This window comes from Pelagimonas phthalicica, assembly GCF_004364805.1.
In the GTDB taxonomy this organism is placed as follows: domain Bacteria; phylum Pseudomonadota; class Alphaproteobacteria; order Rhodobacterales; family Rhodobacteraceae; genus Pelagimonas; species Pelagimonas phthalicica.
This window is the reverse complement of record NZ_SOAP01000002.1, coordinates 1362401-1420071: the sequence shown is the minus strand read 5'-3', so window position 1 is coordinate 1420071 and position 57671 is coordinate 1362401. Positions and strand designations below refer to the sequence as shown.

The window sequence follows — 57671 nt, the reverse complement described above, 5'->3', positions numbered from 1 at the left end:
AATAGACCCGGCGGCCACGCCATCAGGATAGCCGCGTTTGCGCATTTCGGGGATGCCCATCTTGCCAATCGCAGCGCAGGTGGCGGGCGAGGACCCTGACATGGCGGCAAACAACGCGCAGGCCCCGAGGTTGGAGACAACCAAACCACCGGGAACGCGGGTCAGCCAGCGCTCCAGCGCCTCGTACAGGTCGGCCCCTGCGCGGGTTGAGGCGATCGAGGCCCCCATGATGATAAACATCGGGATTGAAAGCAGCGCGAAATTGTCGAGCTTGCCAAACAGAAGCTCCGGCATGAGCTCAAGCGAGCGCGGGCCGTCAAAGATCAGCAGAAATGCGGCGGAGACGATCAATAGGCCAATGGCCACCGACACGCCGGAAAACAGCACGAGGATGGTGGCAATTGCCACAATCGCGCCAAGCAGAAGCGGGTCCATCAGATGTCCTCCAGACCAAAAGGTTTGTCGATGCCAAGAAGGACGGCGACGAGATCAGCGATGAGTTGCAAAAGCAGCAGGCCGAAACCAACGGGGATGGCCAGATAAGGAATCCACAGGCGCACCCCCCAGACCGTGTCCGACTTCCAGCCGCGATCCCAGGCGAAGTGCCAGTATTCAAAGCCATAAAACAGCATGATTGCGACGATGGTGATTGACAAAAGTGATGTCATGATCGCCATGTAAAAGCGCGGGCGGGGCGGCAGAGAGATGGGGATGAGGTCCACATTGACGTGGCCGCGCAGGCGCTGGACATAGGGCAGCCCCACCAAAGTGGCGGCAATCACCAGATAGATCACGGCCTCGGTCTGCCAGACGGTTGATCCGTTCAGGACAAAGCGCACAAAGATCATCTGGCAGGTGATGGCCACCGCTGCCACGATCATGCCCGCCGAGCACCATCCGGCCAGAGTTGAGAGTGCCGCGACGACACGGAGAAAGAGGTTGTTCCCGGTATGGGACGCAACGGCAGAGCTGTGACCAGCCATCTGCACCTCCTGACTTGGAATTTTGGGGAGTGAGGAGAAGAGGGCGGGGCGGCCCGGATGCAGCCCCGCCATCAGATCATTCGACGGCCAGGGCCATATCCAGCAACGCCTGTCCGTCGCTCACTTCTTCGACAAACTTCGCATAGGAGGTCTCCATCGCCAGCGTGCGCCAGGCTTCGAAATCTTCACCTGTCATCTCGGCGATCTCAACACCCGCATCCGCAAAGACTTTGGCCGATGCCGCGTCCTGCTTTTTGGCCTCTTCCAGATAGTAGGCTTCGGCCTTGGCGGCGGCGGCCAGCAGGGCGTTTTGTTGCGCCTCATTCAGCCCGTCAAAGGTGCGTTTGTTCATCAAAAGCGGCTGATACATGAACCACAGCGCGACGTCGCCCGCTGGGGTATAGCAGCTGACCTGCTCGTAGATGCGATAACTGACAAAGGAGGAAGACGAGGTATTGGCCGCCTGCAAAACCCCGGTTTGCATGGCGTTATAGATCTCGGACGAGGCCATTGAAGCGATCGAAGCACCGGCTCCGGCCAACATTTGCTCAAAGGATTTGCCCGCCGCACGGGTTTGCAGGCCCTCGATATCGCTTGGGTTGGTGATGCATTTGTCTTTGCCAGCGAAACCGCCAGCCAGATAGCCATGCACCAGAACCATCACGTCATCTTCGGCCATCTTGGCCTCGAGCGCTTCCATAAATGGCGAGTTGGACAGGCGCGCGGCGTGATCGTGGTTTTTCACCAGGCCGGGCATCAGGGTCAGGTTATAGGCAGGCTGCTGGCCGCCCGCATAGGACAGGGGCAGGACGGTCATGTCCAACTGACCCCGGCTGAGCGGTTTGTACTGTTCGCGCGGCTTGAACAGGGATTTGGACCCGAAAATCTTGATATCCAGATCAACATTCGCTGCGGCCACCTCATCCGCAACAATCTGGGCCACCTGATGGCGGATATCTTTGGTCGACCATTGGTGAGACAGGCGTAGCTCAGTGGCGTTCGCCACAGCGGCGACAGATGTTAATGCGAGCGCGGCAACGGCGGTCTTAAAAATCGATTTCATGTTTTCCTCCCATTAGAATCAGGTCTCGGAGACACCTGAATGTGCTTCACGATAGGAGTGATGTGTTTTTCCTGTCAACTTTCTTGTATACAAAAACTGAATGCTTGAGTTGCGGGATTGGCTATCATAAAACAAAACTATGGAGAAACGGCACGCAGATATTATCGCTGAAGAACTCGAAGAGCGGATCTTTGGGGGGATTTATGCGGACGGGGACCGGTTGGACGAAGTCCGGTTGGCCGAGCAGTTTGGCGTGTCCCGCACCCCGCTGAGAGAGGCCTTGCAGCGGCTTGCCCGGTCCGGTCTGGTCGAGCTCAAGCCCCGGCGCGGGGCCTTTGTCTGCCAGCCCGGCCCGGTTGACCTAATCGAGATGTTCGAGGTCATGGCAGAGTTCGAAGCCATCTGCGGGCGTCTTGCGGCACGGCGGATTTCAGATGCGGCGCTGGCGGATCTTCATGATGCCAATGACAAATGTCAGGCAGCGGTGCAGGCTCAGGACCCTGACAGTTATTACGCGGAAAACGAACGGTTCCATAAAATCATCTATCGTGAATCTGGGAACAGTTTTCTGGAGGCGGAGACAAGCGCCTTGCACCGTCGACTTCAACCCTTTCGCAGGCAGCAGCTGCGGCTGAGAGGGCGCATGGCGCAATCCATGAAAGAGCATAAGGACATTCTGACCGCTCTGGAACATGGTGTGTCAGAGGCCGCAGCGGATGCTTTGCGCGGCCATGTAGCGATTCAGGGCGAGAAGTTTCACAGCCTTATGGCCACCCTCAAAAACGCTGCTGAATAGGCGGATTCTGTCGCGCGGGGGCGGGCGGTTTCGCGCCGTGTGGGGGCGTTTATCGATTCCAGTTCATGCCTGAAGGTTGTGGCCTGTTGCACCGCGCGCTTGAGGTTGGTTTTGAAAAGGGAAATCAAAACAATTGGTTATTCAGGTCTCCGTCGGGGAGATGACCGGTTGTGCGCGTAAATTTTCATAATTTATTATTTCTGTCGGGTATCTTTACCTGACTAATTTAATAGGCTAAACGTTGCGCAATCCAATTTCTCAATTCGGGAGAAGACCGTGAAATTCCGCACCGCCACCTTGGCCTCTTCAATCGCTCTGGCCTCTTTCAGCGCCGCGCATGCCGCTGACACAAATGATGTTCTGACAAACTATGCCGATATTGCTCTGGCCGGGTATGAGGACAGCCTGACCACGGCCAAAGCCCTGCGCGTCGCTGTCGATGCCTTGGTGAGCTCTCCGTCCGAGGCGACCTTGCAAGATGCCAAGCAAGCCTGGCTGGCCTCGCGTGTGCCTTATCAGCAGACCGAAGCCTTTCGCTTTGGCAACCCAACCGTTGACGACTGGGAAGGCAAGGTAAATGCCTGGCCGCTGGACGAGGGTCTGATCGACTATATTGACGGTGATTTTGGCACCAACGAAGAAAACCCCTTCGCGACCGCCAATATCGTCGCCAACGCCTCTCTCGAAGTTGCCGGGCAGACCATTGATGCCAGTGCGATCACCCCTGATCTGCTGGAAAGCCTGCACGAGCTTGACGGGATCGAGGCCAATGTCGCCACAGGCTATCACGCCATTGAATTCCTGCTGTGGGGGCAGGATCTGAACGGCACCGAACATGGTGCGGGCGCACGCCCCGCAAGCGATTTTGACACCGCCAATTGCACCGGCGGCAATTGTGAGCGTCGCGCGCAATACCTGGTCGCCGCGACCGATCTGCTGATTTCCGACCTGGAAGATGCGGTTGCCAACTGGTCCGCAGACGGCCAAGGGCGCGCGGATGTCACCGCGGATGGCACCCAAGGGCTGGTCATGGCCTTCACCGGCATGGGCTCGCTCAGCTATGGCGAGCAGGCGGGTGAGCGGATGAAGCTGGGCCTGATGCTGAAGGACCCTGAGGAAGAGCATGATTGCTTCTCCGACAACACCCACAATTCGCATTATTTCGACGGGCTGGGTGTGCGCAATGTCTATGCCGGTCGCTATGTGCGTATCGATGGCTCGGTCGTGTCCGGCCCCTCGCTTTATGATGTGGTCAAGGCCAAAGATAGCGTGTTGGCGGATCAGCTGATGTCCGACATGAATTCAACCATGATCGCGCTGGGCGACATTCGTACGGCTGCCGAGGCGGGCACCTCCTATGATCAGATGCTGGCCGCAGGCAATGAGGCGGGCGAGGCACTGGTTCAGAACGCCATCGACAAGCTGGTGGGCCAGACCCGCAATATCGAACGCGCCGTGCAGCTGATCGGGCTTGACGGTGTCAGCGTCGAAGGGTCTGATAGTCTCGACAACCCGGATGCTGTTTTCCAGTAAACGAATGAAACCAAATTATAAAACGGCCTACCTACGCGATATCGCAGGCATGGCTTTGGTGCTGGCGCTTTGCGCCGGCACTTCGCGTTCCGAGCCTATGGGCGAACCCCATTTGCAGATTGTGCCGAGGGATGCGTCTGAGGCAGCGAAAGTGGCTGCTGTGGTGGCGATCAGCACGGATTTCTCGCAGCCCGAACGGTTCGAACACCGCCCGGCTGGCCTCGCTACTTTGATGGATGCGCCGTCGCGCAAATCCTTTTCCATGCCACAGCCTAACCTGAACGAGGATCAGGGATTGGATTTTGTGTTGGGGCAGAGCCTGTTTGAAAAGCTTTGGGTGACGCCGCCCTCTGCGACCGTGTCCAGCGATGGTTTGGGGCCGCTTTACAATGCGCGGGCCTGTTCGATCTGCCATATCGGCAATGGCCGGGGTCGCCCGCCACTGGATGACACGGATCGGTTGGGGGCGCTGTTTTTGCGCGTTTCGGTCCCGGATGAGGCCTCATCCCTCGCGCCCGACCTTTTGGATAAGATGTCAAACGCGCCAGAGCCGACCTACGGGTTGCAGCTGCAGGACAAATCCGTCGCAGGCCTGCCCGCCGAAGGGCGGTTGGCTGTCCGTTACAGCCCTGTTGCGGTGACGCTGGCAGATGGCACAATTGTCGAGCTGCAAAATCCGGAATACGCGCTGCAAAATCCGGGCTATGGCGATCTGCATCCTCAGGCGCAGTTTTCGCCCCGAATTGCGCCTCAGATGATCGGCCTGGGCCTGCTCGAGGCCATTCCCGAGGCTGATATTCTGGCCCATGCCGACCCGGATGATCAGGACGGGGACGGTATTTCGGGCCGCGCAAATCTGGTCTGGTCCAAAGAATATGATCAATGGATGCTGGGCCGCTTTGGGCTCAAGGCTGGCGCGTCCACGGTGCGGGCGCAATCCATGGCCGCGGCCAATGGCGATATTGGCCTGTCCAACAGCCTGTTCCCCGCCGCCTCTGGCGATTGCACCGCGCAGCAAACCGCCTGTCTAAACGCACCGGATGGTAATACCGCCGCGCAGGGTGGGGTTGAGGCCTCGGATCCGGTGATGGATCTGATGACCTTTTACAGCCAAACCCTTGCCGTGCCAGCGCGGCGCGACGTGGATGATCCTGAGGTTCTGAAGGGCAAATCGGCGTTTTATCAGGCCGGCTGTCCCGCCTGCCACGTGCCGAAATTTGTCACGCATCGCCTGGCAGATCGCGCTGAGCACAGTTTTCAACTGATCTGGCCCTATACCGATATGCTTTTGCATGACATGGGCGAGGGGCTGGCCGATAACCGCCCGGAATGGCGGGCAAATGGCCGCGAATGGCGCACCCCGCCTTTGTGGGGGATTGGATTGACACAGACCGTGTCGGGGCATAGCCGGTTCCTGCATGATGGCCGCGCCCGCACCCTGCTAGAGGCCATTTTGTGGCATGGAGGCGAGGCCACAGCAGCACAGCAAGCCGTTATCGCCATGCCCAAATCCCAGCGCGACGCCCTGATCGCATTTTTGGAGTCCCTATGATCAATCGCACTCTCCTGGCCGCCTTGGCACTGTCGACGCTGGCCCTTCCATCCTGGGCGCAGGTCGTGGATCACGCAGCGATCCGCGAACGTGCGCTGAGCACGCTTGAGGCGCAGTTTGGCGAATTCGCCAAGGCCGCGTCAGAGCTGTCGGAGCAGGCGGTTGGATACTGCGCCGGAGAGAGCAGAGCCGAGGCTTTCACGCAGGCCTATCACAACGCCTGGTTGGCCTGGGCCCCGCTGGATTCCTATCAGTTTGGCCCGATTGAGCAGCGCGGCGCGGTGCTGCGGATCGGGTTCTGGCCGGATAAAAAGGGGTTTGTTGGTCGCGGCTTGCGCAATCTGCTTGCTTTGCCAGAGGCGGCTTTGTCAGATCCTGACACGATTGCCGGGGCCTCGGCTGCGGCGCAGGGCCTGCCAGCGATCGAGTATCTGATGGGCTCCGATCTTCAGCAATGCCCCGCCGTTATCGGCATTTCGGCGCAGGTTTCGCGCGTGGCTGAGGCGCTCTATGCCGATTGGTTCGCAGCCGACGGCTGGTCCGAATTGACCCGGCAAGCAGGGCCGGACAATCCGGTGTACCTCTCCGATGCCGAGGTGTCCAAAGAGCTGTTCACAGCCATGGATTTTGGACTGACCCGCATTGCCGATATGCGCCTAGGCCGTCCGATGGGCAGGTTTGACAAGCCCATGCCGCGCCGGGCCGAAGCCTGGCGATCCGGGCTGAGCTTTGATCTGATACAGGCGCAATTGTCGGGCATTGGCGCGCTGTTGGAGGCCGGTTTCAAAACCGAAGACAACAAAGATGACATTGAGACGCTGTTGCACAAGCTGGCCGAGATCCAAAGCCGGATTGAGGCTTTTGACGCGCCCTTGGATGTGGTGGTGACCGACCCGATCACCCGGTTTCGGGTCGAGGCCGTGCAGACCGAAACCCGGCTCTTTCAACTGGCTCTGACGGAAACCTTGGGTGGGGGCATGGGGCTCAAGCTTGGCTTTTCCGCAGCGGACGGGGATTGAGCCATGCAGCGCCGCCGTTTTCTGCTGGCCAGCGGGGCCGCCCTGGGCGCGGCAATCTCGCCGCTTTGGGCGGATATTGGTCACCAGCTGTATTTAAGCGCGGCCAGCAAGGGCGATCGCTCGACTTGGTTGGTGGGCGTTGAGGCGACGGGGCATGTGCGTTTCTCTTTGCCATTGCCGGGGCGTGGCCATGCCGCCGCAGCCCATCCCGAACGGGCCGAAGCGATTGTGTTCGCCCGACGTCCGGGCCGTTTTGCGATGGTCTTGGATTGCGCGTCGGGTCAGATTTTGTCCGAATTGCACGCGCCAGAGGGGCGGCATTTCTACGGGCATGGGGTGTTTTCAGCGGATGGGCAGGTTTTGTTCACCACGGAAAACGATTTTGACGGGCCTGATGGCCGGATTGGTGTCTGGGATGCGGCCAATGGCTATCGCCGTTTGGGCGAATTTGCCTCGGGCGGGATTGGGCCGCATGAGATTGTCAGGCTGGAGAATGGCCATCTGGCCGTTGCCAATGGCGGTATTCAAACCCATCCCGATTTTGGGCGCAAAAAGCTGAACATCCCAACCATGCGCACCAATCTGACGGTGCTCAGCCCAGAGGGCACAGTCACCGCCAGCTATGATTTTCCCGAGGCGTTTCACCAAAATTCGATCCGGCATTTGGATATTGGCCCTGATGGCCAGGTTTTCGCCGCCCTGCAATGGCAGGGCATGCCCACAAAACGCGTTCCTCTGGTTGCCGAATTTCACACCGGTCGGACCCGGTTCTTGGATCACAAGGCCACAGCGCGGCTCAAGGCCTATGCCGGGTCGGTTGCCGTGTCCGGCGATGGCAGCGAGATCGCGGTCACCGGGCCAAAGGGCGGGCATATGCTGATTTTTGACAAGGCGGGTCAGCCGATCACCGACATGGCCTTGCCCCTGGCCAGTGGTGTGGCCAAGACCGATGCCGGATTGCTGATCACCTGCGCCCGAGGGCTGGCGCGACGCGAGGGGGGAGACACCGAGGTCATTCCAGTTTCCGGCGGATGGAGCTGGGACAACCATCTGGTGCGTGTCTGATTGGACCTGCCCAGAAATCCAGTTGCTAGTCTTCCAGCAGATGTTCGTAGCGCTGATCCGTGAGCGTCTTGAGAAAGGCGACTAGGGCATCCACACGGGTGTCATCCAGTGCTGGCCCGTGGGTCAATTCTTGCACGGCCAGGGTGCCGGGGATTTGCGGCATGGGGAAGGGCGCGCCGGTTTCAGGGTTCACGCGGCGTGCCGGGTTCTTGGTGTTGTACTGATTGTAGAACAGGATAACGGTGCGCAGATCCGCAAAGATACCGTTATGCATATAGGGGCCGGTCACGGCGACATTGCGCAATGTTGGGGTGCGGAATTTGCCACGCTGATTGGGGTCGCCGTCCATCTGAGGGTTGGCCGCCAGCCCATGGTCCAGAGTGCCAAGGGCGACGCCGTTCTGCTGGCGCAGCGCTTTGTTCTCGGGCACGCCGATATTGTGATAGCTGAAATCGGTGAACACTTCGCGCGGGTTCATCGGGCTGCCATTGACCTGATGACACAGGTTGCAATTGGTGAACTGCTTGGAAAAGAACAGCACCCGCCCCAGCTCTTCCTGATCGGACAGGGCGACCTCTCCGCGCAGATAGCGGTCATATTTTGAATCAAACGGGCTGAACTGCTCTGTGCGTTCATAAGCGGCAATGGCCTGGGTCATCGCCCGATACCCGGCCTCGTCATTCTCAAGCGTGCCTGCGCCAAAGAGCAGATCAAACCCGGTGACATAATCCTGGTTTTCCCGCAGTCGCGCGACAACGGCAGCCTTGTCCGCCATCCCCATTTCGACCGGGTTCAACGGCGGGCCACCCGCCTGATCCTCAAGCGTCATTGCGCGGCCATCATGAAACTGACCGCCCACCCAATCGCCGCTATCGGCTTGATGAAATTCAGGAATATGCGCGGCATACATGGCCGTGGGCGCGTTGCGATCCCCGATGGAAACCCCATCATCACCCAAAGAGGCCATGCCCCGCGGATCGGCAAAGGCATGGTCGGGATCATGGCAGGTCGCGCAGGATTGAGTACGGTTCAATGACAGGTTTTCATCGGAAAACAATGCCTCTCCCAAGCTCTCAATAGTCAGGCTGGTCTCAGCGGCCAAGGCGACGGTTGAGGCAAGGGCGAATAGGGCGGTGCAGAGGGTGGTTTTCATCGGAACACATGTCATGACTGGCTTTTCCGAGTTTTTTAATAAGAAATCAAGAGGCGGTGCCTTGACTTGTGTCAAGACCGGTCATTTCCGACCCTAGGCCAAGTCAAGAGCGCTCAGTTTTCCAACGCCTTCGACACACGATCAAGCAAAGTGGTTTTGGCAAAGGGTTTGGACAAAACCGGGGCATCATGAAAGGCCCCGGATGCGGCCGTTTCAATCTCGGACGGCTGGCCGGACATGAAAATCACTGGGACATCCGGGTTTTCACGGCGCAATTCCACGGCGAAATCCGGGCCAATCAAGCCGCCGGGCAACAGGATGTCCGAGACCAGCAAATCAATTTCGGAGGCTCGCGGCAGGAACGTCCGGGCGGATTCCACGGTGCTGGCCTCTAGCACCGAATAGCCGTATTTTCGCAGCAATTGCGTGACATAGCTGCGGATGCCCTCATTGTCTTCGAGGACGAGAATGGTTTCCCCCTGCGCTTTGACCTTTGGATCGACCACCGGTGCGCTTGCCTGGTTTTCGGGGGAATGATCGGATCTTGGCAGGTAAAGCGCAATTTGCGTGCCGTGCCCCAGTGTGCTTTGGATATCCACCGCCCCGCCGGATTGTTTTGCAAAGCCATAGGCCATGGACAGGCCCAACCCGCTGCCCTTGCCAACCTCCTTGGTGGTGAAAAACGGTTCATAAACGCGGGATAGGGTGTCGGGGTCCATCCCGGTTCCAGTGTCTTCGACCCTAAGAGCGACATAATCACCTGCGCCAAGATCCAGATCGTTTTCGGCGCTGATCGGCGCATTACGACAGGACACGTTCAGAACGCCTCCGCCCGGCATGGCATCGCGGGAATTCAGCGCAAAGTTCAAAAGCGCGGCCTCGACCTGGGCGGGATCAGCCATGACCGGCCAGAGATCATCGGGCACGTCGATTTCGATGGTGTTTTTCATCCCAAGGGTGCGGCGCAACATATTGCCCATCCCAAGAACCATATCCCCCAGGTCGAAGGTACGCACGGCCAAGGGTTGTTTGCGCGAAAATGCCAGCAGGCGTTGGGTTAATTCCGCGCCGCGATCAACCGCGTTGATTATCGGGGTTGAGAATTCAGGATCGACATCAACCATAAGCTCCAGCAATTCCACATTGCCGCGGATCACTGTCAGCAAGTTGTTGAAATCATGGGCAACACCTCCGGTGAGCTGCCCAACCGCCTCCATCTTTTGCGCTTGACGCAGGGCATCTTCGGCAGCCAGCCGATCAGAAAGATCGACAGAACATAAAAGGATACGCCGATAGGTGTCCTCATGCCCCGGTAAGACGCGCCAAGTGGCGGCGACGGTGCGTATTGTTCCATCGGCGCGGGTGATCCGCGTCTCATAACTGCGCCCTTCGTCCCCCGCATGTAGGGCCAGAATTGTCATGCGCACAATCTTATAGGCGGCGGGGGTCAGTTCGGTGACGACACGGGCCAGCAATTCCGATTTGTCGCGATAGCCATGTTCGGCCAGCGATGCGCGGTTGGCATCCACCACGGCAATCTCTTTGGCGCAGGCTTGCAAGAATTCCGGATGGGCATCGAGGTAGGCCTCAAGCTCTGCCGTGTCCTGAATGTCCAGCGCGTCAATCAGGCGTTTCATGCCTGACAGGTCTTCTTCGCGAATGGGGATCGGGGCATATTCGAACAGGCTGTGGAAACGCTGCTCGCTGCTTTGCCTGGCCGTTTCGGCGCTTTTGCGCGTTTCGACCTCTTCACGCAACAGCGCCTCGCGGACGATGACATCGCGTTCTCGGCTTCTGCGCGCCTCGTAGTTTTCGCGGGTGACCACGGCGTTGATCACGATGAAAAGTGCGGCTGACAAGATGGTCACGAGTTGTGCCAGAGCCAAAAACTCGGTGTCAGTCTTGTTCATGAACAGGCCCATGCTGGCCATGATCACGAAGCCCAGCGTATAGACCACAAGGCGGGCGGTCAGCACTGGTTTGACCTGGTGGTTGAACATCGACGCGTATAGGGCGGCAGAAATCAGGTAGGTCAGCGGGACAAACAGAAATTCGGGCGTGCTGAGCCAGGCGACCAGAAGTGCGTAACAACTGACGGCAAAGGCGCTCCAGACGCCGATGGCCGCCTGCATGCGGGTAATCCGTGTGATTTGGTCATGACTGAGCGTTTTGAAGGATAAGGTGCGCCGCGACATGGCGGCTTCGGACAGTTCGGAGGCCAAGCAAAAGAGGTAGCAGAAAATCGGGATATAGCTGGCCAGGTAGAGCGAGGAAATAACCGTGGCACCAATGAACATAATCTGGCGCAACCAGAACAATCGTAGCCCTAGTTTTGAAAAAGTTCTGAGTGCTTGGTCGTCCGGCTGCACCTGTCCACACCCCCTAAGCCACGCTAACGCGGTCATTTTTCTTAGGCAATCTCCTTTTGAGAGGCGATTTTGGACGGGCTCTTGCAACTTACGGCCTCTAAATCGTTTTACGAGGTTGGGCAGTCTCGCGCGAATGCAGACCCAACATCAGCAGGCCGGGCCAAAGCAGATAAGTCTGGATTTCCAGGTTTTCGCCGAAAGACAGCAGAAAGAGTGTCAGAACGATCCCAAAAGGCAGCGCGCCTTTCGCAGAGCCTATGGCGCTGATCAATGTCGTCAGAAACTGCAGGGCAAAGGGAATGGCAAAGGCAAAGAACCCGACCAAACCCTTGATAAACAACAACCCGTACCAGGTGTGATGGCTGCCGATGGGCATGTATTCCACCAGATGGGCCCCCGGTTGTACGCGGCCATGCCCAAACCAGATCGCATCCTGCTGCCAGCGTTCAAATGCGATCCGTTGCAAGGTGGCGCGCACCCGCGTGCTGTCTGCGCGGGCGGTTTGAAAGGCTGTGATCGTGTTGAACAGCACCTGCTGCAACATTCCGGCAAATAGTCCGGCCAATGTTGTGAGCCCGGCCAAAACGCTCCAGGCAAATCCACGCAAGACATAGGGGGCAAGTCGAGGCAGGCTGGTGCAAAACACCAATCCGACCAACCCCATACGAGATTTCGAAGTCAGGATCATCAGCACCCCGGCCAGCAGCCCGGCCCACATCCAACGCTTGTCGGTCTCTTCTAGGGCGAAAAGCACCATGATCACCCCAAGCAAGGCCGCGAAAGGCGACCAAGGGGCAAAGAACTGCCATCTGGGCGCGCCCGATCCCGGGTCGATTGTGTAAAGAAAAACGCTAAAATATTCCGGCCCCGGCCCGCCAACCACCTTGAGCGGCGAGGTAAAGATGTGTTGCGGCAGGCCGATGAATGGCGCGGTTAACATGATCGGAGCCAGCGCCAAAGTCACCGCGCCGACAATGCACATCGCGCGCACCAACACGGCGCGTCGCACCGGCAAAACTGCACCAGCCAAAGGAAACAGTGCCATCAAGGCCCAGCCTTTGGCCCACCCGATCGAGGATTTGATGGTCGTTTTGACCCCCATTGCCCAAGTCATGTGACCCACCCAAAGCGCGATCAGCATCACCGCCATGCCCAGGATCCACGCCCAGACCATGAAGGGGACCGGCCCCGTTGCACGCAGATCCGCGCGAATGGCGGGCCCGAGGTATAGCGACAGGACTGCCAAGCCCCCAAGCGTCCAGCCCAGAACCGGGCCGACAATGTAGAGCGCGCCGAGCAGGTAAAAGGGCCAGGTGGCGATCAAGGCATAGAAAACAAGGGTTTCAGCCGGGTTCTCGGGGCGGATCATGGCTTGGCGACCTGCGGGCGATGCAGGAGCTTGGCAATCACACGGTCACGGCTCCACCCGAGCAAGGCCGCGATGATCAGCATCAGGCTGGCCGCAATGGCTGCGGCAATGATCAGTTTGGATTTGGGGGAGGTTGGGCGATCTGGCAGGCTTGGATCCTCAAGCACCTGAACCAGCGGGTAAGACGCATAGATATCGGTTTTCGAGGATTGGCTGCGCGCGATGGCCGAGGCAAACACCGCCTCGGCCACTTCGAAATCGCGCTGGCGATCCTCAAGCTCCGAGGCCACCGGTTCCAGCGCTTTCAGGCGTTGCGCTTCGCGATTGTGCTGCGCTTGCAAGGCCGCTTCTTCCTTTTTCAGGGCCTCAAGGCTGGCATGTTCGCGCACCAATTGCGCCAGTAGTTCCGCCCGGGCCCCGTCCGGAGCCCGATCCAGGCGGATCACTTGAGCAGTGCTAAACCCGGTCACGTGCGATGCGCGCTGCAACACAGCAGCCTGTGCCGTGTCCAGGGCGGTCTTGGCCGAAACGCGCTGTGGATGGCGCGGGCCAAACCGGGACCGCGCCAGATTGAACGCGGTGGCACATTTGGACAGGTCCGACAGCAATCCCCGATATTCCTCATCCGCGAAAAGTTTCAAGGTCGCCGCCGCCCCGTCGGCCGAGATTTGCAACGCGGTTTCCAGATCCGTGACCTTGGACAATTGCGCTGCCTGATCCGCTCTCACGCGCCGCAAACTATCGGCCAGCGCCTCAACGGCGGTGACACGGTCGCGGAATTGCTCTGGAGACATGAGGCCACCATTGCCGCGCAAATCCGAGATTGAGCGGCGGGTCGCGCCGACCGAGGCCACGTAGTCGGCAATCGCATCTTTGCCCCCGGCTTGCCGCTGCTCGATCTCATCCTGGCGCAGGGCGTTGATTTCCTGAAAAAACGTCTGCAAGAGGGCGCGGGCACGGGCCTGAGCGGCGCTTGGGTCACCGGCGGACAGCTCCACATGGATCAGGTTGGTCTGGTCCACGAGCTTGATCTTGGGCCGTCCAAAATCCTGCGGGGTCACGGTCTCTGCCTCTGCTGCTCGGGTCAAAATCCTGTCCGCTACAATCAACCTTTTATAGGTCTCCGTCGGGCTGATGGACCCGTTGGCAAAGGCGGAATTGGCGTAGGAGGACGCCTGGCCAAAGTTATTGAGGTTCACTGTCGTGGAACTGCCCGCGCCGGGCAGGATCAGCGAAAAACTAGAGGCGTATTGCGGTTTGGCGATGCTGAGATAACCAAGCGAAGGTAGCCATATGGCCAGGAACCCAATGGCGAGAACGCCCAAATAGCGCGCGTGACGTCGGGTGTTGCGATAGAGGCGGACCTTGAGGGATGTAAAGTGGGATCTGAGATCCGAACCCCCAGCGCCGCGCGTCTTGCGCTCCGCCTTGGGGGGCAGGATCTTCTGCGCCTTTGAGGGTCTGAAATTGGGCTTTTGAAAACTCATAAGCATGCTCCTTACTTATGAGTTTAGTCGCCCGCCTCAGTTGTCTCAGCCGGGCAACGGGGCAGGAGAGTGGGGTTTTCGGGTGGCATCCCTGTCCGACCGGATAGGTGCTGTAAAATGCATCTCGCCCCTAAAAGAGCCCGGCCTCTTTGGCGACCAAAGCGGCTTGCGTCCGATTGTGGACATCGATCTTACGGTAGAGCGTTTTCACATGCAGCTTGATCGTTGGTTCGGCCAAATCCAGGTCGCGGGCGATTTCCTTGTTCGATTGGCCTTTGGTCAACCCTTCCAACACCTGCATTTCCCGGGCCGTCAGTTTCTCGGCCAAAGGATGGCTTGGTTTCTCATCTTCGGCGGTCATAAATTCGAGCGGAGCGTATTTCTCCCCCATGGCCATAAAGCGGATGGCATTGATCAGCGATTGCGCCGCCAGGGTTTTGGGTACAAATCCCGCCGCGCCAGCCTCCAGCGCCGCGTCGGCGACATCACGCGACGCGTTGCCCGAGATCAGCGCGACCTTAGGAGCCGAGGGCAGGGCCAGGATGCGCTGCAATCCTTCCAACCCATTCATCTGCGGCATCTTGAAATCCAAGAGGACCAGATCGAACTGGCTGTCCTTTTGGACCCGCTCAAAGGCCTGATCGAAATTCGAGACGGCTTCGACGTCGAATTCTCCGGTCGTTTCCATAAACGCAACCAAGGTGTCGCGGACCAAACCGTGGTCATCGGCAAGTAATATCTTCACTGGCGAACTCCATCTTTTGAATGGCATCTGTGATTAGACACGGTAGGACGCGATCTCACAATGGGAATGATCGTGTCTTAGGGACTATCCCGCCATCCGTTTGGATAGGTGACGGGCGCGCTTGCGCATTTGTTAACCAATTCAGAGCGTTGCCACCGCCGCAAACGCCGCTGCTTACCCCTCTGCCCAATTTGGAAATGCCCGATACGGCGCCAGGCTGACCTTAGCCCGGCTGCTTTTCCTGCGCCGGATCGTCATAAAGGAGGTCATGTGATGCAGTATCAACCGGATATCGAATTCAGGCTGGGGGCAAACCGTGTCGAGCGTCAGCCCAGCACCAGAGATCATCCGCTAGAAGAACAAAGTGTGGCGGTGCTGGACCAGCCGATTTGGGATGGCACGCCGCAAGAGGCCATTGCGCTTTGCCTGGATGGTAAGCGCAAAACCGTGTGCTTTTTGAACGCCCATTGCGCGAATGTCCGGGCGCGCCATCGCAGCTATGCCCAGGCTCTGGGCCGTGCGGATTATGTGTTTCCTGATGGGATCGGGGTTGAACTGGCTGCGCGCATGACGGGCACCCGTCTAACCGCCAATTTGAATGGCACGGATCTGGTTCCTGCCATGCTTCAAGAGGCGGGGCAGCGTGGTTTGTCGGTCTATCTGCTGGGGGCCAAACCCGGCGTTGCGCAGGCGGCGGCGGAAAAGCTAGAGGCCAGTTGCCCCGGCTTGACGATTGCCGGAGTTCGCGACGGTTATGGCCAGTCAAAATGCGCCCGCAGCACCGTTGATGCCATAAACACCAGCGGCGCGGATATTGTCCTGGTCGCCATGGGTGTCCCGCTGCAAGAGCTGTGGATCGATCAGTTTCGCGATGAGTTGGATGCCCAATTGGTCATGGGTGTTGGAGCGCTGTTTGATTTTGTCTCTGGGATGATGCCGCGCGCGCCCGAACCTGTCCGCAAGATGCGGGCGGAATGGGTTTACCGCCTGTGTATGGAACCGCGCCGCATGGCCGGGCGGTATCTGGTTGGCAATGCCACCTTTATGACGCGCGCCATGGTCCATTCGCTCAAAGGGATGCAGGCCGGAGCGGTTGAAAAGCGGATGCTCGACATTGTCTTGGCTCTTGTTGCGCTATGTCTGCTGGCCCCGCTGTTTTTGGTGATCCTGCTGGCCATCCGTTTGGATAGCCGCGGACAGGCGGTCTTTTCCCAAATGCGGGTGGGGGAATTCGGGGCCGAATTCAAGCTGTTCAAGTTTCGAACCATGTATGTGGATGCCGAAGCCCGCCGGGCCGCCCTGTTAAAAACATCTGACCGCAGTGGCGTGTGTTTCAAGTCCAAACATGATCCCCGTGTCACGCGGGCTGGGCGGTTTCTGCGGAAATGGTCCTTTGATGAGCTGCCGCAAATTATCAATGTTTTAAAAGGAGATATGTCCCTTGTCGGTCCGCGTCCGGCGCTCCCTTCCGAGGTTCAGGCCTATCCGCCACGTGCCATGCAGCGGCTGATGACCAAACCGGGAATCACCGGGGTTTGGCAAGTGTCCGGGCGGGCCGATATCAGCTTTGACAAGATGGTAGATCTCGACATTGCCTATGTCAAAGCGCGCACGATCTGGCTGGATTTGATGGTGATGGCGCTGACCTTCCGCGCGGTGCTCTTGCGGCAGGGGGCCTATTGATTACATCCGATCGGATAGGGCCCTACCCGGAATAGCATTACCGGGTGGGGCCGTTTTCCGTCAGGCTGAACCGAAATTTATGGATCAGTCGAAGGAGGTATCATCGTGCAAAGGTCATTCTTGGTCGCCAGCGGCGTTTTCTTGCTTGCCGGGGCACCGCTTGCGTCAGACCAACAAGCTGCAACGCCTGTTTTGACGGTGGAAACCCAAGCGTCATCAATAGATTACGATCTGGTCGCGTTGCGCGACCTGCCGCAAACGTCCTTTGAGACCAGCACAATTTGGACCACCGGCGTCAAAGCTTTCACTGGCGTTGCCTTGCTGGCTTTGCTGGACGAGATGGAGATCAAAAGCGGCACCGTGCGCGCCCGCGCTGCCAATGACTATGCGGTCGATATTCCGGTGGCCTCTTTGTCTGCTGACGCGCCCATTGTGGCGTGGCAAATGGATGACGCATTGATGTCTCGCCGCGGCAAAGGCCCGCTGTGGATCGTCTTTCCCTATGACCGATCTCCTGAATTTCGTACCGAAACAGTCTATTCTCAAAGTGTCTGGCAGTTGCAGAGCCTTCACGTGCTACATGAATAGAATGGTTTTGTTTTAGGGGGTAACGATGGACGGACGGACGCTGAATTCCAAACCAAGCTCGCGCTTTCCCTTTATCGGTGTGTTTATTGCCTTGGTGGTCTTTGTGGTCCTGACTGGGTTTGTTGGCCGCGAAGTCTTTGGTGAACTGGAAAAGCTAAAATCAGCACGCACCGACAATGTCGAATGGGCGCTCAGCCAAAGTGAGGTGGAGTATCTGCGCTTTCTCGATGCGCTGTCCAATTCAGACATTGGTGATCCGGCAGAGGCGGCTGAGCGTATTCGGCTGCGCTTTGACCTGCTTTATTCCCGCATTGATCTGTTCCAGCACGGGCAATTATTTGCACCGTTTCGCGACGTCTCCAGCGCCAGTGCGACCTTGCCTTTGATCAGAAATACCCTTGATGGGTTTATTCCTTATATGGATGGCTCTGACGCGGTGCTGCTGCGCGCCGTTCCCCAGATCAAATTGCAAACGCAAAGTCTGCAAAATGATCTGCGTGTTCTGGCGCTGGGCGGGGTGGAGTTCTTTGCCCGCCAATCCGACTACCGTCGCGGAGAGGTGTCTTCGACTTTGGCGAACCTGATCAATTTGACCGGCGCGATGCTGTTGGTCATGGGCGGGCTGAGCGTTGGATTGTTCCACCTCAACATCCAGCGGCGGCGGCAAGGCGCGCAATTGGTTGAGATCAATTCGAGGCTTCAGGGCATCCTTGAAACATCGCTTGACGGTGTGATCGTGACCAATAAACGCGGTGAAATCCTGACATTGAACCCCGCCGCCGAGCATATTTTCGGCTTTCGTGCCAATGACGTGCAGGGCGTTCCTATCGGTGATTTGATCGTTCCGGATCATCTGCGACCGGCCCATCGCGACGGGATGGCGCGCATGCAGGCCGGTGGCGAAAGGCGGGTGATCGGCAAGGGGCGGGTGCAGCTAGAAGCCTGTCGGCATGACGGCGAAGTTTTCCCGATCGAGATGGCCCTGTCCTCGATCCGCGAGGATGGGGATGAGATCTTTGTCGCGTTTCTGCGCGATATTTCACAGGCCAAGGCCGATGAGAAAGAGCTGATCAAAGCCCGCGATCAGGCTTTGGCCGGGGAAAAGGCCAAGACCGATTTCCTTGCGGTCATGAGCCATGAAATCAGAACGCCCTTGAACGGCATTCTTGGCACCCTGCAACTGATGTTTCGCGAGGATATCAATGCGCGGCAGCGCAAGATGCTGCAAAATATGGATATATCCGGGCAGCTTTTGCTGCGGCATGTGAATGCCGTTCTGGATATTGTCAGCACCGAAGGCGGCGCAGACAAAACCCGCAAAGAGCCGGTGAACTCCGGCCGTCTGATCCAGAACATCATTGATGCCCAAAGCGGCGCAGCGGCTGAGCGGGGCAACGCCATTGAATGGTCCTGGACCGGTGATGCGCAGGATTGGATCCTGAGCGATGAACATAAACTGGAACAGATCCTGCTAAACCTTGTGGGCAACGCGATCAAGTTCACCCGGGATGGTCTGGTCAAACTGGATGCCAGGTTAGAGGATCACGCGGGGGGCAGCACCCTGACCATCAGCGTGCAGGATACCGGGATCGGGATTGCCAAGGATCAATTGGACAAGGTCTTTGACGATTTCCAGACCTTCGACGCCTCGCTGGATCGCAGCGCGCCGGGGACGGGGCTTGGCCTTGGGATTGCGCAAAGGTTCGCCCGTGTTCTGGGCGGCACCATCGAAGTGCAAAGTGCCGTGGGCGTTGGCAGCCGGTTTGACGTGATCCTTCCGGTGACCCGCACACAGGCGCCTATGGCCAAATCCCAGCCAGAGGAAACCGCGGGGGGCATGTTGCCTGCCCTCGATATCTTGGTGGTGGATGACAACCAGATCAATCTCGATGTGATGGCAGCCATGTTGGAGCATGAAGGCCATCACGTGACCTGTCGTGATAATGCCCATGACGCCATCACCACGGCTGCACAGCGCATGTTTGATGTCATCCTGATGGATATTTCGATGCCGGAAATGGATGGTTTGGCGGCGACGCGGCGCATTCGCGAAACCGGTTGCTCGGCAACGGTGCCGATCTTTGCGGTGTCGGCCAATGTCTTTCCCGAGGACACGCGCACCTATCTTGAGGCGGGGATGACCGGGGTGCTTGGCAAACCCCTGACCTTCGCGGCACTTGAAAGCGCTTTGTTGGACATTGTTGATCCGCCATTGCCGAACACGGATGTGTTGAACGCGGCCCAACTGGATGACCTTGTGAATGCCCTATCCGCCGACGCTTTGCTGCATCTGTTTGGGCGGCTGCAAAAGGATGTCGCGGCGTTTCTGAACGATATCAAAGACCTCAATGATCCAGCCAGCCGCGCTGTTCAGGCGCATAACGTGGCCGGTAGCGCCGCGATGTTGGGCGCACAGCGATTGGGACTATTGCTGAACCAGATCGAAAATATGTGCGAGCAAGAGCGTGTCAAAGACGTATCCGATGCGCTGCCTGAATTGCGGACCTGTTGGGAAAACACCCAAGACGGGCTGAAAGCTTGGCTGTCCAGGCTTACTTGAGCAGGATCCCAGCGGTTCCCACAACGGTCGTGACGCGGCCCAGATCGGCGATATTGGTGACCGTGCTGTCATAGCAGGCAATAGCATCGCCGGGCAGCACATAGGGGTCGTAATCATCCCGGTCAGCACGCCGCAAAAGCCGTTCGATGTTGCGTTCGATAACCACAGATACTTGCGTCACGGGATTGCGCGAAAACAGAATGGCGTGGCGATTGGCATTGGTCAGTTTGATCCCGCCCACACAATTGGTATCCACCACAGCCTGCAAGAACCGCGCGCCATAGGGCACTTCGCGAACCGAGCGCCCGATGGCGGATTCAGCATTGCCTGAGGCGGGTTGCGTTAGGTTCGACATATAGAGCGTGACGCCCGGCGGGCTGATCGGGCTGGGGCGCATCAGGTCATCCTGAAAACACTGGCGGCTTTTCACCACGATCTGATCACCGCTGAGCAGCATGATATCGGTGGGGTCCGTGCCCTCAAAAACACCGCGCAGATCCATACGGTACACTTGCCCGCTGCGATGCAGCTCAACCGCGGACAGGTCGGCATCTGGCCGCACGCCCCCGGCGGCGCGCAGGGCGACGGACAGGTTGCGCGCTTCGGTCGAGGCCCCCATGGCCCCTTGACGCATCCGGTCGGCGCGATCGCCGGAAACGGCCCCGATGCGCACGGCATGGGGTTCAAACACGGCCCCCGTCACGCCAACGCTGACCTCGGCAAAATCCAATATGCGCAAGGTCAGTTGCGGCGGCTGCGCGTAAAAGCCCGAGGCTATCAGCGCCTTGCGCAGGGATTTTTCGATCTGGGGCACAGACCGCCCCTGCGCCTTGACAGGCGGCAGGTGGGGCAGGGTCAGATCCCCCTCGCGCGACACGACATAATCGCCGCTAAAGGTGTCATCGCCCACCACGACCAGTTCAACCAGATCATTGCGGGTCAGTTTTTCACCAAAAAGCGGGCTCAACGCCGGGCCAGACCATTTCCCGAAACTATCCTCAACCGTGCCGCCGATCAGGGGTAGGCAGGGCGTTTCGTTCATGCTTTGCGATTCCAGATAGCGGGATTTCTTGCGATCTGGTTGGCGGTACTGCGCCTGATAGGCCCGCCCCTCCGCGACCGGCTCGATATTGTCAGGGCGTTTCAGGCTGGCACAGCCCTGAAGCAGGGTCAGGGCCAGTGTGGCGGTTAATGTTGAGGCAAGCGGAACTTGGAAAGAAATCGACATACGGGCGTCCTTGATGATGTCCAAACAGGCTACGCGCAGGTGGCATGACAGGGCAGGGGGGGATCGGGATTGCGGCCTAACCCAATCGGGTAGGCAAAGCCGCAAATTGGGCGCGCTACAATCCGCGCGGGATAAAGACCGTTAGGTTTCAGATTGTTAGAACCGTCTTACCCCCAAGACGGAGCACATCATGAGGCTTTTCATTCACGGAACAGGACGCGGATTTGCTCGCGACTTTCTGGCCTACGGTGTCTCCGAGATCGCGGCCAAGCTCTCACGCATAATGGTCGTGATCGCCGTCGCCCGCAGCATGGATGTCGCGCAAATTGGCGTGGCAGCCGCAGCCCTCGCTGCGGGCGACATTCTCAAAGCACTTAGCGAAAATGGTGTCGGCCAAAGGATCATCGCCGCCCCGGCACATCAATTGGAGCAGACCTGCAATCGCGCACGGCAACTTTTCCAGATCTGGTGTTGCGGGCTGAGCGGTTTTCAGATGCTGGTCGCTGCGTTGATTTACCTGTCGGGTGCGCCAGAGCTGGCCATGCTGATCGCCATCCTTGGGTTGGAATACCTCTTTATGCCTGCCGGTCTGGTGCAGGCGGCTCTGGCCATGCGCGAAGGGAAATTGCAGCAAACTGCTGCCATTGCAGGCGGGCAGGTTGTCGGGGCCAATTTGGCGACGGTGCTTTTGGCTTTGGTCTGGCCCTCCTCTCTGGCGCTGGTTTTGCCGCGCCTTCTGGCCGCGCCGATCTGGTTGATCTGTATGCGCCGCCTGCGTCCCTGGCACCCTAATCCCGAAATTGAACGCGCCCCTTTGCGTCCCTTTGTAAGCTTTGGCAGCGCCGTGATCGGGATTGAGCTGGTCAAGGTGTTGCGCGTTCAGGCGGACAAGTTGATCGTTGGTTTTCTGCTTGGGGCAGAGGCACTTGGCCTGTATTTTATGGCCTTCAATGCCGGGCTGAGCCTTGCCACCTCGGTGTCACAGGCCTTTTCGACGGCACTCTTTCCGCATCTGTGTGCAGCCTCCAACCGTCAGGCGGCCCTGCGTCAAAGCCTGACGCTGACAATCTTCCTGATCACACCCTTTGTTCTGGCCCAATCGCTGCTCGCACCGGCCTATGTGCCGCTTTTGCTGGGGGCGGGCTGGGGCGACATCACCGAAGCTGTTTCGATCCTGTGCCTTGCCGCCATTCCCGGCCTGATCTGGGCAGGCTGCGCCGGGCTGCTGCGCGCCGAGGGGCGGCCGCAAACCGAATTGAAGGTCGGGGCAGGTCTGGCCGCCGCCCTGGCGCTGAGCACCGCAGTTCTGGCCCCTTACGGGCTGACAGCCATGGCCTGGGGATACCTGGCCACCAGCACTTTGATCATGCTGGCCTGCGCCAGCCCGATCCTGATCGACGCCTTTCTGCGCCCCCAAAACGAGGTCTGATCATGCCGAAATTCTCAATAATCATTCCCTGCTACAACGCCGTTCACACCATTGACGAGACATTGTGCAGCCTGCTGGATCAAAGCTTTCGCAATTGGGAGGCGCTGTGCATTGATGACGGATCCTGTGATGGCACAAGGGATGTGATCAATGGTTACCGCGAACGTGACCCACGTATTCGCGTTCTGGAAAACCCCGGAAAGGGGCCAAGTGCGGCCAGGAATTTTGGTGCGCTCGCCATGGCGCGCGGAGATATCCTGTGTTTCTGCGATGCCGATGACATCTGGCTACCGGGAAAATTGCAAGAGCTGGCGAATGGTTTTCAGGATGGCGATGTCTCTGGCCTCTATGGCAGAATCGGCTTTTTCCAGGTGCAAGCGGGGGGTGGGCAAACCTGTTCAACCGTGCTGCCCGAGACCCTGAGTATTCCCGCATTGCTGTGCGAAAACCCGGTTTGCACCTTGTCCAATTTCAGCCTGCGCCGGTCTGCCTTTGCACAGGTCGGCGGCTTTGATCCCCAGTTTTCCCATAACGAAGACTTGGATCTGTTGGTGCGTCTGATCGCCGATGGTGTGCAGATCATTGGGCTGGATCGGTTGCAGGTCTGGTATCGATGCTCACCGGGCGGGCTGTCGTCGGATCTCGTCGCAATGGAACGCTCGCGCCAAAAGGTGTTGGAGCGCGCGCGCCGGCTTGGGATGCACGGCACCCGCCGCGCCGAAGCGGTCTATCTGCGCTATCTCGCACGCCGTGCCTTGCGCTTGGGCAGTGCCCGCAGCGACGCGTTGCGCCTGACATTGCGGGGCCTGCTGCAAAGCCCGATTGGCTTTCTCTTTCCCCTACATCGCGGGCTTGGCACTGCTATCGCCGCCCTTGTCGCATTGGCGCTGCCACAATCGCTGTGCAGCACGCTTTTTTCCTAACCGGAGGTTCCCATGCCCAAAGCCAGCATTATCGTCCCCGCCTATAACGCCACCAAGACCCTGCCAGAGACGATGAATTCCCTGCTGAGTCAGACCTATCGCGATTATGAGATCGTTTTGGTCGACGATGGGTCAACGGACGGCACCACCGAAATGGCGCAGTCCTATTCGGCCAACCCGCGGGTCTATGTGCGCCATCAGACCAATCGTGGCCTCGCCGGGGCCAGAAACTCCGGTATAGCTGCGGCGCGCGGTGACTATATCGGGTTTTGCGATGCGGATGATTTATGGCTGCCGCAGAAATTGCAGCTTCATATCGATCATCTTGAGGCCTCGCCCGATCTGGCCATCAGCTATTCGGCCTCGGCCCTGATTGACGAGCAAGGCCAGAGGTTGCGGGTGGCGCAAAAACCGCGTTTGCGCGGGGTGACACCGGCGCATGTGTTCAAACGCAATCCCATCGGCAATGGCTCCTCAGTGGTTGCGCGCCGCTCAGCCCTTCTGGACATCGCGTTTCGCCCGCATTTTGAAACCCAGCGCGACTGGGTCTTTGATGAAACCTTTCGTCAATCCGAAGATATCGAATGCTGGCTGCGTCTGATGCTGAGCACCGATTGGCAGATCGAAGGGATTGCCGACATGCTGACCGAATATCGTATCAGCAAATCCGGTCTGTCCGCCTCGATCGAACAACAGCTCGCGTCATGGGAAAGGATGGTGGCCAAGCTGACCCACCTTAATCCGGAGTTTTTTCAACGCCATAGCCCAGCGGCGCGGGCCTACCAGTATCGCTATCTAGCGCGGCGCGCGGTCAGTTTGAACCTGCCGGATGTGGCCCGCGCCATGGTGTTTGACAGTCTCAGGATGTCGCCCAGACCCTTGGTCGAAGAGCCGGTCAAAACGGTGACGACCCTCTTGGCAGCGCTGCTTCTCACGCGTGGCGGGGCAGCGCGCATCCAGCAGGCTATGCGGGGCTTTGCCCCACGTCAAAACAGGCAAAACCGGGAAAAAAGGGAGCTCTCATGACACAGATCATTCACCTTATCCAAGATCGCACACCAGGCGGGGTGACGCGCATGATCGATTGTCTGTCGCAGGCGCGGGCCTTGCAATGTCAGCACGAGACCGTCGATCTAAGCCATTGGCGCAGCATCGAAACCCCGCCGGATGTGCTGGTCTCACATTTGCCGGTCAGCTGGCGCAACCTGCCCGCCTTTCTGGCCATTCGTGCGCGGTTTCCCTCGGTGCGGCTGATCCATGTTGAACACACTTATACCCAATCCTTCGTGGCGATGAATGTCGCTGGGCGCGCTCGGTTCTTTTCGCTGTTGCGGACCTGTTATGCGGTCTTTGATACGGTTGTGGCGGTCAGCCAAACCCAGTCTCAATGGCTGCGCGCGCGGGATCTGGTGGCGGCGCATAGTCTGGAAACCATTGAAAGCATGGTTGATCTGACTCCTTTCGTCCACGTTGCTCCACCCAGCCCACAACCCAAAACCCTGGGCCTGATCGGGCGTCTTGAGCGGGAAAAGGGTGTCGACATCGTGATCAAGGCCTTTCGCCGCCTGAAGGACCGCGATCTTCGGCTGCTGATCTTTGGACAAGGCACGCAAGAGGCGACATTGCGCAATCTGGCGCGATCCGATCCTCGGGTGCAATTTCATGGTTACACATCAGAGCCACAACAGGCCTTGTCGCAGTTTGACGCGGTTCTGATGCCGTCCCGCTGGGAGGCCTATGGGTTGGTTGCCGACGAGGCACTGGCCGCCTCGCGCCCGGTGCTGGCCGCTGCGGTTGATGGGTTGAAAGACGCCACGCGCCAAGGGCTTATGCGGGTTCCGGGACATGCGCCCCGACTTTGGGCCGATTGTCTGGCGCAATTTGTTCAAAACCCGCCCACGGTCCCGCTCTTGTCGCGGGATCAAATCGCCAATCGGACGTCGGAAAAGGTTCAAAAGTGGCGCAGGGTTTTGCAGGGCGATCAAGGGACAGAGACGGGGCCGGAGGCTTGGTCCAATGGCGCTCTGATGGCGCAATAGCGGACGGAGAGGGGCAAAAGCCCTTGACCGCAGGACTGCGATCAAGGGCCATTTTGCGGTGCTTGCAATACGCTTCAGTCAGTTACGGCATTGTCAAAGACCGGGATAAGCGTGTCTTGACCCGGAGGATTAACAAAGTTGCCGTAGATATGGCTCAGCGTCGTTGTCGCGGCCACGGGTTTGCCCGCCTTATCCTTCATCCAGTCATAGTGGCAGTTGAAACAGCCCTGATCCTGAGTGAATGTCTCGGCTGTGGTATTGGCCAGCTTGGTTGAGCCCAGGGTCGTTGACATATCGGTCGGCGAGTTTGGCCATTGCGTGCCATCTGTCCAAACCGACCCGGACAGGAAGTAGTTTGCACGTGGGTCACTGCCATCTTTCTTTTTAAACAGGCCCATGACCTGTTTGTTCAGCGAAATCAGCATGGTGTTCTTATCCGCCGCCGAGGGGGTGGTCGGCGCGCCATCATAGGCTGTGGTGGGGTTGCCAAACGGGGTTTCCCGCACCGCATTGGTCGGCACAATCGTGTTGCCGCTGGTGGCTTTGATATTGCCGCTTGCCGCGACCTCGGCCGTCATCACGTTAGGCGTGTCGGTTGTGCCATTGGAAAACAGCCAGCTGCCGCCTGTCTGATGGGCCATATCGCTATAAATGCAGTGACCGGTCTCGGTCGCGCATGGAGTCGTGCCGTTATACTCATAAGGCACGCTGGGCGCGTTGTTCACATGTTCAAAGGTCGCCCAGATCATCTCGGGATGCCCTTTGACACTGCCAACAACATGCATCCCAACCAGCGCCAGCGCCACCGGCGTGTCATCCTGACTAACGGTCCATTCCGTGTCGCTGGTTTTGTCATAGCGCGGAATTACAGCCATTTGCTGGATGTATTGTTCCGGATGTTGCAGCGTGCTGGATTCGACCCAGGTGGTTTTGAGCAGCATGGACATGCTCAGATAATCAATGGCCGTTTCCAGATCGGAAATGGTGAGAGGGCTGTCTTGCTTGCTGTCCACCATGGACGGGTCAGCACCGCCGCCACAAAGGTGATCCTTGAAATAGAGGCCAACCGCCGAGCGATCGATAAAGTCGTTTTCCCAAGCATAGTCCATCAGATCACAGGTCTGATCTCCGGTTTGCAGGAAGGAAATCGGGTTGCCGGCAGGCGTCGTATAGGCCTGCTGATAACGCTGCGCCATATAGCCATACATGCGATTGGTCGAAACACCACCATAAACCAGCGAGCTTTCCTTGGACACTTCATTTGCGCCCTGAGACAGCAAAACGCCGCTGGACCCGGCCTGTGCGGTGCCATCGGCGTTCACAGGTTTTGGTGTGCGCACGCCATGCGTCTTAATCGCGCCCTGTGGCAGGAAATTTGCGTCATTGCCGGGGCTGGACACGCCAAAGAAGAAGTTGGAAGACAGCACATATTGCGTGTCCTCACCCGGGCGACCTGTGTGCATTTCGGCGGCGGCATTCACATCCGAGGTGATCCAACCGAACATCTGCGCGCTCCATTTGTAGAATGCACAATCGTCATAGGCGTCAGCCGAAAAACCGGGGCCGTTGGGGGGAAAGACATAGACCAGCCCGCTTTCTTTACCGTAGACCGGGCCAAAAGGCGGCAGGCCTGTGATATCGGTGCCAATCTGCACCCAGCTTTTCCACTCTTTTTCTGTCAACTGACAGCTTGGAACGACATCATCGGGAAATTTTGTTTGAGCAAAAACCTGGGAACTGCACAGGGTCAACGCAGCTGTTGACGCCAAAAAAGTGTACCTAAGTGTCATTGGGGAACCTTTGTCCTATCCATTTGGAAATCCAGCACGGAACACGGAAAAGAAGCTAAAAAATAACTGCTGGTTGCATATTTTGCGCAACTTTGAGACTGCATTACCCCAAGGTAAAGTCAACTTAAAAGTTTATTCGCGCAGCGGGTTTCTTGTGCCCCAAATGAAAACAGGGGCACCCGTGGATGCCCCTGTTTGGTTTTCCCTGGCTCTCGCGTTTTAGTCGCGCACAATATGCACCGAGCATTTGGCATGCCGCGCGATTTGCGCCGCATTCGGGCCAATCAGGTAATCCCTGAGATTGGGCTTATGCGCCCCCATCACGATCAGCTCCGCCCCCAGCTCTTCGGCGGTGATCAGGATTTCCTCAGAGGTTTTGCCCATGCGAATGACATGTTTGGTCTGATCATCCTGACCAACCGTGTCCTCGATATATTTGTGCAGGGCGACGCGACTTTCTTCCATGATCTTGTGGGTGTGATCATCGGAAAAAAAGGTGCTGACCACGCTCATCTGAAAGTCAGGCAAGACGGTGACAACCGCCAAGCGCGTCTCGCGCAGGTCGGCCAGCTGTCTGGCCGTTTTCAGAACCACCTTTTGGTCGTCTGCCTGGTTGAGGTCGATGGCGGCAAGAACGGTCCGTTTCATGCGAAAGCCTCCTCTGGTTCGGTTTTCTGTTTACGGCGACGCTGGACAAAGAAGACCAGGCCAAGCAGCAGCAGCGCAGGCAGGTAAAAGATCTCCTGTGGGGGACGATCTGCCTCGACTTCCAGCTCGACCACTTCCCAGTCAAAGTCGATCTTCAACTGCTCCGCCGGTCCGCCAAATTCGAGGTTATCAACCAAGAGCTTGCCATCCTCTTCGCGGAACTCGATCCCGGCCTCATTGGTCAGGCGGGCCTCACCGCTGTCACCCAGAGCACCAAGTGGCAGCAAGAAGCGGGCATCGACCAGATCCCCCTCAAGGCTTTCACCGGCCAGACGCACACGCAGCGAACTGTTCTCTGGCGCGGCTTCGGCCAGGGCATAGATCTCGGTTGCAGGACGGGTTTCAAACTCATCCGCGATCTGGTTGAGGAAGAAGTCCGGCCGGAACAGGGTAAAGGCACAAAGGATCAGCACCGCGCTTTCCCACAATCGTGATCGGGTCTGGAAATAGCCCATGGTCCCCGCCGCAAAGAGCAGCATGGCGATCAGGGCCGTGATGAACACAATCACCGCCTGGAACGGCCCGACATCGATCAACAACAGGTCGGTGTTGAAGATGAAGAGGAAGGGCAAAAGCGCTGTGCGGATCGAGTAAAAGAACGCCTGGAAACCGGTGCGCAGCGGATCACCCTTGGAAATCGCGGCGGCAGCGAAACTCGCCAATCCCACCGGCGGCGTCACATCCGCCATGATCCCAAAGTAGAAACAGAACATATGCACCGCAACCAGCGGAACGATCAGACCGTTTTGCGCGCCGAGTTCTACCACAACCCCCGCCATCAGCGAGCTGACAACGATGTAGTTGGCGGTGGTGGGCAGGCCCATGCCAAGCACGATCGAAATGATCGCCACAAAGAACAGCATCGCTAACAGGTTGCCGCCCGACAGGAATTCAACGAATTCCGCCATGACCTGACCAATCCCGGTCAAGGTGACCGCACCAACGATGATCCCGGCCAGACCCATGGCCGCGGCAAGGCCAACCATGTTGCGCGCACCGATGATCAGACCATCCAGCGTCTGGGAAAACCCGTGGGCAAAAGCCTCTTGGATATTGCCGGTGCTGCGGAAAAACGCCTTGAGCGGGTCCTGGGTGAGCAGGATCAGCAGCATAAAGATCGACGACCAAAAGGCCGACAGGCCCGGCGATTTACGCTCGATCATCAGCAGATACATCAGCAGCAGGATCGGCAGCAGGTAATGCAGGCCGGTCTTGAGGATGGTGCCGGTTGGGGGCAGGTTCTGCATCGAGTCCAGACCGGTTTCCAGATCCGGACGCGCGGCGGCATAGCGAACCGAGGCCACATAGGCGATGACCAGTGCGACCACCAATATCGGGGTCGACAGGGCTCCAAGTACGCTTTCAGACAGGGTCACAATCTGACCCGCAAGCCACAGCGTCCCGCCACCAATCACAATCGAGCTGGCGATGATAAAGATCGCGCCCAGCATGAACTTGACCGGGTGCATGCGGCTGGAGCCTTTCATGCCCATTTTCAGCGCTTCGAGATGCACGATATAGACCAGCGCCATATAGGAAATCGCGGCTGGCACGATGGCGGTTTTGACGACCTCGACATAGGAAATGCCAACATATTCCGTCATCAAGAAGGCCACAGCGCCCATGACCGGCGGGGTCAACACCCCGTTGATCGAGGACGAGACCTCAACCGCGCCCGCCTTGGCCGGCGAGAAACCGACCTTGCGCATCAGTGGAATGGTGAATGTACCGGTGGTCACTACGTTGGCAATGGCCGATCCAGAGATCAGGCCGGTCGCCGCCGAGGCGATAACGGCGGCTTTGGCCGGGCCACCACGCAGATGCCCCAGCGCGGCAAAGGCCAGTTGCAAGAAATAGTTGCCCGCGCCCGCCTGGTTCAGCAAGGCGCCGAACAAAACGAACAGGAACACAAAACCCGATGAGACCCCTAGCGCGACGCCAAACACCCCTTCGGTGGTCAGCATCAGGTGGCTCATGGCCTTGTTAAAGGACGCGCCCTTCCACTGCACCATTTCGGGCAATCCCGACCAGGAGCCAAAGAACACATAAGCGAGGAAGAAGATCGCAACGCCCATCAACGGGAAACCCAGCGAGCGGCGTGCGGCCTCCATCAGCAGCACCAGCGCGATCCCGGCCATGGCCAGGTCCATCGTGCTGGGAATACCGGTGCGCGCAGCGACGCCGACATAGTTCCAGGCCAGATAGGATGAGCTGATCGCCCCAAGCAGGGCTGTGGCCCATGTCACAAGCGGAATGCGGTCGCGCGGGCTTGAGCGAAAGGCGGGAAAGGCCACAAAGGCCAGAAACACCGCGAACCCCAAATGGATGGCGCGGGTTTGCGTGTCATTCCAAACGCCAACACCCAGCATAAAGGGCAAGGGCGAGGCGATCCAAAGTTGATAAAGCGACCAGACAAGCGGAACCGACCATAAGATATTGGCCGAAAATCGGTCACGGGGGGCGCGGGCACCGGTATCGGATTCGGCGACGATGTCGTCCAGATCCGTATCGCTCGGCGCGGTGGATGGTTTAGCTGTCTCTGTCACGATTATTCCCTCTTGGATGGGGGCTTTATGCGTGTCGTGAGAAACCGGATCAGCGGCGCGGTATCGGACGTGTCGAAAATGACGTCACATATGTGGGATACCCAAGGTCGTGCGGCGGATCGGTCGACGACGCATATAGAAAAATGCCCCCACCGAAAGGTGGGGGCAGGTAGTGGGGGAAGTTAGTTCCAGCCACGTTCCTGGTAGTATTTCGCAGCACCAGGATGGATTTCAGCGGTCAGGCCGTCTGCAACCATTTCCTCTTCCTTGAGGTTGGCAAAGGCAGGGTGCAGTTTGCGGAAGGCGTCAAAGTTTTCAAAGATCGCTTTGACCACTTGATACACAACTTCGTCAGACGCATCTGCCGAGGTCACGATGGTCGCTTTTGGGCCCCAGGATGGCAGATCATCCGGGTTGCCAGGATACATGCCGCCAGGGATAGTCGCCGCCGCATAGGCAGAGTTCTCTTCCAGCAGTTTGTCGATGCCAGCGCCGGACAGCGGGATGATTTTCACATCACAGGTCGAGGTCGCTTCCTGGCTGGAACCGTTTGGCAGGCCCGCGGCCCAGATGGTCGCGTCGATCTTGCCGTCGCAGAGCGCTGCGGCTTGCTCAGAGGATTTCAGCTCGGCTGCGAGCGAGAAATCGTCAGCGGTCAGACCTTCGTATTTCATCAGGGTTTCGGCCAGAACGCGGGTCCCGGAACCGGGGTTCGCGATGTTGACCTTTTTGCCTTTCAGGTCAGCGGTTGAGGCGATGCCCGCATCGGCGCGCGCCATCAGGTGCATCGGTTCCGGGTGAACCGAGAACAGCGACCGCAGACCTTCATATGGGCCATCTTCGGCAAATTGGTCGGTGCCGTTGATCGATTTGACCTGAACGTCGGACTGGATCACGCCAAAGTCCAGCTCACCCTGGCGAATGGTGCGGGCGTTGTAAACGGAGCCACCGGTGGATTCGACCGAGCAGCGGATGCCGTGCTCTTTGCGGCCTTTGTTGACCAGACGGCAGATCGCGCCGCCGGTAGGGTAATAAACCCCGGTCACACCGCCGGTGCCGATGGTGATAAACTGTTGATCCGCGGCGCTTGCGCCACCTGCGGTCATGGTCAGCGCCAGAATGGCACCTGCGATTTTTTTGGTGTTGGACATTGTCTTCCCTCCTGTGAACTGTCACGACGCTTCTTTTCTTGTTCCGATTCAGGATCGGGACTGGGCGTCAGGTCCAAAACATGGGTAACAGCGAAGCGCGCAGCCCAGTGAGAGGCAAAAAAATTCCGCTGAAACCGTAATTTTTCCGTCCCGAGGAAAGATTGCGTTGCCCCTATGGCCGTGGCTAGAGTTTCCTTCAGGATCGAGGAGGGTTCCGCGTGGCCAGCTCATTTGCGAAATTCTGGAAAGCCGCAGCGCAGGTTTTGCCGTTGATTCTGGCAGGACATGCTGCACAGGCCGAAAGCTGGAACGTTGGGTCCCAGGACGCGTTTGAGCCGTTCAATTACACCAAAGACGGCATCTATATGGGCATCGATGTGCAGATCCTCAACGAGGCGGCCAATATGGTTGGGGTCACGCTGAAACATCACCCATCGCCTTGGAAACGCGCCCTGCTGGATTTCGAAGCCGGGCATCTGGACGCTGTGTTTCAGATCACACCGACCGCCGAGCGGTTTAAGAAATGGAATATGGTTGGCCCGTTCAGAAAGACGCGGACGGTATTTTTGACCAAGACAGATAGCCCGTTTCAAGACATCCAATCGGTGGATGATCTGGATGGGCATGTTGTGGGTGTCGTGGCCGGGTTCACCTATGAAAGCCGCTTTGACAGCCATCCGGGCATCACGCGCGAGGCGTCAAAAGATGATTACACCAATGTACGCAAGCTCTTGCTGGGCCGGGCTGAAATCGTGGTCGGCGGATATGCGACCCTGGCCCATGTGGTGCGCGAATTGAACGCCACGGATGAGCTGCGCTTTTTGCCGACCGCCTTGATTGAGCAGGACCGCTATATTGTCTTTCGTCGGGGCGAGGTCGGGGATTCTCAGGCGCAACGCATGCAAGAGGCATTGGAGCAGATGCAGGCATCGGGGCGCATTCAGGATATTATTCAATCCCATTTGGTGCGCGAATGATGAAGCAAATTCATAGGCTTGGCGTCACGCCCAAGATCGCGATTGCCGCCGGGTTGATCGGCATCCTCTCGGGCATTCTGCTGGGTTTGGTCACGCTTTGGACCGAAGGGTCGCAACGCGTGTTTTCCGCGCAAAAGAACGCGGATCACATCATCCGCGCCACGCTGCCCCAGATCGAAAGCGCCTATTGGGAGGTCGATGTCCCCGACGCCTTGGCCTTTATGGAAGGGCTGTTGCAGGATCCGGTCATCGCCAAGGCCTGGATCGAAGACCCGCTGATCAGCGCCTCAGTGAGGGACAGTGCTGGGCTCGGCAACCTGTCTGTGGGGGAGGCAGCAGAGGGTGGTTTGCCTTGGGCCGTGCGCTGGGTCGGGGTCGGTGCCGAAGACACCGAACCGCGCCGTTTTGCCATGCGCAATCCGCGTGACGGCGCGCAAATCGGCAACTTGGTCGTCATGTTTTCATACGAGGATATCGGGGCTGATATTCTGGCGCGCAGTCAGGTCGTGCTGGGCTCCAGCATCTTGCAGACCCTGCTTGTGACCAGCGTGATTTTCCTCTTGGTGCAGCGCACCGTCATTCGCCCCATTGCGCGCCTGCAAACCGCAGCACTGCGCGCTCATGAAGGACATGGATTTGAATTGCGCGGCCGCGAACAACGCTTGTTTGATCTGGAACGGCGGGACGAGATTTCGCGCCTGGCGCGGGCCTTTCGGCGCACCGTCAATGAATTGGAAGACAGCCGCGACAACCTGCAAAGCATCGTGGATGCACGAACCGAAGAACTGGTCTGGGCGCGCAATGAAGCCATCGAAGCCTCGCAAGCCAAATCCACCTTTCTCGCCAATATGAGCCACGAGCTGCGCACGCCTATGAACGCCATTATCGGCCTTTCCGAAGTGCTGATCCGTGACGGTTACACCGACCGCAGCGCGCGCTATCTGCAGGATATGCGCGCCGCTGCGACCGACCTTTCCCATAATATCAATGCTGTACTTGATCTGTCCAAGATTGAAGCCGGTGAAATGAAACTGGAAAGCGTCTGGTTTTCGGTCGATGAATTCCTGGATGCGATCATGATGCAAACCCGCGCCTTGATGCAGGGCGGGCCGGTGCGATTGAACTGGGACTACGCCACCAATCTGCCGCGCGAGATTTGCGCTGACCCGTTACGCTTGCGCCAGGTGGTGATGAATTTCGCCTCTAACGCGGTCAAATTCACCAATAGTGGCGAGATTTGTCTGATGGCGAGCTGTGAACCCGATGGGGAAAACGCGGTTCAACTGCGCCTTGGGGTGCGCGATAGCGGGATTGGCATCGCGCCCGATCAGTTGGACGATATTTTCAAACCCTTCGGGCAGGCCGACAATTCCACCACGCGCCAATATGGCGGCACGGGGCTTGGCCTGTCGATTGCCTTGCGATTGGCCGAGCAGATGGGGGGCGATCTGCGTGTGGACAGTCGCAAGGGGGAAGGTGCGCAGTTTTTGCTCGAACTTTCAGTGCCTTGCCGCTCGGACGACACCACATTGAAACAAAGAGGTCCGCTGCACATTGCCGGTACCAGCGGCCCGGTGGACCAAATCGCCGCCATGGCGCGGCGCGTCGGCTTTGACCTGGTCGAAGAGACGTCAGGCCCCTGCGTCGCGGTGCAACCGGTGCAAATCGGGTTTGGCTTGGGGGGCGCTGAGGCGCAGCGCGGCCTTGTTGATCTGCCAATCACCCATGCGGAGTTCCTTGACCAGATGCGTCAACTGGCTCCAACCCAAGAAGACGATCCTCAGGAAAGAGAAGCGCTGAGCGGGCGCACAATTCTTGTGGTCGAGGACAACCGCGTGAACCTCTCGGTCTGTGTCGCCTTGGTCGAAGGGCTGGGCGCCGAAACGCAAACCGCGCGCAACGGGCTTGAGGCGCTCGAGCAAGTGGCGCAAAAAATGCCTGACCTGATCCTGATGGATTTGCACATGCCGCTGATGGATGGGCATCGCGCCATCGAAGTGCTCAGAGCCGATCATGGTGATGCGCTTGCCCCGGTCGTGGCCACCTCTGCCAATGCCGCCCCCGAAGAGCATGAGCGTTGCCGGGCCTCCGGCTTTGCTGCGTTTCTGCCCAAACCCGTCGATCCGGCCAACTTGCAGGCCGTATTAAGTGACCTGATCCCAGTGCAAGCAGACGCCGCGATCCTTGATCGAAAGGCCGGTCTGGCCCTGGCAGGTGGTGATAATACTCTTTACGGTCAAAACCTTGCGCGCTTTCACGACCAGCTTGTGAACTGGCGGTATGACCTGTTTGAACAGGTGCCTACGCCAGGGCAAGCCGATCTGCACACCATCCTGCACAATATCAAAGGCTCAGCTGGAACGGTCGGAGCGCGCGAGCTCGCGCAGGTGGCGGAGCAGGTGGAAAAGGGGCAGGCCGAGCTGACCGAGCTAGACAAAGCCATGGGCGCGACACTGGCCAAACTGGCAGAGGCGCACGAGGAAAAGCCAGACGCCCAGCCCCCAGCCAAAGGCATTTCCTTGCCCTTGGATCGCTTGGCTGAGTTGATCGACAACCACGACATGGCGGCCGTTGACGTTGTGCTGGCCTTTGCCGACAGGCGCAGAGCCGATCATGCCGACCTGCAAGGCGCGCTGGACAAGCTGGATTTCACAGCGGCGCGTCAGGCTCTGGCAACCATCAAGTCCAATGATGCATCCTAACCCACTTCACGTCGTCCCTTACGCAGTTCATTTCGCCCGGAACCGGTCAATCTGCTGCCCAATCTCGGCAAACAGCTCTTCGGCCTTTTGCAGACGATCCGCGCGCCGCGACAATAAATCCTCCAGCGCCGCGCTGGATCTGCGTAGGGCAATATGGGTGTGAATGCGCGCCTTTAGAACCGCAGGGACCACAGGGCGAGAAATGAAATCACACGCCCCAAGCTGCAGCCCGCGGGTTTCATTGGCCGGATCATCCAAACTGGTGACAAAGATGATCGGCAGATCGGCGAGGCTGGCCGTGGCCTTGATCTGGCGGCAGGCCTCATAGCCATCCATATCCGGCATGCGCACATCCAACAGTACCAGATCAACGGTTTCGCGTGACAGGTAATTCAGCGCGTCCTGACCGGATGTCTGCGCGATCACCCGATAGCTGTCGCTGAGCAAGCCATTCAAATGATGGATATTCTGGGCGGAATCATCAACAATCAACAGGGTCGGCAGGTCATCATGGTCTGGGTCTTGCTGCAGCGTGACCGGCGCGCTGGGCGGTTTCTCCAACTCTCCGGCCAACTCCTGTGCCGCCGATGCGATGGCCCAAAGGTTTGGCGACACCGTCGAGAAAAACTGTTCCCCCAGCCGGTCCATGACCGCCGTATTGGCATCCCGCTTGAACAGCTTGACCCCAAGATGGGTTTCAAGGGTCCGGATCTGTCGGCTGACGGCCTCGCGCGACACGTTCAATTCTTCGGCTGCCGTGGTGAAAGAGCCCAATCTGGCCGCCGCTTCGAACGCAACAAGCGAGGTCAAGGGTGGGAGCTTGCGTTTCAATTGTTTCATGCCGGTCATGTGACCGGAAACCGGGGCAGGGTGCAAGGCAGAAGCCCCAGACAATTGCCCTATGGTGCGTCGGTTTCGTTGAGCAAAAGCAAAAGGTTTTCCATGCCCGGCGACATGCGAATGACACTGGCCAGATCAAGCTTGTCCAGTTCCGCAAAAAACGCCTCTTGCGCCTGAGACAGGGCCTGGGACAGGCCGCAGGCCGGGGTTAACCGACACAAGCCACCATCACCGCCCAGACATTCCACCAGGGGTTTGTCCTCTTCCAGCTTGCGCAGCAGCGTGCCCAGGTTGATATCCTTTGGATCGCGCGACAAGCGCAGGCCACCGCCGCGCCCTCGTAGCGATTCCGCATAACCTTCGGTGACAAGCCAGCCAGTGACTTTGGCCATATGGTTGTATTTCGCACCGTGTATTTCGGCGATTTGCCGTGTCGACATCAACCGATCCGGCGAAGCGGCAAGATGCACGACCACACGCAGCGCGTAATCTGAGAACTTGGATAATTGCATATCTGACAGGTAGCAAAACCAATTTGGCATCTCAACTGCGTATTTTGGGCGGAACCCCAAGACATCGCCGAAGCAATAAAGCGAACGGGCATTCCCGAACAGACGGTAAAGATTGATCGCAGATACAGCTATGCGACAAAATACGCATTGAAAATACTAATTAAAGAAAATAGGTCAGCATCAAACAACTGATGGAGGCCCGCATGAGGCGTATTTTGTTCATCGTATCGGAAAATCGGCTCAGTCTGAGCTTCGCTCCTGCCGATAGGCTTTCGGTCATCGGCAGGATCTTTGCCCAAGCTGCGCCCCTGGGAGTCCGGGCCCTGCGCAGGGCGGAGATTTGACCATGGCCGCACACCGTTTTCCGATCACTGAGGCGCAGATCGACCTGCTGGTTCGGGCCTTTTATGCCCGCATCCGCAAGGACGAGACCCTGGGGCCAGTTTTCTTGCGCGCTGTCGGAACCTCTGACGAGGCCTGGCAGCATCACGAGGCCAAGATTGCCTCGTTTTGGCGCAATGCTTTGGGGATCGACCGGAGTTTTGAGGGCAACCCGATGATGAAACATCTGGCCAACCAAGAGATCGTGCCAGAGCAATTTCCCATCTGGCTAGCCCTGTTTCGTGACACTGCAAATGATGTGCTGCCGCCCGAAGCTGCGGAGGGCATCTCCGATCTGGCAGACCGAATAGGCCGCAGCCTGTCGATGGGCTTGGTGCAGTTTCGCAATCCCGAGACCGGAATGCCGAATTTCCGCGAGGCCCTTTGAACACACTTTTTGACGACCCGTTCAGTCAGGAGGATCTCAATGACGGATGACATTATGGAAGCAACACGTGATCTCAGAACTGCTGCCAGACAGGTCGAGGGCGCGCCTGCCTTGATCGTCAAACGCTGGTTGCGGGCGGGCTGGGCGGATTTCAAGGCCCATCCAACCCTGTCGACCCTCTACGGGCTCACCCTTGCCATCATCGGTTGGGTGACCATCTGGGCGCTGGCCGCAATGGGGCAGGGCTGGATGATCCTGCCCATGCTGGCGGGGGCGATGCTGATGGGGCCAGCGGCGACTGTTGGCCTTTACCGGGTCAGCCGGCGTCGCATGGGCAAAGGCGGCGGAGGCGTTGCGGCTTCGGGTCAGATCTTTCTGGTCTCGGTCGTGATGATGGTTCTGGCCCTGGCCTGGATCCGGTCCGCCACCTTGTTGTTCGCTGTCTTCTTTGGCTTGCGCCCCTTTGGCGGGCTCACCGATACGCTCACCACGCTGTTCAGCACCGGGCCGGGCATTGCCCTGTTTCTGGTCGGCTCAGCCGTCGGCGGGCTGTTTGCCGCGCTGGGCTTTGCAGTGGCTGCCTTTTCTTTTCCCATGCTCACCCATCGCAGCATCGACGGTTTCTCTGCCATGGGGCTGAGCTTTAACGCCGTCACGCAAAACTTCAGCCTCGCCATCACCTGGGCGGCGGTGGTCTCTGCGCTGATCGCCCTGTCCGTCCTGACCGGTTTCCTGCTGTTGATCCCGGTTTTCCCCCTTCTTGGCTATGCCACCTGGCACGCCTATGTCGATCTGTTTGAAAGCTGAACCGATGCCACAAGATCCCTTTGCCACACTCGAAAAATACTCTGAATCACCGCTGTTCGACCAGGACAGCATCCCCGAAGCCCTGCAACGTGACCACAACACCAAGCCGGGTGTCTGGGGCAAGATCTGCGTCTCTGAAGGAGAGTTGATCTATTTGCGCGATGACCGCCCGGCGATGATTGTAACACCTGAGGCACCGTCAATCATTTACCCCCAAGAGCTGCATTCCGTACATCCGCGCGGGCGCGTGACCTTCAAGGTCGAATTCTACCGCAGCAAAAACCCGGGGGACTGGGCATGACACGGCATTCTGCGCTGCTGCTGCAATTCCTCGTGCTGATCATCCCCTTGCTGCTTGGCCTGGCGATCCTGGGTTGGGGGCGCGAGGGGGCCTATGTGCTGCATGGCTGGCTGATCGCAGGTGCTGCGGGCTGGGGCATGACGTGGCTGCTCGACAAGATGAACGATGATGCCCCCGAGATTCCGCTGGAATACAAAGATGACGTGATCAAATGGGGTGTGCTGGCCTGTTTCGCATGGGGCGTGATCGGGTTCACCATTGGTGATGTACTGGCCTGGCAATTGGCCATTCCCAGCCTGAATGGTGATATGTTCTGGTCAAACTTTGGCCGCATCCGTCCGATCCACACCACCGCTGTGATTTTCGGCTTTGGTGGCAATGCTTTGATCGCGACTTCTTTCTATGTGGTGCAGCGCACCTCGCGTGCGCGACTGGCGTCCGAGACACTGCCTTGGCTGGTTTTTGTCGGCTATAACCTCTTTGTTCTGCTGGCGGTCACCGGCTATCCGTTCGGCATCACCCAGTCCAAAGAATATGCTGAGCCGGAATGGTATGCGGACCTTGTCCTGCTGATCACCTGGGTGGCCTACCTCTACCTCTATCTCAAAACACTGTCGCGTCGGGCGGAGCCGCATATTTATGTGGCCAACTGGTATTACCTCGGCTTTATCGTGGTGATCGCGATGCTACATGTGGTCAACAACCTCGCCATGCCGATCTCCATCGCGCTGCCGAAATCCTACCCGCTGTTCTCGGGTGTTCAGGACGCCATGACTCAATGGTGGTACGGCCATAACGCGGTGGGCTTCCTGCTGACCGCCGGGTTCTTGGGGATGATGTATTACTTCCTGCCCAAGGCCGCGGGGCGGCCGATCTATTCCTACCGCATGTCGATCCTGGGGTTCTGGGGGATCACCTTTCTCTACCTCTGGGCGGGCTCGCACCACCTGCATTACACGGCGCTGCCGGATTGGGTGCAATATCTGGGCATGACCATGTCGATCATCCTATTGGTGCCAAGCTGGGGTTCTGTGTTCAACGGGTTGCTCACCCTTAACGGAGCCTGGGACAAGGTGCGCACTGATCCGGCGATCCGGTTCATGATGGTGGCGATCCTTTTCTACGGATTGTCGACATTCGAAGGCTCTTTCCTCGCCATTCGCCCGGTCAACACGCTCAGCCATTACACCGACTGGACCGTGGGCCATGTGCATGCGGGGGCGCTGGGCTGGGTGGCTTTCATCACCTTTGGCGCGATGTACAAGATGGTGCCCTGGATCTGGAAGCGCGACGGGGTCTATTCCTTGCGCCTTGAGGCTTGGCACTTCTGGCTCGCCCTCATGGGGACGCTGATCTATGTCGGCGCGATGTGGAACTCGGGCATCACGCAATCGCTGATGTGGCAAACCTATGAGCCATCCGGGGCCTTTACCTATGCCTTTATCGACACGGTCGATGCGATGATCCCCTATTACTGGATGCGCGCAATCGGAGGCTTCCTCTATCTGCTTGGCGCGCTGATCGGCTCTTACAACATTTACATGACTGTGCGCGGGGCGCGTCTGCCTGATGAGGGCAGCGACGCAAAACCCCTGGCACACCCGGCGGAGTGACTCTGATGGATCATGCAAAACTGGAACGAAACGGCATCGCCTTTGCGCTGGCCATTCTGGGCGTCGCCTCGATCGGGGGGATCATCGAGATTGCCCCGCTGTTCACCATCGAGAACACCATCGAAGAGGCCCCGGGCATGCGCCCCTATACGCCGCTGGAATTGGCCGGGCATAATATCTATGTGCGCGAGGGCTGCTATGCCTGTCACTCGCAAATGGTACGCACACTGCGTTCGGACGTGGATCGCTACGGGCATTTCAGCCTTGCCGCCGAAAGCATGTATGACCACCCGCATCAATGGGGCTCAAAACGCACCGGGCCGGATCTGGCGCGCGTCGGGCAGAAATATTCCGACGATTGGCATGTCGCCCATCTGGCGGCCCCGCGCGCGGTGGTTCAGGGCTCGGTCATGCCGGGCTATCCCTTCCTGTCCGAGACCCGGCTGGACACGCGCTATTTCTCAGAGGCTCTGACGGCGCAGGTGCGGGTTGGTGTGCCTTACACCGAGGAGCAGATCGCCAATGCCGCCAAGCACGCGGCCTGGCAGGCCGATCCTGAGGCCGAATATGAGGATGATCTGATCGACGCCTATGGCGACAAGGTTCAGATCCGCGACTTTGACGGCAACCCCAACATGGTCAGCGAAATGGACGCCCTCGTCGCCTATCTGCAAGTGCTTGGCACCCTTGTTGATTTCGACGCCCTGAACCCAGAGGAGATTGCACGATGACCCCGGAAACCCATGACGCCGTTCTCTATTTCTCCAAAACCTGGGGCGCGGTTTATCTATTTGTCGTCTTTGTCCTGGCCGCGCTGTGGATCTATTGGCCCTCGCGCAAGCCGATCTACGAGGTCGCGCGCCAAAGCCCGCTCAGCAATGAGGACATCCAACAATGACACCGGAAAAAGACCCGATCAGCGGGCGCGAAACCACCGGCCATGAATGGAACGGTATCAAAGAGTTGAACACCCCAATCCCCAAAGCGTTTCGGCTTTGGCTGTGGATTTCCATCGCCGTGGCGGCGCTATATTGGGTGTTTTACCCCTCCTTCCCTTATGGCGCGGATTACCTGCACGGCGCGCTGGGTTATTCCTCGCGTGAAGCGGTGCAGGTGGCTGTGGCCGAAGGGGCGGCAACACGTGCCGAGGCCTTTGATATCTTTGAGACCAAGGATGTGAATGAACTGGCCGAGATGCCAGAGCTGCAAGCGCAGTTTGAGGGTGAGATCGCGGTGCTCTATCGCGACAATTGCGCTGCCTGCCATGGGCGCGATGCCAAGGGGCAAAAGGGGTTTCCGGATCTGACTGATGCGCATTGGCTCTGGTCTGGCAGCCCGGAGGAGATTGAATACACGTTACAAGTTGGGATCAATTCGGCACATGAAGACACGCGCATAGCCGAAATGCCGGCGATTGGACGCGACGAATGGCTGGAACAGGCCGAAATCTCGGATGTGATCGACTATGTGCTGAGCCTGTCAGGACAAGAGCATGATGCCGAGGCCGCAGCGCGGGGCATAGACCTTTTCGCGGAAAACTGCGCGTCCTGTCACAACGGCGAAGGTGTGGGAGGCTATGAAAACGGCGCGCCAGATCTGACCGACAGCGCCTGGCTCTATGGCGGAACCCGCGCTGATTTGCGGGAAACCCTGCAACATGGCCGGGCCGGGGTCATGCCTGCCTGGTCGGATCGGCTGAGCGCGGCAGAGATCCGCAAGCTGACGCTTTACCTTCTCTGGCAGGGGCAGGGTGATGGCAACAGCTGACCGCGAAGGCAAAAGCCAGCGCCTGTTCTGGGCGCTGATCCTGGCCCTGCTGGTCAGCTATGCTGGGATCAAGACCTATCACGTCATGCTGGCTTTGCAGGTCTATGACGGGCAACCTCTGCAAGTCGACACTTCGGGCGCGGCGAAATAGAGGCTTAGCCAGAATAGGATAACCCCATGTTGTCACTGCTCTATCTCATCCCGGCCTCACTGATCTTGGCCCTGGCGGCTTTGGCCGGGTTTTATTGGACTTTAAAGACGGATCAATACGGGGACCCGGACGGTGACAGCCACCGTATTCTGGGTGCCGAGGACAAGCCGCTGCGGTAAGGGGCCTGAGGGGGGAGGGGCTTTGCCCCTCTTGGCCAAAGGCCAATTCACCCCAGGATATTTTTGGCCCAAAGAAACCTGGGCCTAGGGTCAGGATGCATTGATTTGGTGCCTCTGGTTTGCCTGACTTAGGCCCTGACAAGGCACATCGGCACAGAAATACTGGTTGTATTTCAAGGCGATGAAACGCAGGTCAGGGGCTAAGTCAGGCAAATCTTGCAGACGCGGGAAGCGCTGCAAAGCAGCGGCCTTGACCGCTTGAAATTGACCCTGCCAGTTCCTGCGCGTCCAAAACCACTGCTTTTTTGCCCTTCCTGCGCCAGTGGCACCAAATCAACGCATCCTGACCCTAACTTGTCTCAGACGAAATCGATATGCTTGTAGAACGGCATTTCGCGGATGCGCTGGCCGGTTGCAGCAAAGATTGCATTGCCAAGCGCCGGGGCGGATGGCGGAATGGGAGGTTCGCCAAAGCCGCGGATCTTGGTCCCGATTTCCAAGGGGCGGAATGCGATCTCGGGGCATTGATAGAGCCGCATGCCCTCGTGATCATGATAATTGGTTTGCTCGGCCATGCCATCCGCATAGGTGATCTCGCAATTGATCGCATGACCCAAGCCAAAGATCGTCCCACCCTGGGCGAGGTTCTCAAGGTTGACCGGATCGATCACCTTGCCGACATCCGCCGCCACCCAGGCCTTGTCGAGTTTGATGCCAGCGTCAGTTGCCGTGACCTCGACAATCGTCGCCACCGGCACCCCGAAAGAGAACCCATAGGCGACACCGCGTCCACGCCCTTCACCGATATTCGGGCCGGTCCAGGAACACATCTCGCCAACTGCTTCCAGCACCTTGACCGAGGGTTCATGCCCCATCAGGCGGATGCGTTCGGCCAGCGGGTCGGCACCCGCCTTGTGGATCGCCTCATCCAACAGGGTCTCGTAGATGAACACATTTGGCCCCGCGCCAACGGCCCGCCACGAGGATACGGGCGCAAGCGCTTCGGTGCGATAGGAGCGCACGCGCAGATTGGGAAGGTTAAAGTTGGGCGCATCCCATGCGCCCTCATGCAGTTGCGCGTCGGGCCCTGGCAGGCTCATCCCCATGCGGCCCATCTGGGAGCGCATCACCGATTGCCCGGCAATTTGTATATCCAGCGCGGTGACCTTGCCATCTTTGACCTTTGCTACCCCGCGCCCCATAGTGATGTGGCGCGGAAAGTCATGGGCAAAATCCTCTTCGCGCGAATAGGTCATCTGGATGGGGGTGCCGCGCATTTGATTGGCGATTTCAGCGGCTTGTTTGACGAAGTCAAATTCAAGCCGATGGCCAAAGCTGCCGCCGATGAACATATTGTGCAGATGGACGTTTTCCTGATCCACGCCGGTGATCTCGGCCACGAATTGTTCGACATATTGCTGGATCTGGTGGCCCGTCCAGATATCAACCCGGTTCTCGCCCACCAGGATTGTGGCGTTCAGCGGTTCCAAGGGCGCGTGCGCGATGTAGGGGGAGCGGTATTCGCCAACCACTTCTTCGCCCTCGGCCGCTTCGACATCCCCTTCAACCCGTGCCTCGGCGTTCAGATGCGCGTCGGTAAAGGTATTGGAGAGCAGCTCCCAATGGGCGTCTTGCTCGGCGGGGTAGGGGGCCTCGCCCCAATCAAACTCGATCGCCTCAGCCGCCTGAATGGCGCGCCAGGTGTTGTCGGCGATCACCGCGACACCGCCGGTGATTTCAACAATCTTTTTGACACCGGGCATTCCCTCGGCCTCGGACGCATCAAAGCCCACCATGGCACCGCCCTGACGCGGGTTCACCTTGATCGTGGCATGCAACATGCCCTCGGTGCGAAAATCGATGCCATAGGTCAGGGTGCCGGTGGATTTTTCCACCATATCGGCCCGCTCCATCGGCTTGCCCAGAATGCGCCACTGCTTGGGATCGCGCAAAGGGATATCCGCCATGGGGGTGATCCCGGCAGCCGCACCGGCCAGCGCGGTATAGGCGATTTCGCTCCCATCAGGCAGGATCACCGCGCCGCGTTCGGTTTTCAACTGCTCCACCGGCACGCCGCTTTGCTGTGATGCGGCCAGTTTCAACGTCTCTCGCGCGGTGGCCCCGGCCTGACGCAGCTTGTCATAGCTGTCAGGCACCGCCGAGGATCCGCCGGTGGCCATCAAAGGCAAAGCCAGCTTGACAATCCCGCCCAGAAAGCCGCGCACGGTTTCCGCCGTCGGGCTGTTATCATACATCGGAAAGCCCGCCATCACATCAATGGCGGCCCGGTTGTAATAGGCCTTGTCCGGCACACCAAAGCTGATCTCGACCTGATCCAGATCGACATCCAGCTCTTCGGCGATCATCGCCGCCTGCGCGGAAAAGATCCCCTGACCTTTATCGGCATGGGTGGCGATCAAGGTGATCTTGTCACTGTCGATGATCACCCAAGGGTTAAAGCTGGCCGAGCCTTTGGGCAGGTCATCCAGGTTCGGGTTTGCAAAGGGACGCTGCGCGGCATAGACGCCAAAGGCGACGCCCCCGGCGATAGCGGCCGAGCCGATCAAGAATGTGCGGCGGGCGATTTTACCAAGACTGGGCATGGGTTACGCCTCCTGCAGGGTTTTGGCGGCGGTTTTGACCGCAGCGCGGATGCGGGGATAAGTGCCACAGCGGCAGAGATTGCCCGACATGACCTGATCGATATCCTCATCGGACGGGTCATCATTCATATCCAGCAGCGCCGCGGCCTGCATGATCTGACCCGACTGGCAGTAGCCGCATTGCGCCACCTGATGTTCGACCCAGGCCGCCTGAACCGCGTGCAGCGCATCTGGCGTGCCCAGGCCTTCGATTGTTGTGACTTCGGTGCCTTCCAGCTCATCCGCTGTCACCTGACAAGAGCGCACGGCCTGCCCGTCCAGCATCACCGTACAGGCCCCGCATTGCGCGATGCCGCAGCCATATTTCGGGCCGGTGATGTTCAATTCGTCCCGCAGGACCCACAGAAGCGGCATGTCGTCTTCGACGCTCACCTCATGCTCTGTTCCATTGACGGTGAATTTCATCGGGCTCTCCTGATGGCTGGACTGGTCGCTGGTGAAAAATCTAAAGCAATGCTGACGGTTTGCAATTTGCGGATCGCGCCAAAATGATGACTTTTGGCGTCAATCTGAGCCGTTTCAACAGCCTATCCTAAAGTAACCCACGCCCCGCGAGATAGCGCATCAGGTGACTGGGGCCAAAACGCCAGGGCGGGCAGTTGGTTGATAGCTGAACCTCATTGGTCAGCCTTCCCAACCCCGGCGCGGAGATTGTCACCACATCCCCCAGCTTATGGGTAAAGCCTTCGCCGGGCACATCGCGATCCTCGGTGGGGGCAAACAGGGTGCCAAGATACAGCATCAGCCCATCCGGATATTGGTGATGCGCGCCAAGGGTTTGGCGCACCAAATCCTCGGGGTCACGGCTGATTTCGGACATCGAGGAATGCCCCTCTAGCACATAGCCATCGCGCCCCTCGACCCGCAAATCCAGCTCGGCCTTGCGCACATCATCCAGCGCATAGCTGTCGTCAAACAGGCGGATCATGGGGCCAATCGCGGCCGAGGCATTGTTGTCCTTGGCCTTGGACAGCAAAAGCGCTGAACGTCCCTCGACATCGCGCAGATTGACATCATTGCCAAGGCACGCGCCGACAATGCGCCCTTGCGAGGATACGGTCAAAACCACCTCCGGTTCGGGATTGTTCCAGTTGGACATCGGGTGCAGCCCGACTTGGGCACCGGGGCCGACAGCTGACAAAACCTGCGCCTTGGAAAACACCTCGGCATCCGGGCCAATCCCAACCTCAAGGTATTGCGACCAAAGCCCTTCTTGGATCAGCGCCTCTTTGACTTTGGCCGCCTCGTCTGACCCGGCCTCAATGTTGCGCAGGCTGTCACCGATCACATCGCCAACCCGTGCGCGGATCTGCTCGGCTTGTAGCGGATCGCCGGCGGCGCGTTCCTCGATGACCCGTTCCACCATGGAGCGGGCAAAGGTCACGCCACAAGCCTTGATCGTTTGCAGATCACAAGGGGCCAGGAAATGCGCCGCCTCCGATCCGACAGGATTGGCGCAGATCTCGCCCAACGTGCCGATAACGTCACCAGGGGCGGTGCGAACATAAGCGGCAGGGGTGTCCATTTCGCAGATATCGCGTACCATCGGGGCCGTGCGGGAGGTGATATCGACCACCTCGCCATCGCGCAGCGTGACGACACAGGGCCCCTGATAGTCAGGCCGCCAGACACGGCCCAACCATGTTCCTTGTTGCTCGGATTCGGACAGAAAGCTCATGATCTCACCCTTGCCGTGGTCTGGATTGCGCCGGGTTCAGGGTGGCGAATTTGCGGCCCTGCTCCTGCGCCCGTCTCCGAACAATAACGCTTAAAACTCGATTGTCCAACAATCGGGCAATATGCTAGTATTTGGCCCAAGGCGGGATTCGCGCAACGCGTGCCCCAAAAGGGAGATCCATTTGAAAGCCATCCGCATCCATGGCGCAGGGGATGTTCGGCTCGAGGAAATCGAGCTGGCCGATCCCGAACCCGGCGAAGTCCTCATCCGGGTTCGGGCCACGGGTATCTGCGGAACGGATGTGGAAATATTAGACGGAACAATGGCTTACTTCACCCGTGGCATGGCGCAATACCCGGTTGTGCCCGGTCACGAATGGGTGGGGGAAGTTGCCAGCCTCGGAGCCGCCGTTTCCGGCTTCGAGGTTGGCGACCATGTGGTTGGCGAATGCTGTGTGTCCTGCGGCACCTGCGATCTGTGCAAATCCGGCAATTACCATCGCTGCCTGTCCCGCACCGAAACCGGCATTCTGAACCGGGACGGGGCTTTTGCGGAATACATGCTGTTTCCGGCTGCGTTTCTGCACAAAATCTCCAAACAGGTGGACCTCAGGGCAGCCGCCATGGTCGAACCCACCGCCATTGCCTTTAACGGTGTCAAAGCGGGGCAGGTCACGCCGCGGGACAAGCTGGCGATTTACGGTGACGGGCCGATTGGCTTGCTTTTGCTGCTGGTCGCCAAAGAGTTCGGGGCCAAGCGGATCGCGGTGATCGGGGCCACGCCAGACCGGCTGGCGCTTGCGGCGAAACTGGGCGCGGATCTGGTGATTGATGCGTTCAATCAGGATGTGGCGGCAGAGCTGTCGCAGCATTTTGGCCAACCGGATGTCTCTATCGAAACGACCGGTGTCCCGGATGCCGCCAGCACCGCCATCGTCAATACGGTGCCCGGCGGTCGCGTGGTCTTGCAGGGGTTGTTTGGCGGGCGCAAGCTAAATGATTTCGATCTGGATCAGATTGTTATCAATGATCTGTCTGTCAAAGGCGCGCTGGGCAGTCCAGGCATCTGGCCGGATGTGATCTCTCTGATTGAACAGGGCCGCATCGATCCACTGCCAATTGCGACCCACTCCATCGCGCTGCAGGACTTTGCAACCGGGATTGACCTTGTAACCTCACGCAAGGGGATCAAGGTGATTGCGGTGCAAGAAACGGCAAACCCCTAGCGGGCGCAGACACAAAGGGGCTGATACGTGGCTCAGTTCAAGGAAATTCGGCGCGGCGGCTATTTACCGGATCTGATTGCCCGGCAGGTGATGGATCAGATTTCTGCGGGTGAACTGCAGCCCGGTGATCTTTTGCCCACGGAAACCGCGCTGGCCGACCTCTTTGGCGTCAGCCGCAATGTGGTGCGCGAGGCGATTGCGCGGCTGCGCTCGGATGGGGTGATCAATACCAAGCAAGGGCGCGGCGCGGTCGTTAACCCCCCGTCGGCGCGGGCGACCTTCCGGGTGGATATGGCCGCCTTGACCAGCAAGGATAACCTGGCCGATCTGTTCGAATTGCGCGGATTGTTAGAGATTGACGCGGCGGGGATCGCCGCCCAACGGCGCAGCCCATCGGATCTTGAGGCGCTGACAACAGCGCTGGATCACATGCGCGCCCGTCCGAGCTTTGACGAGCAACTTATTGAGGCGGATGCCGAATTTCACCGCTGCTTGGCTACGGCGACGGGCAATTCCTATCTGGCAACCATCGTTGATTACCTCTCATCCCGGCTAAAGGAAACCACCCGCGCCACGCGCGACGTCTATGGCCAAGGTGACCTGCTGGACGTCACCATCACAGAGCACGAACGTGTGCTTGAGGCCGTTGCGACCCAGGATCAGAAGGCCGCGCGCCAGGCCATGGCGCTGCATATTGACGGCGCGACGCGGCGGCTTGGGGTGGTGACGGGTGAAAAGTGACATCTGATTTATCGGTTTTCTGGGCTGAGGCCAGTGATCCTAAGAAAATCGAAGGGGTTGGTTAAACCGGTATTAACGCGCTCAATCGGGGAAAATATATTTATTTACAGATGTTTATGTTGGATTCTGCGCCATTTCTAAACCACCTCAGTCAATTGCACACAATTTGCCAAACCTGCCCCCGTTTCTGAAAACCCCCTGTTAATCCGCAAGTCTCACAGTGTCGGCGGGGTTTTATCAATGTGAGGCAAACCATGGGTGCGAAAGAAACAGCAGCTGCGTCTCAGGACGTACAGGACAACGCCGATCTGCAGGGCGTTGTTGACGCAATTAATCGAGTGCAGGCCGTCATCGAGTTCGAAGTCGATGGCACGATCATCACCGCCAATGAAAATTTTTTGGCGACCGTCGGCTATTCTTTGGACGAGATCGCAGGCAAACATCACCGGATGTTCTGCGATCCGGCCTATGCCAAATCGGATGATTATCATGATTTCTGGATGAAGCTCGCCATGGGCGAGTTTTCCACGGGCGAATTCCAACGCTTTGGCAAAGGCGGGGAAGAGGTGTGGATCAACGCCTCGTACAACCCGATCCTTGGTGCCGATGGCAAGCCATACAAGGTTGTGAAATTTGCCACCAATATCACCGAAGAAAAAAACCGCGCCGCCGATAATGCAGGCAAGCTGGCCGCGATTGATCGCGCTCAGGCGGTGATCGAATTCGAACTGGATGGCACGATCCTCACCGCGAATGAAAACTTCACCGCGACAGTGGGCTATGGGCTGGACGAAATTCAGGGCCAGCATCACCGGATCTTCTGTGATCCCGACTATGCAAAGTCGAGCGAGTACAAACAGTTCTGGGCCGACCTGGCCAAGGGAGAGCTCAAGTCCGGCGAATTCAAGCGCTTTGATAAATCCGGGAACGAGGTGTGGATCAACGCGTCGTATAACCCGATTTTCGACGCCGCGGGCAACCCGGTCAAAGTGATCAAATACGCCACGAATATCACCGAGGCTAAGCAACAGGCCGCCGAACAGGCGGGCAAGATGGCCGCGATTGACCGCGCTCAGGCAGTGATCGAATTCGAGTTGGATGGCACGATCATCACCGCCAATGAGAACTTTACTGCGACAGTTGGCTATTCCCTTGAGGAAATCCAAGGCAAACATCACCGCATCTTCTGCGATCCGACCTACGCCAACTCGCCCGAATACCGCCAGTTCTGGGCAGATTTGGCGTCAGGGCAATTCTCTGCAGGTGAATTTAAACGCTTTGGCAAAAGCGGCGATGAGATTTGGATCAACGCCTCTTACAACCCGATCTTCGATGCGGATGGCAACCCCTATAAGGTTGTGAAATTTGCCACCAATATCACCGAAGAAAAGATGCGCTCAGCCGAACAGGACGGCAAAATGGCTGCGATCAGCCGGGCGCAAGCTATGATCGAATTCGAATTGGATGGCACCATCATCACCGCCAATGAAAACTTTACGGCGACCGTGGGCTATTCCCTGGATGAGATCAAAGGCCAGCATCACCGCATGTTCTGCGATCCGGAATATACCGCGTCGCCGGATTACCGGAAATTCTGGGCCGATTTGGCATCGGGTGAATTCTCCGCCGGGGAGTACAAGCGTTTTGGCAAAGGGGGCAAAGAGGTCTGGATTAACGCCTCGTATAACCCGATCTTTGACGCGGATGGCAATCCTTACAAGGTTGTGAAATTCGCCACGGACATCACCGCCGCCAAAGATGTCGAAAAAGAGGTGACGCGCATCGCAAATGAATTTGCGGGCATGTCCACCGATTTGTCGGATCAGGCGCAATCCGTGGCCGCTGGGGCGCAAAGCCTGGGCTGCACCACCGAGGAAATCAGCGCCTCTGTCGAAGAGCTGAGCGCCTCGATTGACGCGATTGCCCAGAACAGCAACCATTCTGACGAAATCGCCCAGAAAACCAAATCCGAAGCGGATCAAGGGGCCAAGGCCATTGAGCGCTCCATCGAGGCGATGGATCTGATCAATGCCTCCTCTGAGGAAATCAGCGAAATCGTCAAGACGATCAGCGAAATCGCCAGCCAAACCAATCTCTTGGCCTTTAACGCCGCTATCGAAGCGGCCCGCGCCGGGGAACATGGCCTGGGCTTCTCGGTTGTGGCTGATGAGGTGCGCAAACTGGCCGAACGTTCGTCGCAATCGACCAAGGAAATCAGCAAGCTGATCAATGAAACGGTCAAGCGGGTTGCAATGGGCAGCGATGTGTCTCGCGAAGCGGGGGCGGCCTTTGAGAAGATCCTGACCGGGATTTCTGACACCACCGACTCGATCTCGCAAATCTCTGTGGCGGCCAATGAACAGCAAACCGCGGCGCGCGATGTGTCCGAGGCCATTCAGACCATCGTGGATGCGTCAGAGCAGTCGGTGATTTCAGCGGATGCCATTGCAGCTGCGACTGAGGAACTCAATGCTGGGGCGCATAGCCTCAAATCCGAAGTCGCCAAGCTGGCTGCTGACTAAGATATAGAGAGAGGGTTTTGCCATGTTGGATTCCGACATTGAAATGAGTGACAGCGAATTCGCCAAACTGCGGGCGATTGTTCACAAAAATACCGGTATTACGATTGGCGAAAACCGCAAATCCATGCTCCTCAGCCGGCTGCGCCGCCGGCTGAGAGAGGTTGATGCCCCAAATTTCAGTTCCTACATTTCTGGCCTGGTCAATAACCCGGGCGAAATGCAGGAACTGACCAACCGGGTCACGACCAACGAAACCTATTTTTACCGAACCCCGCGCGTGTGGGAGCATTTCGAAAACGAGGTGGTGCCGAAATTCCTGAAAGCCCGCCACGCCCGCCCGCTCAAAATCTGGTCGGCGGCGGCCTCCACCGGAGAAGAGGCGCATACAATCGGGGTCCTGCTCGAAGATCTGCGTCAGAAACACCAGGGGTTCGAATATTCGGTTCTGGGTACCGACGTGTCCTCGCGGGTTTTGGACATTGCCGAAACCGGGCTTTACAAAGGTCGCGCTATCGCGCGGTTTCAAAAGGCCAAGCCTGACCTGTTCAAAACACATATGATCGGCAATGACACGGATGGGTTCCAGGCCGATCCCGCGATCAAGAAACGTTTGAAATTCAAACTGCACAACCTGTTGGAGCGGCTGAAAAGCACCAGCAGTTTTGATGTTGTCTTTTTGCGTAACGTCTTGATTTATTTTACCAAAGAGGATCAGGAAACCATCCTGAACCATGTGCGGGACCAGATCCGCCCCGAAGGGATCTTGTATATTGGCGAAAGCGAAACGCTGACCAATCTAGACACCGGGTTTGAACAGGTTCTCCCGATTATCTATCGGCCGGTCCTCGGCACTGGGCGGCCCGCTGATGAGTGATGTTGAGAAAATCCATGTCCAAATCGGGCAGGTCAAGATCGGCAAGCCGGGGCAATCCTTGAACGCCATTCTCGGGTCTTGCATCGGGCTTGGCATCTTGAACCCTGAAAAAGGGGTGTTTGGTCTGGCGCATTGCCTCTTGTCCAATTCCGGCAAGGATGATGGCGAGATTGGCGGGCGTCATGTGGATCAGGCGATCCGTTCGCTGAAACACCTGATGGATCTCGACAAAAAGGAAATGCGCCGCATGCAGGCCATTGTCGTGGGTGGGGCCAATATGACCATGCCAAAGGATGCGGACCCGAAACGGCTGGTCGGAAACATCAATGCGACCTTTGCCTACAAGGCGCTGCGCGAGGCCGGGATGCGCAACATTTTCGAAGACGTGGGCGGCATGCAGGGGCGGCAAGTCACCATCGATTGCACCAGCGGCGATTTCACCGTTTCCGCCATTCCACGATTGGGAGTAACCTCATGATGTTGGATTCAAATGACCTGCCCAAGCAGGAAAAACCGCAGAACGACATGCCGTCCGACCAGATGGCTGACGCGCCGGTGCCGGGCAAGACCGCCAAAGCCAATTTGGCCAAACAGTCCGGCAAGTCCGAAATCTACGGATCTTTCACCATTGATGAGAGCGAATTCGCCATTCCGGTCTCCGCCGTGCAGGAAGTGGTGAATGAGCCAATGGATATTTCACCGGTCCCGCTTTCCCCGGCCTTTATGCTGGGTTTGTTCAACCTGCGGGGCAAGATTATTCCGGTGATCGATTTGCGCCGCCTGCTTGAATTCCCGGAGCTCGAAGGAACCAAATCGCGCAAGGTGGCCATCATCGAACACGGGGATCTGTGTATCGGGCTGCTGTTTGACAAAACCGGCGAGGTGCTTAGCGGCTATGATGCAGCACGTGTGGATTTTCAGCCCAAAGGCGACGGCATCAAGGATGTTGTCATCGAAGGTGTGCTGAAATTCGACAATGGCGACCGTCTGGTTCAGGTGCTGGACCCTTACGAGTTGCTCAGCTTGGAACGTGTGCCGCGCACCAACAACATTTCGACCGAAAGCCAGGCCAAAGCCTCGCGCGGCAAGCGCTACAACTGTATTTCTTTTCAGACCGGTCACACCTGCTGTGCGCTGGATCTGCGCTATGTCAAAGAGATCCGCGAGATGCCGGATGTGGATCAATCGCTGTTTGCCCATGGCAATGTGATTGGCACCACGAATTTGCGCGGTGTCATCCTGCCCGTCGTCGACTTTCGCGGCTTCATGGGGGATGGGGCCGTCTATCGACTGGGGCAGACGGTTCCCAAAGAACGCAAGATGCTGGTGATCGAAACGGCGGACGGGCCGATTGGCCTGATGGTGTTTTCGATCGACAATATCATGTCCTATTACGAGGATGAGATCCTGCCATTCGCCAAACTGGCCCTGCCACGCAGCGATTTCGTCAGTGGCTGCCTTGTCAACGGCGATGGTCAGATCGTCATGATGTTGGATCAGGATCGGCTGCGTTCGGATGAGCTGTTGGTTGCCACCGCAAAGGCCTGCCAAGAGATCTATCCCCCCGGCGGGCCCAAAGAAGAACAAGAGGAAAAGCAAGCCAAAGGGGCCGCGCGCCGGACCTATATCCGCTTTTCGATTGCCAAGCCTTTTGCCCTGGAAACATCCTGCGTCAGCGAAGTGATCAACAAGCCGGACACGCTGCTTGATCCGCCTTATAAGCTGGATTTTGTCGAGGGCATCATCAATCTGCGCCGCGAATTGATCACGCTGCTGAATCCGCGCGTGTTATACGGCATGCCAGCCGAAGAGACTTTGAACCAAAAGATCCTGATCTTTAACTGCGACGACACCAAATACGGGATTTTGGTCGACTCGGTCGATGAAATCATCATGACAACCGAGGATAATATCGCCGAGCTTCAGCCGATGGATCGGCAAGGCACGTCCAAACGCGTCGTGGATGATGTGGTCGGCTGCCTGCATCACGAGGTGTCCGGCAACAAATCGGCCCCGATTCTGGTTCTCGATCCCGGTGCTTTGGTGGATCGGTGCATGCGTTCTATGGATGGGATGTAGGCCCTTGGTCACAGGTCGAGGGTGATCTTCCCATCCGGTTTGGCCGCTCGGGATTGGCAGGTGATGATCTGATCCCGGCGCTGGGCATTGGACAGGACAAAGTCGCGATGCTCGACCTCGCCCGCCAAGACACCACATTTGCACACCCCACATATCCCATCGGCACATTTGACATCCACCGAATGCCCTGCCGCAATCAGCGCATCCGCCAGTGTTTCATTTGCCCGAACCGTGATTTCCTGCCCGGACCGGGCCAGCACAGCGGTAAAGGCATAATTCTCATATTCAGGCTGTTCCGGGGTCGAAAAATACTCCAAATGCCGCGCCTCATCGGGAAACCCTTGTGCGGTTGCGGTCTCAATCACCGCCTGCATGTAGCGATCCGGCCCGCAGGTATACACATGCCAACCGGGTTGATACCCACCCAGAATCTGATCCAGATCGGCCCGGCTCCCCAAATCGGAAAAGTGCAGATGCACCTTGTCCGCCCAAGGCATCGCTTTCAAATCAGCCACATAGCCAGCCTCATCCGCGCGGCGTGCGGAATAATGCAGCTCAAACGCCTTGCCCAAGGCGTGCAAACGATGGGCAAAGGCGATCATCGGCGTGATGCCAATCCCGCCCCCCATCAAAAAGCTTTTGCTGGCATCCTCACTCAGCTCAAAATGGTTGATGGGTTTTGAGATGAACACCCGCCGCCCCTCGTCAAAGATCCTATGCAGCATCTTTGACCCGCCACGCCCGTCATCTTCGCGCAACACGCCAATCTGATAGGTCGCGCGATCCGCCGGATTGCCCGACATGGAATATTGCCGCAGGAATTCCGGGGCGACGACCACATCCAAATGCGCGCCCGCGCTCCACTCGGGCAGGGGGCTGCCATCCCAGCTCTGGAATTCATACTTGGTCACTTTGCCCGCCATGGCTTCGACCTTGGAGAGCCGCGCCATGATCACCGGCGCATCGGCAAAATCCGGGCGCTCATGGGCGAGCCCTTCGGTGTCGCCTCGCGCCAGCCGCTGCTGATATTCCGCTGCGCTGATCATCTCCTGGTAGGCTTTGATCCCCGCCTCGCGATCCATCGGGAACGGGTAGGGATAGGGCCAAGGGGCAAGGTCGGCGGGGTAAACCGCCAATGTCTGATCCTCAAACTTCAGGTCCAGATCCTTTTGCAAGGCGCGGTGATTGATCGGAGCCGCCGGCGCGCGATAGCCGCCATCCTCCTTTAACTCCAGATCCCACCACCATTTCTTGACCGGGTTGATCTCGCCATGGCCCACCGCGTCATCCAGATAGGCCAAGGCCGGAGCCGCAGCAGGAAAGTTCGAGGCCAGCCAGCGAAACGGTTTTTCGGCAAACACCCCTTCCAGGTTCCACGGGCAGGTCTTCATGCAACGCCCACACATCGCCCCGCCTTGGGTGGTGATGCGATAGGTGGTGCATTTCTGGCTGTCGCTTTTCCAGATCTCATAGCCGTTGAACATGGTCTTTGGCCCGGCCGTAATCGCCCCCGAGGGGCATTCGCGCGCGCATTTGTTGCAGTTTTCACAGAAATTCTGCAGGCCAAAATCAATCGGCTTGTCATGGGCCAGCGGCATATCCGTGGTCACCACCCCGGATTTCAGCCGCGGCCCAAGCAGCGGGTTCAGGATCACCTCACCAATCCGGCTGACCTCACCCAGACCCGACAGCAACAGCAAAGGCGGCTGCAACACATCGCCGTCCATCACCGAATGCGCCTTGGCGCTATAGCCCAGATTGCGGATCTGTTGGGCGATCACCCCGCCTAGCAGTGAAAAGCGCAGATAGGCGCGCATGCTTTGCGCCACCGCAATCCAATCATCACCCGAAGCCCCCTCCATGGTCTCAAAGCCCTGATCGACAATCATCGAAATAGCGTTGTCATGGGGCGGGGTAATCGGGGCGCCGGTGGCATCGTGGCTGTACCAGGCCCAATCAGGGCAGCGCGACAGGCCCACCGCATCAACGCCCAGAAAATAGCTTGCTGCTTTGACATTCTCAGCATTGCGCTGTGCATCCGTTTGTGCCGGTCTGTCGCCAACAGGCGCGCCATCCTGCAACAGCACAAAGGCCCCAAGCGCGCGGCGCTGGGCAAACGCATGGGCGCTTTTGCGGGCGTAAAACCCGCCCGTGGCCGCCTGCTGCTGGGTCTTGCCCATATCGCCAAACTGGCTGCGGGCAAACATATCGGTGCGCTTGGGCACACGCGGAATGCGCGCCTCATCCATATAGGTGGTGGGCTGATCGACCCGTTTCAGCTTTTCAAACGGCATCGCCCCCTCCACATAATCCCGTTTGGCATAGGGGTCGCGGTTCAAGGCGCTCTTGCTGCTGCCATAGCCGATCTGCCAGGCCAGCCCCAATTGTTGCTCCCCCAATGGGGCCAGCGGGCGGTCCAGCGCCAGCTCCATATCGGTGCTGACAACCGCCAGACTGTAATCCGCCCCCAGAAACGGCGCAAAGGCGCAGGTGCCTTCGACAAAGGTCAGCCCGGCGGCGACAGAGAGCCGCGTCAAATCCAGATCACTGCTGGTCATGCTGTGGGCGCGCGCATCAAAACCCAGCAAATGCAGATAGTTGGCCAGGATCACCGCCGTTTCCGTCGCGCGCAGCGCCGCCCGGTGGTGTTGCGCATCGCCAATCCACTCTGCGCCCGGCTCATCCGGATCGGGGGCGCGGTGATGTTCTTGCAGGATCACAATCGCATGGCTGTGATGACCCATCGCCCCCAAAGGCGTGGCGGCGCTTTCCTTCAGCTCCGCCATGATCACATCAATGCCCGAGGCCAGCGTCTTGGTCTGCTTGCTGCGCAGATCCTGCGCCAGCGCGTCAATATCCGGGTTGCGTATGGGTTGCGCCAACCGCGCCTCGGGCGCAATCTTGCAGATCCCCATCATCGAGGCATCCTGAAAATAGCCAAAGGCCTTCATATGCCGCGCCCGCTCGCCCGGATGTTCCGGCACATCCGACAGGCTGGCATTGCGCCGCCCGTCGCGGATCACATCCATCATCGCCTGATATGCGCCCATGGCGTTGACCAGCGAATGCGGCGTGTCCAGCCGCTTGAAATCCAAGGCTTCAAAGCCGGGCAGGGCAGAGAGATCCGGCACATCACCGCGCCGTTTCAACCGCTCCAAAGGGTAGGGGCCCAGTTCGGGCGCGCGCGACTTGGTCGAGAAAAAGCGCATTCCGCCCCCTATAGTGACGCCGCCGCGCGGCTGGCTTGGTCATATTGCCCCGAAAGCGCGCGCAGCTTGCGCGCGATCTCGCGGAAATCCGCGCCGGTCTCCTCATCCATGTCCAACCCGTTCAGCAGGCATTGCTGGCGCACCGTGCGATAGGCGTCGCACAGCTCCGCCCCCTTGTCCGACACGCTGTAAAACACCTCTTTGCCGCGCTTGTCCGAAACCAGAAGCTCCGCCTTCATCAGCTTGCGCAGCGCGTAATTCACCGTATGGCTGTCCTCGATAT

At 58.4% G+C, this 57671-nt stretch carries 49 protein-coding genes (2 of these 49 running past the window's edge); 29 read left to right on the top strand and 20 right to left on the bottom strand.

The window, feature by feature from the left end:
* The 3 genes from CLV87_RS17010 to dctP form a co-directional block, all read right to left on the bottom strand.
* Positions 1–435, bottom strand: the 5' portion of a protein-coding gene (locus CLV87_RS17010; RefSeq protein ID WP_099247283.1) for a TRAP transporter large permease. The gene continues 882 nt to the left of window position 1, outside the view; only the first 435 of its 1317 coding nucleotides appear in the window; its start codon is at positions 433–435; its stop codon lies off the left edge, out of view.
* Positions 435–983, bottom strand: a complete 549-nt coding sequence (locus tag CLV87_RS17005) for a TRAP transporter small permease (protein WP_099247915.1) — start codon at positions 981–983, stop codon at positions 435–437. The genes CLV87_RS17010 and CLV87_RS17005 overlap by 1 nt, the downstream gene beginning before the upstream one ends.
* Before the next feature lie 76 nt (positions 984–1059).
* Positions 1060–2046, bottom strand: coding sequence for a TRAP transporter substrate-binding protein DctP (gene dctP, locus CLV87_RS17000; protein ID WP_099247281.1), 987 nt, complete (start codon positions 2044–2046; stop codon positions 1060–1062).
* Positions 2047–2185: 139 nt separating this feature from the next.
* Here dctP and CLV87_RS16995 point away from each other — a divergent pair, with 139 nt between their 5' ends.
* From CLV87_RS16995 to CLV87_RS16975, 5 genes are all read left to right on the top strand, one after another.
* Positions 2186–2842, top strand: coding sequence for a GntR family transcriptional regulator (locus CLV87_RS16995; protein ID WP_099247279.1), 657 nt, complete (start codon positions 2186–2188; stop codon positions 2840–2842).
* Between the two features lie 276 nt (positions 2843–3118).
* Positions 3119–4375: an imelysin family protein gene (locus CLV87_RS16990; protein ID WP_099247277.1), complete on the top strand. Its 1257-nt coding sequence runs from the start codon at positions 3119–3121 to the stop codon at positions 4373–4375.
* A 4-nt stretch (positions 4376–4379) separates the two neighbouring features.
* Positions 4380–5927, top strand: coding sequence for a di-heme oxidoreductase family protein (locus tag CLV87_RS16985; RefSeq protein ID WP_166652778.1), 1548 nt, complete (start codon positions 4380–4382; stop codon positions 5925–5927).
* Positions 5924–6946 (top strand): imelysin family protein, encoded by a 1023-nt coding sequence (locus CLV87_RS16980; RefSeq protein ID WP_099247275.1) that lies wholly within the window; start codon positions 5924–5926, stop codon positions 6944–6946. Before CLV87_RS16985 ends, CLV87_RS16980 begins: the two co-directional genes overlap by 4 nt.
* A gap of 3 nt (positions 6947–6949) precedes the next feature.
* Positions 6950–8011 (top strand): DUF1513 domain-containing protein, encoded by a 1062-nt coding sequence (locus tag CLV87_RS16975; protein WP_099247273.1) that lies wholly within the window; start codon positions 6950–6952, stop codon positions 8009–8011.
* A gap of 25 nt (positions 8012–8036) precedes the next feature.
* Here the strand turns inward: CLV87_RS16975 and CLV87_RS16970 are convergent, their stop codons facing one another.
* The 5 genes from CLV87_RS16970 to CLV87_RS16950 all read right to left on the bottom strand — a co-directional run bounded on the left by CLV87_RS16970 (position 8037) and on the right by CLV87_RS16950 (position 15134).
* Positions 8037–9164: a cytochrome-c peroxidase gene (locus CLV87_RS16970; protein WP_235871965.1), complete on the bottom strand. Its 1128-nt coding sequence runs from the start codon at positions 9162–9164 to the stop codon at positions 8037–8039.
* A 113-nt stretch (positions 9165–9277) separates the two neighbouring features.
* Complete coding sequence (locus CLV87_RS16965) at positions 9278–11482, bottom strand: PAS domain-containing hybrid sensor histidine kinase/response regulator (RefSeq protein WP_176556039.1); 2205 nt, start codon at positions 11480–11482, stop codon at positions 9278–9280.
* A 148-nt stretch (positions 11483–11630) separates the two neighbouring features.
* Entirely contained in the window at positions 11631–12902 is a 1272-nt protein-coding gene (locus CLV87_RS16960; RefSeq protein ID WP_099247267.1) for a capsular biosynthesis protein, read from the bottom strand.
* Positions 12899–14389 (bottom strand): GumC domain-containing protein, encoded by a 1491-nt coding sequence (locus tag CLV87_RS16955; protein WP_099247265.1) that lies wholly within the window; start codon positions 14387–14389, stop codon positions 12899–12901. Before CLV87_RS16955 ends, CLV87_RS16960 begins: the two co-directional genes overlap by 4 nt.
* A 130-nt stretch (positions 14390–14519) precedes the next feature.
* Positions 14520–15134 carry a response regulator transcription factor gene (locus CLV87_RS16950; protein WP_099247263.1) on the bottom strand — a complete coding sequence of 205 codons (615 nt, stop codon included), beginning with the start codon at positions 15132–15134 and terminating at the stop codon, positions 14520–14522.
* A 273-nt stretch (positions 15135–15407) separates the two neighbouring features.
* Between CLV87_RS16950 and CLV87_RS16945 the strand changes: the two genes are divergently transcribed.
* From CLV87_RS16945 to CLV87_RS16935, 3 genes are all read left to right on the top strand, one after another.
* Positions 15408–16817 (top strand): WecB/TagA/CpsF family glycosyltransferase, encoded by a 1410-nt coding sequence (locus tag CLV87_RS16945; protein ID WP_099247261.1) that lies wholly within the window; start codon positions 15408–15410, stop codon positions 16815–16817.
* A 105-nt stretch (positions 16818–16922) separates the two neighbouring features.
* Positions 16923–17405, top strand: a complete 483-nt coding sequence (locus CLV87_RS16940; protein WP_235871964.1) for an oxidoreductase — start codon at positions 16923–16925, stop codon at positions 17403–17405.
* 25 nt (positions 17406–17430) lie between these two features.
* On the top strand, positions 17431–19965 hold the full coding sequence (locus CLV87_RS16935) for a hybrid sensor histidine kinase/response regulator (RefSeq protein ID WP_099247259.1): 2535 nt from the start codon (positions 17431–17433) through the stop codon (positions 19963–19965).
* Here the strand turns inward: CLV87_RS16935 and CLV87_RS16930 are convergent.
* Positions 19958–21193 carry a polysaccharide biosynthesis/export family protein gene (locus tag CLV87_RS16930; protein ID WP_099247909.1) on the bottom strand — a complete coding sequence of 412 codons (1236 nt, stop codon included), beginning with the start codon at positions 21191–21193 and terminating at the stop codon, positions 19958–19960. The two genes, CLV87_RS16935 and CLV87_RS16930, sit on opposite strands and share 8 nt — an antisense overlap.
* 190 nt (positions 21194–21383) lie before the next feature.
* Here CLV87_RS16930 and CLV87_RS16925 point away from each other — a divergent pair, with 190 nt between their 5' ends.
* From CLV87_RS16925 to CLV87_RS16910, 4 genes are read left to right on the top strand one after another with little or no spacing between them, the layout of a single operon-like run.
* Positions 21384–22622: an oligosaccharide flippase family protein gene (locus tag CLV87_RS16925; RefSeq protein WP_099247257.1), complete on the top strand. Its 1239-nt coding sequence runs from the start codon at positions 21384–21386 to the stop codon at positions 22620–22622.
* A gap of 2 nt (positions 22623–22624) precedes the next feature.
* Positions 22625–23545, top strand: coding sequence for a glycosyltransferase family 2 protein (locus CLV87_RS16920; RefSeq protein WP_099247255.1), 921 nt, complete (start codon positions 22625–22627; stop codon positions 23543–23545).
* A gap of 12 nt (positions 23546–23557) precedes the next feature.
* Positions 23558–24571 (top strand): glycosyltransferase family 2 protein, encoded by a 1014-nt coding sequence (locus tag CLV87_RS16915; protein WP_099247253.1) that lies wholly within the window; start codon positions 23558–23560, stop codon positions 24569–24571.
* The gene (locus tag CLV87_RS16910) at positions 24568–25584 is read left to right on the top strand and encodes a glycosyltransferase family 4 protein (protein ID WP_099247251.1); all 1017 of its coding nucleotides are present in this window, start codon (positions 24568–24570) and stop codon (positions 25582–25584) included. Before CLV87_RS16915 ends, CLV87_RS16910 begins: the two co-directional genes overlap by 4 nt.
* Before the next feature lie 74 nt (positions 25585–25658).
* Here CLV87_RS16910 and CLV87_RS16905 read toward each other — a convergent pair whose 3' ends face one another.
* From CLV87_RS16905 to CLV87_RS16890, 4 genes are all read right to left on the bottom strand, one after another.
* Positions 25659–27239: a hypothetical protein gene (locus CLV87_RS16905; RefSeq protein WP_208293350.1), complete on the bottom strand. Its 1581-nt coding sequence runs from the start codon at positions 27237–27239 to the stop codon at positions 25659–25661.
* Positions 27240–27593: 354 nt separating this feature from the next.
* Positions 27594–28022 (bottom strand): universal stress protein, encoded by a 429-nt coding sequence (locus CLV87_RS16900; protein ID WP_099247247.1) that lies wholly within the window; start codon positions 28020–28022, stop codon positions 27594–27596.
* Complete coding sequence (locus CLV87_RS16895) at positions 28019–30628, bottom strand: TRAP transporter permease (RefSeq protein ID WP_099247245.1); 2610 nt, start codon at positions 30626–30628, stop codon at positions 28019–28021. The genes CLV87_RS16900 and CLV87_RS16895 overlap by 4 nt, the downstream gene beginning before the upstream one ends.
* A 182-nt stretch (positions 30629–30810) precedes the next feature.
* On the bottom strand, positions 30811–31779 hold the full coding sequence (locus CLV87_RS16890; RefSeq protein WP_099247243.1) for a TAXI family TRAP transporter solute-binding subunit: 969 nt from the start codon (positions 31777–31779) through the stop codon (positions 30811–30813).
* A gap of 218 nt (positions 31780–31997) precedes the next feature.
* On the opposite strand from CLV87_RS16890, the gene CLV87_RS16885 reads away from it, so the two are divergent.
* Both CLV87_RS16885 and CLV87_RS16880 read left to right on the top strand, forming a co-directional pair.
* Positions 31998–32756, top strand: a complete 759-nt coding sequence (locus CLV87_RS16885; RefSeq protein WP_099247242.1) for a substrate-binding periplasmic protein — start codon at positions 31998–32000, stop codon at positions 32754–32756.
* The gene (locus tag CLV87_RS16880; RefSeq protein ID WP_099247241.1) at positions 32753–35458 is read left to right on the top strand and encodes an ATP-binding protein; all 2706 of its coding nucleotides are present in this window, start codon (positions 32753–32755) and stop codon (positions 35456–35458) included. Before CLV87_RS16885 ends, CLV87_RS16880 begins: the two co-directional genes overlap by 4 nt.
* Before the next feature lie 27 nt (positions 35459–35485).
* Here the strand turns inward: CLV87_RS16880 and CLV87_RS16875 are convergent, their stop codons facing one another.
* Complete coding sequence (locus tag CLV87_RS16875) at positions 35486–36298, bottom strand: response regulator (protein ID WP_166652776.1); 813 nt, start codon at positions 36296–36298, stop codon at positions 35486–35488.
* A gap of 59 nt (positions 36299–36357) precedes the next feature.
* Entirely contained in the window at positions 36358–36840 is a 483-nt protein-coding gene (locus CLV87_RS16870) for an Rrf2 family transcriptional regulator (protein ID WP_235871963.1), read from the bottom strand.
* Between the two features lie 316 nt (positions 36841–37156).
* Between CLV87_RS16870 and CLV87_RS16865 the strand changes: the two genes are divergently transcribed.
* The 9 genes from CLV87_RS16865 to ccoS are packed head-to-tail and all read left to right on the top strand — an operon-like array spanning position 37157 to position 42397.
* Positions 37157–37579 (top strand): group III truncated hemoglobin, encoded by a 423-nt coding sequence (locus CLV87_RS16865; RefSeq protein ID WP_099247239.1) that lies wholly within the window; start codon positions 37157–37159, stop codon positions 37577–37579.
* A gap of 39 nt (positions 37580–37618) precedes the next feature.
* A complete protein-coding gene (locus CLV87_RS16860; RefSeq protein ID WP_235871962.1) occupies positions 37619–38386 on the top strand; it encodes a DUF2189 domain-containing protein in 768 nt (255 codons plus the stop codon).
* A 4-nt stretch (positions 38387–38390) separates the two neighbouring features.
* Positions 38391–38687, top strand: a complete 297-nt coding sequence (locus CLV87_RS16855) for a DUF1971 domain-containing protein (RefSeq protein ID WP_099247904.1) — start codon at positions 38391–38393, stop codon at positions 38685–38687.
* The gene (ccoN, locus tag CLV87_RS16850; protein WP_099247238.1) at positions 38684–40300 is read left to right on the top strand and encodes a cytochrome-c oxidase, cbb3-type subunit I; all 1617 of its coding nucleotides are present in this window, start codon (positions 38684–38686) and stop codon (positions 40298–40300) included. Before CLV87_RS16855 ends, ccoN begins: the two co-directional genes overlap by 4 nt.
* A gap of 5 nt (positions 40301–40305) precedes the next feature.
* Positions 40306–41031 carry a cytochrome-c oxidase, cbb3-type subunit II gene (gene ccoO / locus CLV87_RS16845; protein WP_099247237.1) on the top strand — a complete coding sequence of 242 codons (726 nt, stop codon included), beginning with the start codon at positions 40306–40308 and terminating at the stop codon, positions 41029–41031.
* Positions 41028–41198 carry a cbb3-type cytochrome oxidase subunit 3 gene (locus CLV87_RS16840; RefSeq protein ID WP_099247236.1) on the top strand — a complete coding sequence of 57 codons (171 nt, stop codon included), beginning with the start codon at positions 41028–41030 and terminating at the stop codon, positions 41196–41198. Before ccoO ends, CLV87_RS16840 begins: the two co-directional genes overlap by 4 nt.
* Positions 41195–42067, top strand: coding sequence for a cytochrome-c oxidase, cbb3-type subunit III (gene ccoP, locus CLV87_RS16835; RefSeq protein ID WP_099247235.1), 873 nt, complete (start codon positions 41195–41197; stop codon positions 42065–42067). Before CLV87_RS16840 ends, ccoP begins: the two co-directional genes overlap by 4 nt.
* The gene (locus tag CLV87_RS23940) at positions 42054–42218 is read left to right on the top strand and encodes a hypothetical protein (RefSeq protein WP_166652775.1); all 165 of its coding nucleotides are present in this window, start codon (positions 42054–42056) and stop codon (positions 42216–42218) included. The genes ccoP and CLV87_RS23940 overlap by 14 nt, the downstream gene beginning before the upstream one ends.
* Before the next feature lie 26 nt (positions 42219–42244).
* Entirely contained in the window at positions 42245–42397 is a 153-nt protein-coding gene (ccoS, locus tag CLV87_RS16830) for a cbb3-type cytochrome oxidase assembly protein CcoS (protein WP_099247234.1), read from the top strand.
* A 359-nt stretch (positions 42398–42756) separates the two neighbouring features.
* On the opposite strand, the gene CLV87_RS16825 is transcribed toward ccoS, so the two are convergent.
* The 3 genes from CLV87_RS16825 to CLV87_RS16815 all read right to left on the bottom strand — a co-directional run bounded on the left by CLV87_RS16825 (position 42757) and on the right by CLV87_RS16815 (position 46738).
* Positions 42757–45000, bottom strand: coding sequence for a xanthine dehydrogenase family protein molybdopterin-binding subunit (locus CLV87_RS16825; protein ID WP_099247233.1), 2244 nt, complete (start codon positions 44998–45000; stop codon positions 42757–42759).
* Between the two features lie 3 nt (positions 45001–45003).
* Positions 45004–45465, bottom strand: a complete 462-nt coding sequence (locus CLV87_RS16820; RefSeq protein ID WP_099247232.1) for a (2Fe-2S)-binding protein — start codon at positions 45463–45465, stop codon at positions 45004–45006.
* A gap of 127 nt (positions 45466–45592) precedes the next feature.
* Positions 45593–46738 carry a fumarylacetoacetate hydrolase family protein gene (locus CLV87_RS16815; protein WP_099247230.1) on the bottom strand — a complete coding sequence of 382 codons (1146 nt, stop codon included), beginning with the start codon at positions 46736–46738 and terminating at the stop codon, positions 45593–45595.
* A gap of 181 nt (positions 46739–46919) precedes the next feature.
* Here CLV87_RS16815 and CLV87_RS16810 point away from each other — a divergent pair, with 181 nt between their 5' ends.
* From CLV87_RS16810 to CLV87_RS16785, 6 genes are all read left to right on the top strand, one after another.
* A complete protein-coding gene (locus CLV87_RS16810; protein WP_166652774.1) occupies positions 46920–47963 on the top strand; it encodes a zinc-dependent alcohol dehydrogenase in 1044 nt (347 codons plus the stop codon).
* A 27-nt stretch (positions 47964–47990) separates the two neighbouring features.
* On the top strand, positions 47991–48704 hold the full coding sequence (locus CLV87_RS16805) for a FadR/GntR family transcriptional regulator (RefSeq protein WP_133840818.1): 714 nt from the start codon (positions 47991–47993) through the stop codon (positions 48702–48704).
* A 254-nt stretch (positions 48705–48958) separates the two neighbouring features.
* Positions 48959–51226, top strand: a complete 2268-nt coding sequence (locus CLV87_RS16800; protein ID WP_099247224.1) for a methyl-accepting chemotaxis protein — start codon at positions 48959–48961, stop codon at positions 51224–51226.
* Between the two features lie 22 nt (positions 51227–51248).
* Positions 51249–52100, top strand: coding sequence for a CheR family methyltransferase (locus CLV87_RS16795; protein WP_099247222.1), 852 nt, complete (start codon positions 51249–51251; stop codon positions 52098–52100).
* Positions 52093–52578: a chemotaxis protein CheD gene (locus CLV87_RS16790; RefSeq protein ID WP_099247220.1), complete on the top strand. Its 486-nt coding sequence runs from the start codon at positions 52093–52095 to the stop codon at positions 52576–52578. The genes CLV87_RS16795 and CLV87_RS16790 overlap by 8 nt, the downstream gene beginning before the upstream one ends.
* A complete protein-coding gene (locus CLV87_RS16785; RefSeq protein WP_099247218.1) occupies positions 52575–54179 on the top strand; it encodes a chemotaxis protein CheW in 1605 nt (534 codons plus the stop codon). Before CLV87_RS16790 ends, CLV87_RS16785 begins: the two co-directional genes overlap by 4 nt.
* An 8-nt stretch (positions 54180–54187) precedes the next feature.
* Here CLV87_RS16785 and CLV87_RS16780 read toward each other — a convergent pair whose 3' ends face one another.
* On the bottom strand, positions 54188–57388 hold the full coding sequence (locus CLV87_RS16780) for a reductive dehalogenase (RefSeq protein WP_133840817.1): 3201 nt from the start codon (positions 57386–57388) through the stop codon (positions 54188–54190).
* A gap of 8 nt (positions 57389–57396) precedes the next feature.
* Positions 57397–57671, bottom strand: the 3' portion of a protein-coding gene (locus CLV87_RS16775) for a winged helix DNA-binding protein (RefSeq protein WP_099247214.1). It continues 262 nt past the right edge of the window; 275 of the gene's 537 nt are visible here — the last part of the coding sequence; its start codon lies beyond the right edge, outside the window — the gene reads right to left on this strand; the stop codon is at positions 57397–57399.

Coding starts and splice junctions, on each gene's coding strand:
- CLV87_RS17005 (WP_099247915.1), bottom strand. CDS start 983: ATGGCTGGTCACAGCTCTGCCGTTGCGTCCCATACCGGGAACAACCTC.
- dctP (WP_099247281.1), bottom strand. CDS start 2,046: ATGAAATCGATTTTTAAGACCGCCGTTGCCGCGCTCGCATTAACATCT.
- CLV87_RS16995 (WP_099247279.1), top strand. CDS start 2,186: ATGGAGAAACGGCACGCAGATATTATCGCTGAAGAACTCGAAGAGCGG.
- CLV87_RS16985 (WP_166652778.1), top strand. CDS start 4,380: ATGAAACCAAATTATAAAACGGCCTACCTACGCGATATCGCAGGCATG.
- CLV87_RS16980 (WP_099247275.1), top strand. CDS start 5,924: ATGATCAATCGCACTCTCCTGGCCGCCTTGGCACTGTCGACGCTGGCC.
- CLV87_RS16975 (WP_099247273.1), top strand. CDS start 6,950: ATGCAGCGCCGCCGTTTTCTGCTGGCCAGCGGGGCCGCCCTGGGCGCG.
- CLV87_RS16970 (WP_235871965.1), bottom strand. CDS start 9,164: ATGAAAACCACCCTCTGCACCGCCCTATTCGCCCTTGCCTCAACCGTC.
- CLV87_RS16960 (WP_099247267.1), bottom strand. CDS start 12,902: ATGATCCGCCCCGAGAACCCGGCTGAAACCCTTGTTTTCTATGCCTTG.
- CLV87_RS16955 (WP_099247265.1), bottom strand. CDS start 14,389: ATGAGTTTTCAAAAGCCCAATTTCAGACCCTCAAAGGCGCAGAAGATC.
- CLV87_RS16945 (WP_099247261.1), top strand. CDS start 15,408: ATGCAGTATCAACCGGATATCGAATTCAGGCTGGGGGCAAACCGTGTC.
- CLV87_RS16935 (WP_099247259.1), top strand. CDS start 17,431: ATGGACGGACGGACGCTGAATTCCAAACCAAGCTCGCGCTTTCCCTTT.
- CLV87_RS16930 (WP_099247909.1), bottom strand. CDS start 21,193: ATGTCGATTTCTTTCCAAGTTCCGCTTGCCTCAACATTAACCGCCACA.
- CLV87_RS16925 (WP_099247257.1), top strand. CDS start 21,384: ATGAGGCTTTTCATTCACGGAACAGGACGCGGATTTGCTCGCGACTTT.
- CLV87_RS16920 (WP_099247255.1), top strand. CDS start 22,625: ATGCCGAAATTCTCAATAATCATTCCCTGCTACAACGCCGTTCACACC.
- CLV87_RS16915 (WP_099247253.1), top strand. CDS start 23,558: ATGCCCAAAGCCAGCATTATCGTCCCCGCCTATAACGCCACCAAGACC.
- CLV87_RS16910 (WP_099247251.1), top strand. CDS start 24,568: ATGACACAGATCATTCACCTTATCCAAGATCGCACACCAGGCGGGGTG.
- CLV87_RS16900 (WP_099247247.1), bottom strand. CDS start 28,022: ATGAAACGGACCGTTCTTGCCGCCATCGACCTCAACCAGGCAGACGAC.
- CLV87_RS16890 (WP_099247243.1), bottom strand. CDS start 31,779: ATGTCCAACACCAAAAAAATCGCAGGTGCCATTCTGGCGCTGACCATG.
- CLV87_RS16880 (WP_099247241.1), top strand. CDS start 32,753: ATGATGAAGCAAATTCATAGGCTTGGCGTCACGCCCAAGATCGCGATT.
- CLV87_RS16875 (WP_166652776.1), bottom strand. CDS start 36,298: ATGAAACAATTGAAACGCAAGCTCCCACCCTTGACCTCGCTTGTTGCG.
- CLV87_RS16870 (WP_235871963.1), bottom strand. CDS start 36,840: ATGCCAAATTGGTTTTGCTACCTGTCAGATATGCAATTATCCAAGTTC.
- CLV87_RS16865 (WP_099247239.1), top strand. CDS start 37,157: ATGGCCGCACACCGTTTTCCGATCACTGAGGCGCAGATCGACCTGCTG.
- CLV87_RS16860 (WP_235871962.1), top strand. CDS start 37,619: ATGACGGATGACATTATGGAAGCAACACGTGATCTCAGAACTGCTGCC.
- CLV87_RS16855 (WP_099247904.1), top strand. CDS start 38,391: ATGCCACAAGATCCCTTTGCCACACTCGAAAAATACTCTGAATCACCG.
- ccoN (WP_099247238.1), top strand. CDS start 38,684: ATGACACGGCATTCTGCGCTGCTGCTGCAATTCCTCGTGCTGATCATC.
- ccoO (WP_099247237.1), top strand. CDS start 40,306: ATGGATCATGCAAAACTGGAACGAAACGGCATCGCCTTTGCGCTGGCC.
- CLV87_RS16840 (WP_099247236.1), top strand. CDS start 41,028: ATGACCCCGGAAACCCATGACGCCGTTCTCTATTTCTCCAAAACCTGG.
- ccoP (WP_099247235.1), top strand. CDS start 41,195: ATGACACCGGAAAAAGACCCGATCAGCGGGCGCGAAACCACCGGCCAT.
- CLV87_RS23940 (WP_166652775.1), top strand. CDS start 42,054: ATGGCAACAGCTGACCGCGAAGGCAAAAGCCAGCGCCTGTTCTGGGCG.
- ccoS (WP_099247234.1), top strand. CDS start 42,245: ATGTTGTCACTGCTCTATCTCATCCCGGCCTCACTGATCTTGGCCCTG.
- CLV87_RS16825 (WP_099247233.1), bottom strand. CDS start 45,000: ATGCCCAGTCTTGGTAAAATCGCCCGCCGCACATTCTTGATCGGCTCG.
- CLV87_RS16820 (WP_099247232.1), bottom strand. CDS start 45,465: ATGAAATTCACCGTCAATGGAACAGAGCATGAGGTGAGCGTCGAAGAC.
- CLV87_RS16815 (WP_099247230.1), bottom strand. CDS start 46,738: ATGAGCTTTCTGTCCGAATCCGAGCAACAAGGAACATGGTTGGGCCGT.
- CLV87_RS16800 (WP_099247224.1), top strand. CDS start 48,959: ATGGGTGCGAAAGAAACAGCAGCTGCGTCTCAGGACGTACAGGACAAC.
- CLV87_RS16795 (WP_099247222.1), top strand. CDS start 51,249: ATGTTGGATTCCGACATTGAAATGAGTGACAGCGAATTCGCCAAACTG.
- CLV87_RS16790 (WP_099247220.1), top strand. CDS start 52,093: ATGAGTGATGTTGAGAAAATCCATGTCCAAATCGGGCAGGTCAAGATC.
- CLV87_RS16785 (WP_099247218.1), top strand. CDS start 52,575: ATGATGTTGGATTCAAATGACCTGCCCAAGCAGGAAAAACCGCAGAAC.
- CLV87_RS16780 (WP_133840817.1), bottom strand. CDS start 57,388: ATGCGCTTTTTCTCGACCAAGTCGCGCGCGCCCGAACTGGGCCCCTAC.